We start from the raw sequence: 57,671 nt of genomic DNA on the forward strand, positions 1-57,671 counted from the left end.
ACCCCCTTCAGGAAAACTCCAAGGTCAACGTCGTCATCGACGGCCGCACTTTCGTGATGTTTACCAAGGGCAACTCCGCCTGGGTGGAAAACGCGGCGGAAGAACCGGCGCTCGTCGCCGCGATGAAGACCGGCAAGGCCATGTCGGTCAACGCCAAGTCGCGCAAGGGCACGGCCACCTCCTACTCCTATTCGCTCTCGGGCATCTCGGCTGCGCTGAAGCAGATCGAAGCCTGCAAGTAATCCAGGCATGTCACGCAGTGTGCAGCGGTCTTGCGGCACAACAGGCGTGAAAGCCATGGCGAAGAACCAGACATTGGGCCGGCTGCGAAGCCGGCCTTTTGCATTCAAAGGGTCTGCCTCGTGACTCCGGGCCAAAACAATGCTAAAGCCCGGCCCAACTTGAGAGCCTCCGCGCCCTGATTGGCCGCTTTCGATGGCTCGACCGATTTCAATTCGCGCATCAGGACGAATTCCGGACCCGCTCTCCGGACGGCCTCACGCTGTACGACAGGACATCAAGAGCATGGCAGCCACTGAAATTCTGAACCGGGTGGAGATCGCTAGGGCACCGCAGGTGCGCGCAGCGCCCGAAGCGGAGAAGCCGTCGCTGATCGGCCTCCTGCGCGAGGACATGGCGAAGGCCCTCGTCGAAAAGGGCGTGCCGGAGCGCCAGGTCAAGATGCGCGTCAGTCAGCTCTGGCACTGGCTCTACGTGCGCGGCGTCTCCGACTTCGACCACATGACGAACGTGTCGAAGGACATGCGCGAGATGCTGAAGCAGCATTTCACCATTGCCCGGCCCGAAATCGTCGAGGAGCAGATCTCCGGCGACGGCACCCGCAAGTGGCTGCTGCGCTTCCCGGCACGCGGTGCCGGCCGCCCGGTCGAGATCGAGACCGTTTACATCCCCGAAGAAGGCCGCGGCACGCTCTGCATTTCGAGCCAGGTCGGCTGCACGCTCACCTGTTCCTTCTGTCACACCGGCACGCAGAAGCTGGTGCGCAATCTGACGGCCGAGGAAATCCTCGCGCAGCTGCTGCTTGCCCGCGACCGGCTCGGCGATTTCCCGGAGCGCGACACGCCACAGGGCGCGATCGTGCCGGCCGAGGGCCGCAAGATCACCAACATCGTCATGATGGGCATGGGCGAGCCGCTCTACAATTTCGAACACGTCAAGACCGCACTGCTGATCGCGTCTGACGGCGAGGGCCTGTCGCTCTCCAAGCGCCGCATCACGCTCTCGACCTCCGGCATCGTGCCGGAAATCTACCGCACCGGCGAGGAGATCGGCGTCATGCTGGCGATCTCGCTGCACGCGGTGCGCGACGACCTGCGCGACATGCTGGTGCCGATCAACAAGAAGTACCCCCTGAAGGAACTGATGGACGCCTGCCGCGCCTATCCGGGTCTCTCGAACGCCCGCCGCATCACCTTCGAATATGTGATGCTGAAGGATGTCAACGACAGCCTCGAAGACGCCAAGCAACTGGTGAAGCTCCTGAAGGGGGTACCGGCGAAGATCAACCTCATCCCCTTCAACCCGTGGCCTGGCACCAACTACCAGTGCTCCGACTGGGAACACATCGAGAAGTTTGCTGACTTCATCAACCAGGCCGGCTATGCCTCTCCGATCCGCACCCCGCGCGGTCGCGACATTCTCGCCGCCTGCGGCCAGCTGAAGTCGGAATCCGAGCGCATGCGCAAGGTCGACCGCCTTGCCTTCGAGGCGATGATGATCGCCAATCACGGCGAGGACTGAGACGAACCGCCTGCCCCGCGGCGGTTTTCCGGTCCCGGCTCGCCGGGATCGATGAAGAACTTTGATGGGTGATGCAGTTCCTATCGATTGATTTCATGTCACCGGTTTCCTAAGAAAGCGGGAAATCAATTGGAGGACAACCCATGCGCTCACTTCTCATCGCCCTTGCCGCCACGGTGGCATTCACCCTGCCCGCCCGTGCCGATGAGGTGACCGTCGCCGTAACCGCGATCGTCGAGCATCCGGCGCTCGATGCCGCCCGCGACGGCGTGAAGGATGCGCTGGCCTCCGCCGGCTACAAGGAAGGCGAGAACCTCAAGTTCATCTACGAGTCGGCCCAGGGCAACCCGGCAACCGCTGCGCAGATCGCCCGCCAGTTCGCCGGCGAGGCACCGAACGTGATCGTGCCGATCTCGACGCCGTCCGCCCAGGCGGTCGTTTCCTCGACCCGCGACATCCCGGTCGTCTTCACCGCCGTTTCCGACCCGCTCGGCGCCCAGCTCGTCAAGGACATGGAAAAGCCCGGCGGCAACGTCACCGGCCTCTCGGACATGTCGCCGGTTGCCGAACACGTGGCGCTGATCAAGGAGATCCTGCCGAACGCCAAGTCGATCGGCTATCTCTACAATTCCGGTGAAGCCAACTCCGTTTCGCTGCTTGCAGTTCTCAAGACCGAAGCCGAAAAGGCCGGCCTGACCGTCGTCGAATCCGCCGCCACCAAGTCGGCCGAAGTCCAGGGTGCTGCCCGCGCCCTCGTCGGCCGCGCCGACGCGATCTACGTGCCCACCGACAACACGATCATCTCCGCGCTGGAAGGCGCCGTGGCTGTGGCTGAAGAAGCCAAGCTGCCGCTCTTCACCGCCGACACGGATTCGGTTGCCCGCGGCTCGCTCGCAGCCCTCGGCTTCAACTACTACGACGTCGGCAAGCAGACCGGCGACGTGGTCGTGCGCATCCTCAAGGGCGAAAACCCGGGTGACATCGCCGTGAAGGTCGCCGCCGGTTCCGACCTGGTGATCAACAAGAAGGCCGCCGAGAAAATGGGCGTCACCCTTCCGGAAAGTGTCGTAAAGCGCGCAACGCGCGTCGTTGAATAAGGCTTTCGGCCTTTTCAGGTTCAAGTTTGTTGCGTTTTGCCCGCCTCCGTTCCATACGGGGGCGGTTCGCTATGAGGGGCCTGCATCCTTGGGATTGAGGGGCCGCTCCGAAGTTCTAAGCCGCACATGCGCCCGGCCACAGATGGCCCCATGTGCCAGGCGGGAGCGTCGCGCCCATAAGGACAACCACGCGCGACACGTAGAAAAGAGGGTCTGGGGTTGAGTCTAATCGCTTTCTGGGGAGCCGTGGAACTGGGGCTGGTCTACGCCTTTGTTGCCGTCGGCGTCTTTCTTGCATTCCGGGTACTCGATTTCCCCGACCTGACCGTCGACGGATCGTTTCCGCTGGGCGCCGCCGTCACCGCCGTGCTGATCATTGCCGGCGTCAACCCGTGGCTTGCCGCGTGCGTGGCGATGGTCGCGGGGGCTGCCGCCGGCATCGTCACGGCGATGCTCAACGTGCGCTTCAAGATCCTCAACCTGCTCGCCTCGATCCTGACGATGATCGCGCTCTTCTCGGTCAACCTTCGCGTGATGGGCAAGCCGAACGTCGCGCTGATCAATGCCGACACGATGCTGTCGCCCTTCTACGGTCTCGGTCTTCGTGATTTCTACGTCCGGCCGCTGTTCATCGGCGTGCTCGTCGTCATCGCCGTCATTGTCGTCTGGCGCTTCCTTGAGAGCGATGCCGGTCTCGCGATGCGCGCCACCGGCGCCAATGCCCGCATGGCCCGCGCACAAGGGGTCGACACCAACCGCCAGATCTATCTCGGCATGGCGATCTCCAACGCACTCGTCGCCTTCGGCGGTGCGCTCTTTGCCCAGACCAACGGTTTCGCCGATGTCACCTCGGGCGTCGGCACCATCGTCGTCGGCCTTGCCGCCGTCATTATCGGCGAGACGCTGCTCGGCGCGCGCGGCATCCTGATCGCACTGATCGGCTGCGTGCTCGGCTCGATCCTCTACCGCATCGCCATCCAGCTGGCGCTGTCGACCGACATGCTCGGGCTGCAGGCCTCCGACCTTAACTTCGTCACCGCCGCGCTCGTCACCTTCGCCCTCGTCCTTCCCCGCCTGCGTCGTGGAGGTGCGGCATGATCAGCGTCAACAACATCCAGGTCATCTTCGGCAAGGGAACCCCGCTGCAGAAGCAGGCGCTGAACGGCGTCAGCCTGACGATCGAACAAGGCTCCTTCGTCACCGTCATCGGCTCCAACGGCGCCGGCAAGTCGACGTTGCTCGGCGTGCTCGCCGGCGACGTGCTGCCGAGCGAAGGCCAGGTGATGATCGGGAAGACCGATGTCAGCCGCAAGGGCACCGCCGCCCGCGCCGGCCTCGTCGCCCGTGTCTTTCAGGATCCGCTGACCGGCAGCTGCGGCGCTCTCTCCATCGAGGAAAACCTGGCGCTTGCCGCCAAGCGTGGCGAGGCGCGCGGTCTTGCCGCAGCACTCGGCCCCAAGCGCCGTGAGCATTTCCGCGAGCGCATCGCCGAGCTCAATCTCGGCCTCGAAAACCGCATGGGCGATCGCATGGATCTGCTCTCCGGCGGCCAGCGCCAGGCGGTTTCACTGGTCATGGCGACGCTCGCGGGTTCCGAAGTGCTGCTGCTCGATGAGCACACCGCAGCGCTCGACCCGGGCATGGCCGAATTCGTGATGAACCTCACCCAGAAGATCGTCTCGGAGCGCAAGCTGACGACGATGATGGTCACCCACTCGATGCGCCAGGCGCTCGATTACGGCCACCGCACCATCATGCTGCATGGCGGCGAGATCGTGCTCGACGTCGCCGGCGACAGCCGCAAGGAGTTGCAGGTCGAGGACCTCATCGCCATGTTCCGCCGCATCCGCGGCCAGACGCTCGACGATGACGCCCTGCTGATCGGCTGATCCGCTCAGCCTGCCCCTCATCTGCCTGCCGGCATCTTCTCCCCGTAAGGACGGGGAGAAGAACGCGTGCTGCACCGTGGGCAAACTACGCCAGCCTTTGCGAAGACATGTTATCTCTTACCTCGACGGGTGAGCGGGCCGAGCGATAACCGCCTGGTCTCTTCTCCCCGCATGCGGGGAGAAGATGCCGGCAGGCAGATGAGGGGCGAAACTGTCCGCTTACCGCGCCGTCGTCATGAAGATCTTCACCGCGAAGACCGAGAAGACGCCGGCGAAGCTGAAATCGAGCGCCCGCATCACGCCTTTGTTGCGCTGCAGCCAGGAGGCCAGCCAGTCGGCGGTGAAGACTACCAGCATGTTGACCGGCATGCCGATGGTGATGAAGAACAGCCCGAGGAACAAGAGTTTTCCGGTGACCGACGGGTCGTCAGCGCTGACGAATTGCGGCAGGAAGGTCATGAAGAAGATGATGACCTTGGGATTGAGCAGATTCACCCAGAAGCCGGCCGAAATGTTGGCAAGCGCGGTGCCCTCCGTGACCTCGACCTTCTGAACGGAAATGCTCGAACCAAAGCGGATCGCCTGCACCGCAAGCCACAGAAGATAGGCGGCACCACCGGTCTTGAGGATGGTGAAGGCGGTGGGCGAAGCGGTGATCAGCGCCGAAATGCCGAAGGCGACGAGAAGCGTATGCACGACGATGCCGAAGCTGGTGCCGAGCACCACGAAGAGTGCCGCCTTCTTGCCCTGAGCCAGAGCCCGGCTGATCGAAAGCGTCATGTCCGGGCCGGGCGTCGCCGCCAGAAGCAGCGTTGCGGCGGCGAAGGTGGCGAGGGTCGGCAGGCCAGGAATGAAGTCCATCGTCAGTCACCTCGGGGCAAGATCGCCCCCTCTAACGCCACGCCTTCGCTTTTGCCAGCGGATTCGCGCCATGGCGCGTTCTAGCGCTTGTATCGCCGCAGGTTCTGGCTAAAGTGCCGCAGATTTGCACGCGGCATCGCCGCCCTCCCCAAGACCAGACGGACGGAAACCATGGCATCGCATAAAGACGTGAAAAAGGTCGTTCTCGCCTATTCGGGCGGTCTCGACACCTCGATTATCCTGAAGTGGCTGCAGACCGAACTCGGCGCGGAAGTCGTCACCTTCACCGCTGACCTCGGCCAGGGCGAAGAGCTCGAGCCGGCGCGCAAGAAGGCCGAAATGCTCGGCATCAAGGAGATCTACATCGAGGACGTCCGCGAGGAATTCGTCAAGGATTTCGTCTTCCCGATGTTCCGCGCCAACGCCGTCTATGAAGGCGTCTACCTGCTCGGCACCTCGATCGCCCGCCCGCTGATTTCCAAGCACCTGATCGACATCGCCAAGAAGACAGGCGCCGATGCCATCGCCCATGGCGCCACCGGCAAGGGCAACGACCAGGTTCGCTTCGAGCTTTCGGCCTATGCTCTGAACCCCGACATCAAGATCATCGCTCCCTGGCGCGACTGGTCGTTCAAGAGCCGCACCGACCTGCTCGAATTCGCAGAGAAGCACCAGATCCCGGTTGCCAAGGACAAAAAGGGCGAGGCGCCGTTCTCCGTCGACGCCAACCTTTTGCACTCCTCGTCCGAGGGCAAGGTTCTCGAAGATCCGGCCCAGGAAGCTCCCGAGTACGTGCATATGCGCACGATCTCGCCGGAAGCGGCCCCGGACCAGGCGACCGTCATCAAGATCGGGTTCGAGCGTGGTGACGCCGTCTCGATCAACGGCGTGCGCCTGTCGCCCGCCTCTCTGCTTGCCAAGCTCAACGAGTACGGCCGCGACAACGGCATCGGCCGCCTCGACCTCGTCGAAAACCGCTTCGTCGGCATGAAGTCGCGCGGCGTCTATGAGACCCCCGGCGGCACGATCCTGCTTGCCGCTCACCGCGCGATCGAATCGATCACGCTCGACCGGGGTGCTGCCCACCTCAAGGACGAGCTGATGCCGCGTTATGCCGAGCTGATCTACTACGGCTTCTGGTTCTCGCCGGAGCGCGAGATGCTGCAGGCAGCGATCGACAAGAGCCAAGAGCATGTCGAAGGCGAAGTGACGCTGAAGCTCTACAAGGGCAACGTCATGACCATCGGCCGCGAAAGCGACAAGTCGCTCTATTCCGACAAACTCGTTACCTTCGAGGACGACCAGGGCGCCTACGACCAGAAGGATGCGGCCGGCTTCATCAAGCTCAACGCGCTGCGCCTGCGCACGTTGGCTGCGCGCAACCGCTAAGTCGGTAAGCGCCGAAAGACAAAACCTCCGCGATCCGTTCGCGGAGGCTTTTTTTTCCGTTACTCCGCCGCCTCCGGCAGCGGATCCTCGCGGTCAACGGCCGGGGCCAGCAGCTTCAACCGAACCGTCCGGCGATACCAGAGATAGCTGAGGATAGAGACGACGCCAAAGCTCGGAATGATCGTGCCAAGCGCAAGCACCGGGACACCGACGGCAGCGGCGATCGCCCCACCGAGCAGGCCTGAGCCCATCTGGACGAAGCCCATCATCGCGGATGCCGTGCCGGCGATATCGGGAAAGGGCGCCATCGCCGCCGTCATCATGTAGGGCATGACGAAGGCGATGCCGAAGGCATAGATGCCAATCGGCAGCATGACCGAGAGGAAACTCGGCGCAAGTGCATGCATGCTGTAAGCAAGGATCAGGCTGGCGAGACCGATGAAGACGAGGCCGGCCGGTACCAGCGCCTGCGGTGTGAAACGACGCATCAAGAGCCGCACAACCACCGTTCCCGAGAAGAACAGGCCTGACTGCATCAGCATGCCGACGCCGAACTCGGTGGGCGTCAGGCCGACTTCGTTGATCAGCACGAAAGGCAGCATCGTCGCCCAGGCATAGAGCGCGCCGACAGCTCCGCCGATGACGAGCGTCGAGGAGATGAAACGGCTGTCGCTCACCAGCCTGCGATAGGCCGCAAGGATCGGCCTTAGGTGGCCCTTGCTCGGATCGGGCGTCGCCGTCTCGGCCATGAAGAACTGCACGGTGATGCAAGCCATCGCGGCAAAGCCGACCATCAGCAAGAAGATCGACTGCCAGCCGAAAAGGCCGAGCGCCAGGCCGCCGAGGGTCGGCGACAAGGCTGGCCCCAGCGCTAGCATCATGCCGATCATGTTCATGATCCGCGCCGCTTCGGTGCCGGTGAACTGGTCGCGCACGATCGCGCGCGCCACCGTCATGCCGACGGAAGCACCGATACCCTGTACCAGGCGCCCGGCAAGCAGCACCGCAACGGAAGGCGCAAAGGCCGCCATCAGGCTGCCGACGAGATAGATCGCCATGAAGATCAGCGTCGCGCGGCGGCGCCCGATGACGTCGGACAGCGTGCCGGAAACGAGCTGGGCAAAGGCGAAGCCGGCGAAATAGAGCGACAGCGTCATCTTGATCGCCGCCTCGCTCGACGAAAACGCCCGCACCAGGTCCGGCATGGCCGGCGTATAGAGCGCCATGGATACAGGCCCGAGCGCCACCAGGAAGGCCCCGATGATACTCGTGCGCCGCTCGCTCATGCGACGCGTCATTGCGAGGCTCCGGACTCGCCCTCTGACTTCTCGCCAGCTTCCTTGCCGGCGAGACACGGATCAAGCTCACGCAAGTTGTCGCGCAGGATGCGCAAGTTGGCGCAGAGAACCTCGCGCGTCGCCTCGTCGAGCCCCGCGGTATAGGCGTTCATCATCTCCCTGAGCCCCGTCATCAGCTCGGTGAGCAGCGGACCTGCCTTCTCGGTGATGGCGACGTTTTTGGCGCGGCGATCCGCCGGATCCGGCACGCGGGCAACAAGGCCCATCGCCTCCAGCCGGTCGAGATAGGCCGAAAGCGTCATCGGCTCGATGCCCATGCGGGTGGCGATCTCGGCCTGCTTGATGCCCTCTTTCAGCACCACCTGGATCAGCGTGCGCGCCTCGCCGGGCGTGATGCCCAGATCCATGGCATTGACCTTGCGGTCGAAAGCCCCGCGCAAAAGGCGCGAGACGTCCGTGAGCAGCATTCCGATGGTTTCGGATTCAAGTTTGAAGGGCATCAGGATCGTTCACAAATGATATAATAAGTTTTTCTTATCATATCCCCTGACGCCGTTCAACACGCCCCTGGTTGCGGCTAGCCTTCTAGCTCCTCGCGCAGCATTTCGAGCTCCAGCCATTCCTCCTCCATGCGGGCGAGATCCGCACGAAGCTTCTCCAGTTCCTGCGCGAGCTTCGCAAAGGCGTTTGGATCTTTTGTGAAAAGCTTGGGATCAGCCATCTTTTCTTCGCGCTTGGCGGCATCGGCCTCTGCCTTGGCGATCTCCTTCGGCAGGTTTTCGAGCGCGAATTTCTGCTTGTAGGAAAGCTTGCCCTTGGCGGCCTTCGGCGCATCGGCGGCGGGTGCAGCGGCGTCGGCTTTGGCCTTTTCCGCCTTCTCTGCCTTGCGCTTCTCTTCAATCGCGCCCTTGCGCTGCGCCATCATGTCGGAATAGCCGCCGGCATACTCGATCCAGCGGCCATCCGGCTCCTCCGGGTTTGCCGGCGCGATCGTCGAGGTGACCGTACGATCGAGAAAGTCGCGGTCGTGGCTGACGAGGATGACCGTTCCGGCAAAGCCGGCGACGATCTCCTGCAAGAGGTCCAGCGTCTCGATGTCGAGGTCGTTGGTCGGCTCGTCGAGGATCAGAAGATTGGTCGCCCGCGAAAGGATGCGCGCCAGCATCAGCCGAGCGCGCTCGCCACCCGAGAGCTCGCGGATCGGCGTGCGCGCCTGTTCCGGCTGGAACAGGAAATCCTTCATGTAGCCGGTAACGTGGCGCTGCTCACCGTTGACAAGCAGGTTGTCGCCGCGCCCGTCGGTCAGGTAATGGGCCAGCGTGTCGTCCAGGTTGAGGTCTTCGCGCTTCTGGTCGAGCGTCGCCATTTCGAGGTTGGTGCCGAGCTTGACCGTGCCAGCGTCCGGCTCGATCTGACCGGTCAACATCTTGAGGAGCGTCGTCTTGCCGGCACCGTTCGGACCAACGAGACCGATGCGGTCACCGCGATGGACGCGGATCGAGAAGGGCGCGACGATGGTGCGGTCACCATAGGCCTTGCTGACCTTTTCGGCCTCGATCACCAGCTTGCCGGACTCCTTGGCGTCAGCTGCCGTTGCCTGCACGGTGCCTTGAGGCCCCTTGTGGCCGCGATAGACCGCGCGCATGGTCTGCAACTCGCCGAGGCGCCGCATGTTGCGCTTGCGCCGCGCCGTCACGCCGTAGCGCAGCCAGTGCTCCTCGCGCTCGATCGCCTTGCCGAGCTTGTGCTGCTCCAGTTCCTCGGCCTCCAGCACCTCGTCGCGCCAGGCTTCGAAATGGCCAAAGCCGCGATCGAGCCGGCGCGACTGGCCACGGTCGAGCCAAACGGTCGCCGTCGAGACCTTCTCCAGGAAGCGCCGGTCGTGCGAGATCAACACCAGCGCCGAACGGCTGCGGGTAAGCTCCTCTTCCAGCCATTCGATCGTCGGCAGGTCGAGATGGTTGGTCGGTTCGTCAAGCAGCAAGATGTCAGGTTCCGGCGCCATGACGCGCGCCAGTGCGGCACGGCGCGCCTCACCGCCCGAAAGGCGCGTCGGGTCTTCTTCGCCGGTCAGGCCCAGATGCTGCAGCAGGTAGGCGACGCGATAGGGATCGTCGCTCGGTCCGAGGCCGGCTTCGGCATAGGCCTGCACCGTGTCGTAGCCGTCGAAATCCGGCGCCTGGTGGAGATAGCGGATGGTCGCTGAGGGATGGCGGAACACCTCGCCCGACTGTGCCTCTGAAAGGCCCGCGGCGATCTTCATCAAGGTCGACTTGCCCGAGCCATTGCGCCCGACAAGGCAGATGCGATCGCCCGGTTCCACTTGCAGATTGGCACCGGCAAGCAGCGGCGCGCCGCCGAAGGTCAAGAAGATATCGTCGAGTTTCAGAATTGGGGGCGCCAAGGCTCAGGCTCCGGAAAGATCATAGGGGCGGGCAAGCACGATGGCGCGTCCGCTCTTGAGGCTGAAGCGAAGGGGACCCTCCGCGACGTTGGATACGGTTCGGGACGATCCGAACGGCAGGGTGAAATCGTCAAGCGGATAGCGCGCATTGACGATCGAAAGGCCGGTCAGCTCGGTCAATCCCAGCACGGAAAAGAGACAACCTTTCGGCAGGTCGAGATCGAGCGTGCCTGCCAGCAGCGGGTAGGCTTCTTCCTCGCCCGAGGTCATCAGCACCGAAAGCCCGCGCTCGGCAAGCGCTGCGGCCTGCAGCAGGTGCAGGAAGGCATGGTCGCTGCGGCTGCCGCCAAGCGCGCCGGCAAAGATCAGCCGATCAGCGCCGCGGGACAACGCAGCCTCGACCGCGATCTCGCCATCCGTCGCAGCCTTTGCCGCCGGGTAGGGCTCGCGTGGAACGGAGGCGAACTCGGACAGCAGGGCGTCTTCGGTCGAATCGAAATCGCCGACCCAGACATCCGGCACGACGCCGAGCAAGCGGGCATGGCGCATGCCGCCGTCAGCGGCAACGAAGCGGCTGCCGCTGAGCTGCTCTGTCAGCCGGCTGGTCACCGAGAGGGCGCCGCCAAGCAATATGGTGAAGGTCGATCGAGCCATGGCAATGCCCATAGCGCAAAGGATCGCGGAAGGAAAACGAAGAAAACCGCAAACCGCTGCGATCGCAGCAATTTGCCGAAGCCGTCAGTGTCCTTCCGGCACCGGTTCCGGGAATAGCATGCCGGCATAGATCCCGGGTGTTGAATCGGGAATTTCGATCGCGCCGGCCACGCGCTCGTAGAACTTCGCCGGACCGACGCCACCGATGACCGCATAGCCGTAGCCCGCCTCGCGCATCGCCGTCAGGCTTGCAAGCAGCAGCGCCTCGCCGATGCCCTGCCCACGCATACCTTCATCGACGCCGGTTGGGCCGAAGAAGCCGAGCGCTGTCACGTCGTGGCAGGCAAAGCCGACGATCTTTTCGTCGTGCACCGCGACGTGCATGCGTGTCGGGGTCGAGGAGAAGGCAGCTTCCGCTTCGCCTGCCCAGCCGGCGCCAAACGTCTTTTCGATCCAGGAGACCACCAGACGGCGTTCCGGCGCCATGGCGCGACGGATGCTGATGCCTGAACCAAGCCGCGACTGGGGCTCTGCCGGAAGGGCATAAAGTCGAACTAGCATATCTGGCATGGGATTTCCTCCTTGCGGCCAAGCGTGATGGTGTCATAGCGCAGTTGCCGGTTGGCGAAAACGCCCGACAGAAAATGGGCTCGCCCCATGCGTCGCCCATTCCAAACACCGCTTGCCATGGAGCCGCCGCAGCGGTAAATCTCTTGCCGCTCTAACGGGGTGCCTCCCGACCGCATGGCGGCCGGAGGCTGAGAGGCGTCAAAACGCCAACCCGCGGAACCTGATCCGGCTCATACCGGCGGAGGGATTAGACGCGATCGCACCGATACGCCCTTTTCCCGTGCAACAACGAACTTTGGGAGAGGTGCTTCGCATGTTCAATTCATCACAGCTCAAAATACTTAGCCGGCTAGCGCTGGCCGCAAGCGCAAGCCTTGTTTTCACCGGTTATGCCGCCGCTGCCGACAAGACGCTGACCGTCTACACCTATGAAAGCTTCATCACCGAATGGGGGCCGGGCGCCAAGGTGGCGGAAGCCTTCGAAAAGACCTGCGAATGTAAGGTCAACTATGTCGGTGTTGCCGATGGCGTCGAACTCTTGACGCGCCTAAAGCTCGAGGGTGCTGCCTCGAAGGCCGACATCGTGCTCGGTCTCGACACCAACCTCGTGGCGGAAGCAAAGGCAACGGGCTTCTTCGCACCGCATGGCATCGAAGCGAAGGACCTGAAGGTGCCCGGCAACTTCTCCGACGACACCTTCCTGCCCTATGACTACGGCCATTTCGCCGTCGTCTACGACACCGAGACCCTGAAGACACCGCCGAAGAGCCTCAAGGAACTGGTCGAAGGCGACGCGTCGCAGAAGATCGTCATCGAGGACCCGCGCACCTCGACGCCGGGCCTCGGATTGCTGCTTTGGGTCAAGGCGGTCTATGGCGACGAGGCGGGTGCTGCCTGGGCGAAGCTCAAGGACCGTGTTCTGACCGTCACCCCCGGCTGGTCGGAAGCCTATGGCCTCTTCACCAAGGGCGAAGCGCCGATGGTGCTCTCCTACACCACCTCGCCCGCCTACCACATGGTCGCTGAGAACACCGAGCGCTACCAGGCGGCCACCTTCTCGGAAGGTCACTACATCCAGATCGAAGTCGCCGGCATGACCAAGAGTGCCAAGGAGCCGGAACTGGCAAAGCAGTTCCTCGCGTTCATGACCGGTCCGGAATTCCAGTCGATCATTCCGACAACCAACTGGATGATGCCGGTCGCAGCAACCAAGGAGCCGCTGCCGGACGCCTTCAACAAGCTGGTCAACCCGGAGAAGACCTTCCTGCTGCCATCGGAAGAGGTCGCGAAGAACCGCAAGGCCTGGATCGACGAGTGGCTTGCTGCCATGAGCAAGAACTGAGGCCGGATTGTTCGCACTTCGCGAAAACCGCATGACTGTTGTCGCCGGGGCGATTTGCCTCGGCGCCTTCCTGCTCTTCGTCGGCCTGGCGATCGCCGCCTTGCTCGCCCAAACCGGCGGCACGGACGAAGGCACTCTGTTCGACGCCTATATCTGGCGCGTCACCCGCTTCACGCTGCTGCAGGCAAGCCTTTCCACTCTGCTATCCGTGCTCTTCGCGATACCGGTGGCGCGGGCGCTGGCGCGGCGGCCGCGTTTCTTCGGCCGGATCTGGCTGTTGCGGCTGATGGCGCTGCCGCTCGGCCTGCCCGTTCTCGTCGGCGCACTCGGGCTGATCGAGATCTGGGGACGCCAGGGCTTCCTCAATTCCGGCCTGCGCTGGCTCGGCCTCGAGCAACCGATCAGCATCTATGGCCTGTTCGGCATCCTGCTTGCCCATGTCTTCTTCAACATGCCGCTTGCGGCGCGCCTGTTCCTGGCCGGCCTCGAGCGCATTCCCGCCGAATACTGGCGCAGCGCTGCCAATCTCGGCATGCCCTCCCGAGCGCTCTTCCGCTTCATCGAATGGCCCGTCCTGCGCGGCCTGTTGCCAGGCGCGGCCGGCCTCGTCTTCATGCTCTGCGCCACCAGCTTCACGCTCGTGCTGACGCTTGGCGGCGGGCCCGCTGCCAGCACCATCGAGGTCGCGATCTATCAGGCGCTGCGCTTCGATTTCGATCCGCCACGCGCCATCGCGCTGTCCGGCCTGCAGATCGCCATGACCGGCGTCCTGCTTCTCATCCTCAGACGTCTGGCAACGGATCCGGAAGAGGGCATGACCGGCGGCCGAACCGTTCGACGCTTCGATGGCACAACGACAGCGGCGCTGTTCAACGATGGCGCCTGGATCATCCTGGCATTGCTCTTCCTCATCGCCCCGTTGATTGCGGTGGTCGTCTCCGGCCTGCAGGCCGATCTTCTGAAGCTCGCGCGCGATCCGAGCGTGCACCGGGCACTGATGACGAGTGCGGCGATCGCGCTCGCCTCGGCACTCGCCTCCGTCGCCATGGCGGCCGTGATGATCCGCGCCGCGGCGACGGTCACCGCGCCACGCCATGCGGGCGCGCCGGCACACGGCCTTGCCGGTGCGATCGGCGCCAGTACCTCGCTGATCCTGCTGGTGCCGCCTGTCGTGCTCGGCGCCGGCTGGTTTCTGCTCCTTCGCCCCTTCGGCGATGTCGCGCGCTTTGCGCCTGCCATCGTCGTGGCAATCAACGCCCTGATGGCGCTTCCTTTCGTCCACCGCATCCTGGCGCCGGCCATGGCGACGCACGCGGCGCGTTCCGAGCGGCTGACAGCGAGCCTCGGCATCCGCGGTTTTCATCGCCTGCGATGGATCGACCTTCCGGCGCTCCGAAGGCCACTGCTGATGGCGCTCTCCTTCGCCATGGCGCTATCGCTCGGCGATCTCGGCGCCGTCGCCCTGTTCGGCTCGCAGGACATGGTGACGCTTCCCTGGCTGCTCTATAGCCGCATGGGCAGCTACCGCACCGCCGATGCGGCCGGCCTCGCCCTCTTCCTCGGGCTTCTCTGCCTGATCTTCACCATCCTCGGCACAACGGAAGACGTCCGCCGGCGGGAAGGACGCAAAGCATGACCGAGCCCAACGCTGCCATAGAACTGCGCAATGTCGAGATTCGTTTCGAAACGACCACGCTGCACTTCGATTGCACTATCGCTGCCGGCGGCATCGTCGCCGTTGCCGGCGCCTCCGGTTCCGGCAAGTCGACGCTCTTTCACCTCATCGCAGGCTTTGAAGATGCCGACCACGGCGAGATCCGTGTCCTCGGCCAGAACGCTGCCAACCAGGCACCTTCGGAGCGTCCGGTCTCGATGATCTTCCAGGACAACAATCTCTTCGCCCATCTCGATGTCGCGACCAATGTCGGCCTCGGTATCGACCCGGCACTTCGCCTGACGGACGAAGATCGGAAGAGGATCGAGGACGCGCTTCGCCGCGTTGGGCTTGAAGGCTTCGGACGAAGGCTGCCGCCTACGCTTTCCGGCGGCGAACGCCAGCGGGTCGCGCTCGCCCGCGCACTTGTGCGGCACCGCCCCCTCCTGTTGCTGGATGAACCATTTGCGGCCCTCGACCCCGGGATGCGCACCGGCATGCGCACGCTTCTTGGCGAACTGCACGCGGAAGAAGGCAACACCATTCTGATGATCACGCACCATCCCGAAGACGTGAAGGCGTTGGCCGATAGCGTGCTTTTTCTCGACCAGGGGCGTATCATTGCACACGATACGCTCGACCGCTTCCTGGAGCGGCGCGACAATGCGGCAATCGACCGCTTTCTTGGCAACGCGTGACGGTGGGGCCGGTTTCTCCTCGCCCTCAGCCGATCGCCACAATTTGACCGCGGCGCCGTGCGACGCGCGAAATATCCGGCCGGGAGCGCGAATATTCGCGCATCCGTTGCCGTGATACCACGGGGCAACTATTTCTACCGAGACAAACTAGGCAGGTGGCGCTGAAATCAGATACAGCAAGACCAGGGCTGAACAGTCGCGGCGGAGCAACGCTGCCGGACTGAAAAAGTAGGACTTTCAACGCTGTCGTTCCATTGCCCCGCTGCATGCGGGTGGAGCGACAGACGGGAAACGGGCTGAGGCATGGAGAGGCATACAGTCACACACGACCGGTTCCCGCCGAAACGCGGACGGCTGCGTGCACGCGCCGTGGTTGCACTGATCGCGACCGCGCTTCTCTCCGCATGCCAGTCGGTGATCGAGCAATCCTACGAGCCGACAGTTTCGCCCTCGTCCAATCCGCAGATTGTCGACGAGGTCCAGAAGAACGATCCGCGCGCGAAGATGGGCGCACGCGAACATCCGCGCATCGTCGCAAGCTATGGCGGCGAATACAAGGACGCGAAGACCGAACGGCTGGTCGCCCGCATCGCCGGAGCGCTGACCGCCGTCTCGGAGAACCCGCAGCAGTCCTACCGCATCACCATCCTCAATTCGCCGGCGATCAACGCCTTTGCACTGCCGGGCGGCTATCTCTATGTCACCCGCGGCCTGCTGGCCCTTGCCAATGATGCCTCCGAAGTCGCCGCCGTACTCTCGCACGAGATGGCGCACGTCACCGCCAACCACGGCATCGAACGTCAGCAACGCGAGGAAGCGGAAGTCATCGCCAGCCGCGTGGTCTCCGAGGTGCTGTCGTCCGATCTCGCCGGCAAGCAGGCGCTCGCCCGCGGCAAGCTGCGGCTTGCGGCCTTCTCGCGCAACCAGGAGCTCCAGGCCGACGTCATCGGTGTGCGCATGCTCGGCGAAGCCGGCTACGATCCTTACGCCGCCGCACGCTTCCTGGACTCGATGGCAGCCTATAGCCGCTTTACCGCCGTCGATCCGGAATCCGACCAGAGCCTCGACTTCCTGTCGAGCCACCCGAATGCACCGCAGCGTGTGGACCTTGCGCGCCGGCATGCCCGCGCCTTCGGGCCGGAGGGCACCAGCGGCGATCGCGGCCGCGACTATTACCTCGCCGGTATCGACGGCCTGCTCTACGGCGACAGCCCCCAGGAAGGCTATGTCCGCGGCCAGACCTTCCTGCACGGCCAGCTCGGAATCCGTTTCGACGTGCCGACCGGCTTCCAGATCGACAACAAGGCAGAAGCGGTCCTTGCGACCGGGCCCGGTGACATCGCTGTGCGCTTCGACGGCGTGGCGGATACGGGCGGTCGCAGCCTGACCGACTATATCGCCAGCGGCTGGGTCACCGGCCTGCAGCCCGACACGATCAGGCCGATCAACATCAACGGTCTGGAAGCCGCGACCGCGCGTGCCTCGGCCGATCGCTGGGATTTCGATGTCACGGTCATCCGCATCGACACCCGCATCTACCGCTTCCTGACCGCCGTTCCCAAGGGTTCGAACGCGCTCGAGCCGACAGCGAACCAGCTGCGCAGCTCGTTCCGCCGCATGACGCAGGGCGAGGCCCAATCGCTGAAGCCTCTGCGCATCCGCGTCGTAACGGTAAGGCCCGGCGAGACGATCGCAACGCTTTCCGCCCGCATGATGGGGACGGATCGCAAGCTGGACCTGTTCCGGGTGATCAATGCGATGCAGGTCACCTCGACAGTGAAGCCGGGCGACAAGGTCAAGATCGTTTCCGAGTAAGCACGGCACCAAGGCGCATATGCTGCTGAAGGCTCCGGCCTTCGCTGCTGCGCCAGACCTCGATGTTCGAACACAGGGCAGTGCCTCGGATTGAGGTCCAAGCCCGTACGACTATGCCCCTGAGGCCTACAGCGCCGCGCGTCCTGTCAGACACGCAAAGGCACTTTGAAGTGCTGCATGGTTTTGTCCTTTGACCGGCTACGGCCAAAGAAAACATGCACGGCTAGAGCATTTCACTGTTTCATTAAAACAGCGAATTGCTCCAACTGTTTGAAATTGCGCAATTCCGGACGGAAAACCGTTTCGCACTTTTCCTGGAATTGCTCTAAAGCGCGTCGCGATCTTTCAGATTCACTCCTTGCGCTTTAAGCGCTCGACATTTCGCAGGTCGTTATCACAAAACCGCTGCGCACTTTTGCGCGACAAGCTTTAGTGAATGCCCGCAGTCAGGGCCGGCGCTTTGGTCGCGAGCGCCACTCTGAGCTTTTCGAGCGCCCGAGTTTCGATCTGTCGCACCCGTTCCTTGGAAATGCCGAGATCGAGGCCGAGCTCTTCCAGCGTCGCACCGTCCTCCGACAGTCGTCGTGCACGGATGATCCGCATCTCCCTTTCGGTCAAGGCACCCAGCGCATCGCGGAGCCACACACGGGCCCGCTCGCCGTCGATCATGTCGCTGACCTGTTCGTCCGGAAGCGGCGCATCGCTGGCCAGGAAATCCAGCCGCTCGCCGCCATCGGAATCGGCGCCGCCAACGGGGGCCTGCAAGGAAGTGTCGCTGCCGGAAAGCCGCGCATCCATGGTCTGCACATCGGCGATGCTGACGCCGAGCGCCGCGGCAATTTCCTCATGCATAGCCTGCGATGTAAGTTGCCTGTCGCCTTGCGCCAGACGTGCACGCAACCGCCGCAGATTGAAGAACAGCGCCTTCTGAGCCGAACTCGTGCCGCCCCTGACGATCGACCAATTGCGCAGGACATAGTCCTGCATCGATGCCCGGATCCACCAGGTCGCATAGGTCGAAAACCTGACCTCACGGCTGGGTTCGAAGCGGGCCGCCGCTTCCAGGAGGCCGATATGGCCTTCCTGCACCAAGTCGCCCATGGGCAGGCCGAAGTTGCGGAACTTCGCTGCCATCGAGATCACGAGCCGCATATGCGACATGGCGATCTTGTTGCGGGCTTCCTGATCATGGTCGTTCCGCCAGGCCTGTGCCAGCGCGTGCTCCTCGTCGCGCTCGAGATAGGGCGCCTCCATTGCGATCTTGATCATCCGCCGGTCTGCAGTGAGAGTCTTCATCGATCACTCCGTGACTGGCGCCCGGGCGCCATTGCGTGTGAAGTCTAAAAGGCCGGACAGATGGCGCGTCCGGCAGCAGGGGCGTCTAGATCACGATGATTTGGATCGGATCGATCCAAATCATCGTGATCGGTTCCTTTAAGTCAGAGCGGGATGGGCGCGGAAAACCGCATGATCTTTTCCTTCCCCGCTCAAGAGCCCCGGCGCCGAACTTGAAGAAACGACGCGGCGCCCTAACTTCAAAATCACGAACCTGAACGGTGACGGATCACAGAACCAAGATCGCCCGGCGCGAAAGCGGCGCGTTCCTGCCGGCTAATGTAAATGCGCGTGGCGGGCAAAAGTTCCATCAGATCAAAGAAAAAGCCCGGCGCGATGGCCGGGCTTTTTTGCAGTCTCACTGCGGGTTGGAAGCTTATGCTGCTTCGTCCTGGGCGTCGTCTTCGTCGATCGCCTTGCCGCGCTTCGGGCCCTTGCTGAGGTTTGCCTCGACGAGGCGCACAGCTTCGGTCTCCGACATTTTGTTCACGGCAGCGATTTCGCGCGCCATGCGGTCGAGGGCAGCTTCATAGAGCTGGCGTTCGGAATAGGACTGTTCCGGCTGGTTTTCGGCGCGATAGAGATCGCGAACGACTTCCGCGATGGAAATCAGGTCGCCGGAGTTGATCTTGGCATCGTATTCCTGGGCGCGGCGCGACCACATGGTGCGCTTCACGCGAGCCTTGCCCTGCACAACCTTCAACGCACGATCGACGAAATCGGTTTCAGACAGCTTGCGCATGCCGATGCTGACAGCCTTGGCCACCGGCACCTTCAACCGCATCTTGTCCTTCTCGAAATCGATGACAAAAAGCTCAAGCTTCATGCCCGCGACTTCCTGCTCTTCGATCGCCACGATCTGGCCAACGCCGTGGGCCGGATAGACGATCGATTCACCGGTCTTGAAGCCCTGGCGTGTCGAAGATTTTTTCTGCTGGGTCGTCATTCGTTTCAAAAACTCCCTGTTTCGCGCCGGCCATTCTGGCCGGGGCCGGGTCAGTGAGGCCCGGGATAGACGGGGATACCGCCGGGTGGGTACATCCTGGTCCGTCCACGGAACGCAAACAGCCTCATGAAATGCGGTCGCAACAGAGCAAAGCCATGTTGCGTAATAGGGAGAAACCGCCTTTTGGAGATCGTTTGCTTTCGTGATGGTTTTCGGGCGCGCAAAAACACCCTCTGTGGATCAGTAGAAGGAACCTATCACAAAAAAGTGCCGAAATCAATAATTTGCTGCATGGCAGCCATCAAGCCACCATTCTCGCACCTGCGAGCGCAGTGCGTGTTTTTCCCCAGGTTTGGCGCGCTGGGTCGCGCTCGCTGCGTCAGCCTCGACGAACGATAGAGATCGTCCGTCTCAGTCGCCCTGTCCCGGCTCGGCGGAGAAGAACTTCTCGTACTTGCCTTCGACGCCGTCCATCTCCTTGGCTTCCGGCATCGGGTCGCGCTTGACCGTGACGTTCGGCCACTTCGTGGCAAAATCAGCGTTCACTTTCAACCACATATCAAGGCCCGGCTCGGTGTCCGGCTTGATCGCCTCGGCAGGACATTCCGGCTCGCAAACGCCGCAATCGATGCACTCGTCGGGATGGATGACGAGGAAATTCTCGCCCTCATAGAAGCAGTCCACGGGGCAGACTTCGACACAGTCCATATACTTGCAGCGAATGCAATTGTCGGTCACGACATACGTCATGAGGTACTCCAGCCAATGCTCACGTTTGATGGCAGACGGCAATCAATGGTGATGCTCATCGTCCGCGCATGCTAGGAATGTCCGGCGCGCATAGCTGCCGAAGCAAGACCGATGCACCCAACGTGGGTCTGTCAGGTAAAGGCTTTATGGACCCTTTGCAAGAATATTCAATGCGCGAAACGCCGCGGCAAAGGCAGAGTTTTCTAATCCTCGCGCGGATCGAAATCGGGTTTTAGCCGATCGGTATCCCGCCGCTCTTTCTTGGTCGGGCGTCCCGCCCCACGGTCGCGTGTGGCGAGATCAAATGCCGAGAGTTTCTCCTTAGGCAATTCCGGCGTGAGATCATCATAAAGAAGCCGCGCTTCCTCGTAGGGGCCACGTCGTTCCCCTGGAGCAAGCACGCGCACGGTCACGCTGCGGCGGTCGAGGACGAGCTCAAGCAGGTCCCCCGTCTTGACCTGAAACGACGACTGCGTCACGCGCTGCTCGTTGACGGCCACGCGGCCGTCCTCGATCGCTTTTTGCGCAAGCGAGCGCGATTTGATCAGCCGCGTGAAAAACAGCCACTTGTCGAGACGCTGGCGCGATGCCGGGTTGGACGTGGGCTGTTTTTCCATGACCTGCCTTACTTCTTCATCTGCTCCTTGAGCGCCGCGAGCTTGGCGAAGGGCGAATCCGGATCCACCGGCTTCTCGCGACGCGGCGGGCGCGCCTCGAACTTGCCCTGGCCGGGCTTGCCGCCGCGGTCGTGACGATCATGACGATCACCACGGTCCTGGCGCGGACCGCCTTCCGACTTGCCGCCGTCATGGCGCTTGCCGCGCACCGGCTGGCCGCCCTTGCGTCCGCCCTCACGTCCCTCGCTCTGCCCTTGGCCTTGGCCATGGCGCTGGCCGCCGCGACGCTGGTCGCCCTGGTGGCGACCGCCGCCCTGGCGCTGGTTATCCTGGCGGGTGCCGGGACGCCACAGCAGCACGGGCTTGGCTTCGACCGGTTCTCCGGTCTCGGCGACTTGAGCTTCGGCTGGTTGCACGTCGCTGGTGGCGACTTTGCCCTCAGCGTTCTCGGCCTCGGCGGCAGGTGCCTCAATGGCTGCGGTCTCGGCATCCGTCGCGCTGTCAGCAGCGTCCGCGTCATCGACGGCGGCAACCGGCTCGGAGGCGGCGGCAGCAGAGGCGGGCGCACCGTCCTGGCTGGCGAGGAAGGCCGCAGCCTCCTCGGCCTTGACGCTGTCGGCCCGATAGCCAAGGCCCTTCAGGATCTCTTCCATATCATCAGGCGTTGCGCCGAGGATCGAAAGCATCGAGGTGGTGGCGGTGAAACGACGGCCGTCATAGGCGCCTTCAGGACGCGGCTGTGCACCGGGCTTCCACTGCAGCAGCGGCCGGATGAGATCGGCCAGGCGCTCGAGGATGTCGATGCGCACGGCGCGCTTTCCGAGGAAGCGGAAGCCGGCAAGCTTGTAGAAGGTGCGCTCGAAGGATGGATCGGTGACGACCGACGTACGGCCGGCAGCGAGCATCGGGATGAGGTCACCATAGCCGGGCTTGTCGAGACCGTCGTTCTTCAGCGCCCAGAGCAGCGTGATCAGCTCGGCCGGAGCCGGCTTCAAGAGTGCCGGAAGGAAGATGTGATACGCGCCGAAGCGCACGCCGTATTTGCGGATCGAAGCGCGACCGTCCTGGTCCAGCGACTTCACGTCGTCGGCGACATCGCGGCGGAAGAGCACGCCGAGGTTCTCGACGAGCTGGAAGGCAAGGCCCTTGGCGAGGCCTTCGAGGTCTTCAGCGCGCGAGATATCGTCGAGCGGCTTCAGCACCGTACCGATGTGATGGTTCACGAAACGCTCGATGCGCGCCACGACATGCTCGCGGGCGTTCGCCTGCAGCTGATCGTCGGCAAGCAGGATGACGCGCGGACGCATGACATGGTCGCTCGCTGCCAGACGGGCGACGGGATCGCCGAGCCAGCGCACGAGACCATCCGACGAAAGCGCCAGGTCGTTGTTGCCCGAGGCGTGCAGACGTGCGGCCCGCGCCTCGAACTCGAGCGCCAGCGCCTTCTGGGCAGCGCCCTGCACGGCCTTGGCATCCGGGCCGTCGCCGCCGGTCGCCAGCGTAAACCGGAAACCGGTTAGTTGTCCTACGTGGTGTCCTTCGACGAAGACATCACCATTCACACTGATTTCAGCTTCCAGCATAGCATTCTCTCTCAGGCGCTTCATGAGCACAGATGTCCTGCGATCAACAAAGCGTTTCGTCAACCGTTCATGTAGTGCGTCGGATAATCGATCTTCAATTTCCCGCGTCTTTTCTTGCCAGTGTGTCGGATCGGCCAGCCATCCCGGCCGGTTCGACACATAGGTCCAGGTTCTGATCTGCGCGATTCGCGCCGAAAGTGTGTCGATCTCACCGTCGGTGTGATCGGCACGCCTGACCTGTTCGGCCATGAAGTCCTCGTTCACCGTACCCCGGCGAACGAGATCCGCGTAGATCGTCGAGATCAGATCGGCGTGCTGGGCGGGCGTGATGCGCCGATAGTCCGGCAGCGCGCAGGCTTCCCATAATTTTTCGACGCGCTCGGCATTGGTCGTAATGTCGACGACCTCCGGGTAGCGGGCCAGATGCTCGAACGCCTGCTGGTCTACCGCAGGTAGCGCCCGGGCAAGGCCGGGAACTTTCGGCGCGGCATCGAGGCTCTTCTTCAAGGCGGTAAGCGAGGAATAGTCGAACGCCTTCGAGCGCCATTGCAGCACCTTGACCGCATCGAACTCGTGCGACTCGATGCGATGAACGAGCTCGTTGTCGAAAGGATCGACGCGACCCGTGACGCCGAACGTTCCGTCACGCAGATGTCGCCCGGCGCGCCCGGCGACCTGCGCCAGTTCCGCCGGGTTCAGGTTGCGAAACTGGTAGCCGTCGAACTTGCGGTCCTGCGCGAAGGCGACGTGATCGACGTCGAGGTTGAGACCCATGCCGATCGCGTCGGTCGCCACCATGTATTCGACGTCGCCTTCCTGATAGAGCGCCACCTGCGCATTGCGCGTGCGCGGCGAAAGCGCGCCGAGCACGACGGCGGCGCCGCCGCGCTGGCGACGGATCAGTTCGGCGATCGCATAGACTTCGTCGGCCGAGAAGGCGACGATCGCCGAGCGATGCGGCAGGCGGGTGATTTTCTTCGAACCGGCATAGAGCAGTTGCGACATGCGCGGCCGCTCGACGACGGTAATGCCGGGCAGGAGGTGCTCCAGGATCGGCCGCATCGTTGCAGCCCCCAGAAGCAGCGTCTCGCCACGCCCCCTCAGATGCAGGATCCGGTCGGTGAAGATGTGACCGCGCTCGAGATCGCCTGCAAGCTGCACTTCGTCGATCGCCACGAAGGACGCGGTCGTCTCCCTCGGCATCGCTTCGACGGTGCAGACCGAATAGCGGGCGCGATGCGGAGTAATCTTCTCCTCGCCAGTGATCAGCGCGACATTGTGATGGCCGACCCTTTCGACCAGGCGCGTATAGACCTCGCGCGCCAGGAGGCGCAGCGGCAGGCCTATGACGCCGCTGTCATGCGCGATCATGCGCTCGATCGCGTAGTGCGTCTTGCCGGTATTGGTTGGCCCGAGCACCGCGGTTACGCCGCGGCCGCTCAGGATCATGGGGTGAACGGACACGTCATCGATCCCGGGCATTCAGAAATTACGACAGCGTCTTTTCACGCTGGCGGCAAACACATGCCCACGCACCGAGCCAAACGCAAGGGGCGCCGACAACTAAAACCATCGTTCGGCGTCTCTCAGCCCATTGCACCACCTGTTGTGGTTGGCGCAATCGAGAACGGGAACAGCCATGGAACGAATCGGCGACGAATCGAAGACTCATCGCGATTCACTGTATGTTCACGACTACATATAGATTTCAACACCAAACGTTGCACCACATGCTGAATCTGACGCCGCGCGCGTGTGTTAGAGCCCACGACTCGCCTCAATCCTGGCTGTCCCATTGCCAGACAGGTCAAAGGATTCCGAATCCAAGACTCTGGAAAGCCTAGAAAATTTTTAACGAAATTCATCGGAGATTCGCTGGGCAGAGAGAATGAGAATCGCACCGAGCACCCTCGACCAATACGGGAGGATCCGATGGCGACTCGTGGTACGGGCATCATTCCGCTTTTGTTCTCCACAAGATATAGTGTCTGCGCCGCGCGCCGGCAGCAGATTCACGTGCGCGATTTCGGGATTCAAATGCCGGGGCAACAGGCGTCTCTTCTCTCCGCCCTACACAAAGACGGCGCCCCGAAGGGCGCCGTTCAAAGCAATGATGAGATCAAAAGGTCAGACGAAGAACTGTCCGCCATTCGCCGAAATCGTCGAGCCGGTGATGAAGCCGGCGTCGTCGGAGGCCAGGAACACAACGCAGCGGGCGATTTCTTCCGGCTCGCCGAGGCGGCCAACCGGGATCTGCGGGATGATCCGCTCGTTCAGCACTTTCTCCGGCACCGCCCGCACCATTTCCGTGCCGATATAACCCGGGCAGATGGCGTTGACCGTGATCCCCTTCGCCGCACCTTCCTGGGCAAGCGCCTTGGTGAAGCCGAGATCACCGGCTTTGGCCGCCGAATAGTTGGCCTGGCCCATCTGGCCCTTCTGGCCGTTGATCGACGAGATGTTGATGACGCGGCCGAAACCGCGGTCGCGCATGGCGGACCAGATCGGATGCGTCATGTTGAAGAGACCGGTGAGGTTGGTGCCGACCACCTCGCCCCATTGCTCGGGCGTCATCTTGTGGAACATCGCGTCGCGGGTGATGCCCGCATTGTTGACCAGCACTTCGACCGGGCCGAGATCGGCCTCGACCTTGGCGATGCCTTCGGCGCAGGACTGATAGCTGGAAACATCCCACTTGTAGACGGGGATGCCGGTTTCCTGCTTGAAGGCCTCAGCCTTTTCGTCATTGCCGGCATAGTTTGCGGCCACCTTGTAGCCGGCATTCTTGAGTGCGACGGAGATTGCCGCGCCGATGCCGCGCGACCCACCTGTGACCAATGCTACCCTGCTCATGCACGCCTCCCACTTGATCAGTTCAGTTTCTCAAAGGCCTTCTTCATCAGCTTTTCGCCGACCTGTCGTCCGTAGAGCTCGGCGGCAGCCTGGAACTGAGGCGTCGCGAGCATAGACATACCCACCTCGCACTTGGTGAGCGCGAGGTTCATCATCAGACTGGAGAGCTGAACGAGCGACGCTTTCAAAGCGCCACTGTCATCGTTCGGGGCCGCAACCATCATGTCCTTGAAAACGGCCTCGTCGTCCGAGGTCGTATGTTCCAGCATGCACTGAACCAACCGCGCCTCGTCGAGAGGCGCGGGATTGGCATGTGCGGAAACGATCGGCGAACCGGCCAGAAGAAGGGAAAACGGAACCCACCTGGCGCTGTTCATGCCGCCAAACCGATTAGAGCCGTTCGACGCACATGGCGACGCCCATGCCGCCGCCGATGCAGAGCGTTGCAAGCCCCTTGGAAACGCCGCGGCGCTTCATTTCGAAGAGCAGCGTGTTGAGCACGCGGGCGCCGGAAGCGCCGATCGGATGGCCGATGGCGATCGCGCCGCCATTGACGTTGACGATCGACGGATCCCAGCCGAGGTCCTTGTTGACCGCGCAGGCCTGTGCCGCGAAAGCCTCGTTGGCCTCGACCAGTTCGACGTCGCCGATCGCCCAGCCGGCTTTCGCCAACGCCTTGCGCGAAGCCGGGATCGGGCCGGTGCCCATGACCTGCGGATCGACGCCGGCCGTTGCCCAGGAAACGATACGGGCGAGCGGCTGGATGCCGCGCTTGGAAGCCTGCGCTTCGGTCATCAGCAGAGTGGCCGCGGCGCCGTCATTGAGGCCGGAGGCGTTGCCGGCGGTGACCGTGCCTTCCTTGTCGAAGGCCGGACGCAGCTTCGTCATCTGGTCGAGCGTTGCGCCATGGCGGATATATTCGTCCTGGTCGACGGTGACGTCGCCCTTGCGGCCTTTGACGATGAAGGGAATGATCTCGTCGGCGAACCGCCCGGCCTTCTGGGCCGCTTCGGCCTTGTTCTGCGAGGCGAGCGCGAAAGTATCCTGCTCTTCACGGCTGAGCTGCCACTGGCGGGCGACGTTTTCGGCAGTGATGCCCATGTGATAGCCGTAGAAGGCGTCGGTCAGACCGTCCTTGATCATCGTGTCGATCATCTTGAAATCGCCCATCTTCACGCCGCCGCGAAGATGCGAGCAATGCGGCGCCATCGACATGGACTCCATGCCGCCGGCGACGATGATATCCGCATCACCGGTTGCAATCTGCTGCATGCCGAGCGCCACGGCACGAAGACCGGAACCGCAGAGCTGGTTCATGCCCCAGGCGGTTTTCTCCTGCGGAAGACCCGCCTTCATCGCCGCCTGACGCGCCGGGTTCTGGCCCTCGCCGGCCTGCAGGACCTGGCCGAGGATCACCTCGTCGACCTCGCCTGCCTCGACGCCTGCGCGCTCGAGCACGCCCTTGATGACGGCGGCGCCGAGTTCGTGCGCCGGTGTGTTGGCGAATGCACCGTTGAAGGATCCGACCGCGGTACGGGCGGCGCTGGCGATCACGATGGAGGGATTGCTCATGGGACGTTTCCTCAGATCTTTCTTGCCTAATGGAAGCAGACTGGCAAAGCGCGCGGCGCAAGTCAAACGCCTTGATGCGGTGCCACAAAACCGTCACCCAAGACGCAACCGCAAGATTTCGCACTTGCGTCGCCGCAACGCACAAAGACATTGTCAGCGGCGCTCTTTTGCGGATACTCTGAAAAACGCAATAAAGACGGGATGATGGGTGAGAGGAGACCCTGATGGCGAAGCACGAAGGCCAGATCGTTATAAAAAAATATGCGAACCGGCGGCTCTACAACACCGGGACCAGCACCTATGTCACGCTCGACGACCTGGCTGTCATGGTGAAGAAGGGCGACGATTTCATCGTCCAGGACGCAAAGTCCGGAGAGGACATCACCCATTCCGTGCTGACGCAGATCATCTTCGAGCAGGAGTCCAAGACCGGCAACACGCTGCTGCCGATCTCCTTCCTGCGCCAGCTGATCTCGTTCTACGGCGACCAGATGCAGATGGTGGTGCCGAGCTATCTCGAGCATTCGATGCAGGCTTTCACCGAGCAGCAGTCGCAGATGCGCGAGCAGATCAACAAGGCCTTCGGTGACACGCCGCTCGGCAAGAACCTGCAGGTTCCGCTGCAACTTGTCGAAGAGCAGGTCCGCCGCAATACCGAGATGTTCCATCAGGCGATGCAGATGTTCTCGCCGTTCATCACCGCCCCGCCGGTGAAGGAAACCAAGAAGGCCGAAGCCAAGGATATCGACGAGCTCAAGGAACAGCTTCGCGCGCTCCAGACCAAGCTCGACAATCTCGGCTGAGCGCATTCTCCTTGCAAAGGCGGGTGTGAGTCACCCGCCCAATTCCCGTCCAGCAAACCATGTTTTGAATTGGGCCAACGCCCCGGGATCGATCGTGACCTAAAGCGCGTCGCGATCTTTCAGATTCGCGCCTTGCGCTTTAAGTTCTTGATATTTCGCATGTCGTTGTCGCAAAACCGCTGCGCACTTTTGCGCTACAGGCTTTAAAGGCCGATCGACACGTCCCGTCCGGCCGAGCGCATCGAGACGGCGAAGCCGGCGATGACGTCGATGAAGCTGATCGTCATCAGGATGAAGAAGAGCTGGGTTGCCGCCGGCGCCAGCAGCAGGAATTCGATCAGGAAGGCGATGAACAGAATCATCGACAACAGGTGATCCATCAGCGCACGCGTGCTCGTGCGGGTCGCCTTCAGCAATTCGACGAAGAGCAACAGCAGTGCGACGACGATCAGGAGGTCGCCGAAGCGCATCGTCCAGGTCGCGCCCGACAGCATGGACAGCGACAGCATCTCGGCGTTCAAGCCGGCAATACCGCCGAACATTCCGATCATCGCGAGATTGTAGACAACGAACGGCAGGATCAGCAGCGGAACGGCAGCGAGCATCGGGCGCGAACTCCTTTGCCGCGTCTTGCGGCGTCTTCAGGCCTACTGCATGTTTCCTTTAATCGTAGCCGGTTAAAGGACAAAAACATGCAGCAATTCAAAGTGCTACAGCGACCTTTGCGCGTCTGATAAGACGCGCGGCGCTGTAGAGCGCTGTGCGTTCGCATGAACGCACCAAGGACGCTCCAGCACTTAGGGTCTAGAGCATCTCTCCGCTTCCAGTGACTTCACCTTGGCGCGTGATGCTCTAGCTCCTGCGGATAACACAGGGTCCAAGCGAGAAAATGTCAGACGCAAAACAAAAGGGCCGGCAGAGCCAGCCCTTTGAACCATTCCACGAACGGAAACGCTTATGCGTTTTCCTTCGGGGTCAGAACCTGACGGCCACGGTACATGCCGGTCTTCAGGTCGATGTGGTGCGGGCGACGCAGTTCGCCGGAGTTCTTGTCTTCGACGTAGGTCGGCGTCTTGAGAGCGTCAGCGGAACGGCGCATGCCACGCTTGGACGGGCTCGTTTTTCTTTTAGGTACAGCCATTTCATTCTCCACTTATCGGGCAAACACTGTTCAGCAGCCGAAATGGCCGTGTTAAACAGATGTCAATCACGGAAATTTGGCGCGCTTATACATGGGCAACTGCTGTTTGACCAGTCCCCAGCCGCAATTTTTCGACTCAAGATCTGGCGGCGCCGATTCAGACCTCGTCATCGGGAACGACCCACGGCTCGGCGCGGGCAGCCTCTTCCCACTTCCGGAAAGCGAAATGTGCCTTCACCCGTTGCATGTAGCCGAGCGTTTCTTGATCCGCAACGAGATCGTAGACGTCGAAGCGGTTGACCACAGGCGCGTACATTGCATCGGCCGCGCTGAAGGATCCGAAGAGGAACGGCCCGCCGGAGTGGGCAAGCGCCTCCTTCCAGATCTGCTCGATGCGCACGACATCAGCGCGAACGTCGGCATCCACCTGAAGCGCCCGCCTCTCCCGGCGGATGTTCATCGGGCAGGCACCGCGCAGCGCCCTGAAACCGGAGAGCATCTCCATGGAATAGCTGCGGGCCCGGGCGCGGGCCTGGCGATCGGACGGCCAAAGCCCGGCGTCGGGAAAGAGCTCGGCGACATATTCGATGATCGCCAGCGATTCCCAGACGAGCAGATCGCCGTGGCGCAGCAGCGGCACCTTTCCGGTCGGCGAGATCGCGCGGATATCAGGATTGCCGGCCGCGAAATCGAAGGGAATGACCACGTCCTCGAAGGCGATGCCCGCGGCGGTCATCGCCATCCAGGGCCGCATCGACCAGGACGAATAGTTCTTGTTGCCGACGTAAAGGGTAAGTCCGGTCATCTACATTCCTTGATGCTGGCCTTAATTGCTGGCCGTGATTGCTGATCTGTCCGAGAAAACGATCAGTTCCTCGAAATGGTTCATGTCCTCGAACGAGCAGAAGGCCGGCGGATCGAGCTCGATCACCGGCGCCCGCTCCCTGAGGCAGGCGAGTTGTTCGCTCAACATTTCCTGCCAGCGCGGCAGTGCCGCGTCATCGAGCCAGTCGATGACATAGGCGAAGGTGATGTGAAACGCATAGTCGTCATGATCAGGATGGCGATAGCCGAAGACTTCGGCGAAAGCATCGCGCCAGGCCTTGAGGCAAGCCCGATCGGCGACGCTGTCGCCTTCAAGCGCGAGACCGGTTGGCGTGATCTCGGTCACGCGGGCACGGAAGGGCTGCAACGGCGCAAAGTGCCTCAGCCGCGCACAGTAGTGTTCGGTCATCACATCGATCGGTGTATCGAGCGCCATATCGACGGGCCAATAGGGTAGCCTGCGACGATATTCGATGATGCCCTGGAAGATCGTCATGTGCAGGCTGGACGGATGCGTGAAGGCGAACTGCCCCGCCTCGGGCATCGCCATCAGACGCTCGCGCACGGCAAGCACGGCCGTCTCGGACGGCGATCCGGCGGTGACGTGGGAGACGACCGTGTTGCCCGGCTCACGCAGGAAGCGGCCGTCCGTGGCGTAGCGGGTTCCGATATGCTTCGGCGGAATGGTGTCCGCGTTGCGGCCAAAGGCGAGAAGCGAAGGGGAAATCGAGGTCATGGGAGCGATCGGGCCTTTTGAATGGAGAGAGGGCCCAGATGGCAGAACTCTACGAAGCCAGGATGACATCCCCCGGCAACCGCATCCAATGAAAAGGTCTGATCTCAATCATAAAGGCAGGTGATGTAGCCGCCGGAGCGGCTGGCGCGACGCTCGATCAAATTCGCCAGACGCTTGAGCCCACGGCCGGGTTTGCCGGCATTGCGCTCTTTCGGGTTGGGCAGCGAAACCGCAAGCAGTGCGGCCTGCCGGCGCGAGAGCTTCGCCGCGGAAACGCCGAAATGGTGGCGGGCCGCCGCCTCGATACCGTAGATCCCATCACCCCATTCGGCGACGTTCAAATAGATCTCCATCATCCGCCGCTTGCTCCAGACGAAATCGGCAGCGACCGCCAGCGGCAGCTCCATGCCCTTGCGCAGGAAGGAGCGGCCGTTCCAGAGGTAGAGGTTCTTGACCGTCTGCATCGGGATGGTGCTGGCGCCACGGGTCGATTCCCCTTCAAGCGCATCCTCGACCACGCCGCGCATCTGGCCCCAGTCGACGCCGTCATGGGCGCAGAACTGACCGTCCTCCGACATCATCACCGATTGAACGAGCACCGGCGAGATGTTCTCGAAATCGACCCATTGGCGGTCGTAGCCGCGAAGCAGAACGAGATCGCGCAGCATCAAGGTGGAGACCGGGTGGACGAACTCGACGAGATAGAGAACGATCAGCACATAGGGCAGGGCAACGAAACCCAGGACAGCCAGGATGATCTGGCGGCGTTTCTTGCGCAACGTCCGGCGAAGCGAAGACCAGCGACTGGAAGGCACTTCGCCCTCCTCGCGCGCTTCCGGAACGACGTTCACGGCCTGACTGTTCACCTCGCTGTCCATCCGCTTCTCTTAGTGTATGGTCCGGCAAAGTTGAACGGGCTTTCTGGTAAAAGGCAAGGCGCCCAGGCGGCTGTCCCAGGGAAAGCGCGCCGCTGCGACACGAATCCCCGTTGAAAGCCCTCTTCGCCCGTGCCAAAGAGCGCGCATGAGCCAGGACACATCGCCCTTCACCCGCCGCCTCACCGGCAATGCCCGCGCCGTCGAAGCTCTGCTCGAGCGCCTGCTCGGCTCGGCGACGGCGGTCGACGAGATTGCGCGACCAGCAAACCTGCTCGCGGCCATGCGGCACGGCGTGCTGAACGGCGGCAAGCGGCTGCGCCCCTTTCTGGTGATCGAATGTGCGGATCTTCTCGGCGGCAGCTTGGATGCATCCTTGCGCGTCGGGGCGGCGCTCGAATGCGTCCATTGCTATTCCCTCGTCCATGACGACCTGCCGGCGATGGACGACGACGATATCCGCCGCGGCCAGCCGACGGTGCACAAGGCCTTCGACGAGGCAACCGCGATCCTCGCCGGCGACAGCCTGCTGACCTTCGCCTTCGACATCATCGCGGCCCCCGAAACGCTGCTGACGGACGGCCAGAAAGTGGAGCTGATCCTGGCGCTCGGACGCGCCGCCGGCCACGGTGGCATGGCCGGCGGACAGGCGCTCGATCTGGCAGCAGAGAAGTCGCCGCCCGACGAGGCCGGCATCGTGACGCTGCAGGCCATGAAAACCGGCGCCCTCATCCGCTTCGCCTGCGAAGCGGGCGCCATCGTCGCTGCCGCATCGAAAGACGACCGCGCCCGGCTTCGCCACTTCGGCGAAAAGATCGGCCTTGCCTTCCAGCTCGCTGACGACCTGCTCGACCTCACTGCTGACGCGGAGACCATGGGCAAGGCGACCGGCAAGGACGCCGCCCGCGGCAAAGGCACGCTGGTCGCGCTGCACGGCCAGGCCTGGGCAGAGGAGCGGCTGGAGCAACTGGTCGCAGAAGCCGAATCCCTGCTCGCGCCCTATGGTGAGCGCTCGGCCATCCTCATCGAAACCGCCCGCTTCGTCGCCAACCGCAGGAATTAGCCCCGTGAGCAAATACTGGTCGCCGATCGTCTCGAAGCTCAAGCCCTATGTGCCGGGCGAGCAGCCGCGCATCGCCAATCTGGTGAAGCTTAACACCAACGAATGCCCCTACGGTCCCTCGCAAAAAGTGCTCGACGCGATCGGCGCTGCAGCAAGCAGCGATCTCCGCCTTTATCCCGACCCGCTGGCGCTCAAGCTTCGCCAGGCGATCGCCGCGCGCTATGGCGTGACGGCGGAGGAAGTCTTCGTCGGCAACGGCTCGGACGAGGTGCTGGCCCATATCTTCGCCGGCCTCCTGAAGCACGACTCGCCGCTGCTCTATCCGGATATTTCCTACAGCTTCTATTCGACCTACGCGCGGCTCTTCGAGATCGACACGGTCGAGGTCCCGCTCAACGACGCCTTCGAGATCGACATCGCCGACTATGATCGCCCCTGCGGCGCGATCATCCTGCCGAACCCGAACGCTCCGACAGGCATCGGCCTGCCGCTCGCCGAAATCGAGCGGCTCGTCGCAAGCCACCCGGACCAGCCCGTCGTCATCGACGAGGCCTATGTCGACTTCGGCGGCCAGTCGGCAGCAGAACTCGTTTCGAAATACGAGAACCTGCTGGTCGTCCAGACCTTCTCCAAGTCGCGCGCGCTTGCAGGCCTTCGTGTCGGCTTCGCCATCGGCCAGCGGCCGCTGATCGAGGCGCTGGAGCGGGTGAAGGACAGCTTCAACTCCTATCCGCTCGGCCGTCCGGCGCAAGCAGGCGCCATCGCCGCGATCGAGGACGAGGCCTGGTTCGAGGAAACGCGCGCAAAAATCATCGACTCCCGCGAACTGCTTGCGGCGGACCTCACTCAACGCGGCTTCGAGGTATTGCCATCTCAGGCCAACTTTGTGTTCGCCCGGCATCCGGGCCATGACGGCGAGGCATTGATGAAGGCGCTGCGCGAGCGGGCCGTGCTGGTCCGCCATTTCGCCAAGCCCCGCATTTCCGATTTCCTGCGCATCACGATCGGCACCGATCAGGAATGCGCGCGACTGATCGAAGCGCTGGACGAGATCCTCTAGAGCGTCTTTCCGCTTCGAGTGATTCCACCTGAGAGCGGGCTGACGTCGCGGCGATAGGCCCCAAGCCGCGCGCTTCCGGGCGGCAGGAGCCTTGTACGTCGCTTGGAACTGCCCGGAAGAAACCGCCTATTCGGCAGCCGCCTGGCCGCGGCCATAACGCTTCTCGATATAATCGGAAACCAGCGTCTCGAAGTCCGCGGCGATGTTCGGGCCGCGCAGGGTCATCGCCTTCTGGCCGTCAACGAAAACTGGGGCGGCCGGCATTTCACCGGTGCCCGGAAGCGAGATGCCGATGTCCGCATGTTTGCTTTCGCCCGGGCCGTTGACGATGCAGCCCATCACCGCGACCTTCAGGCCTTCGACACCGGGATATTTCTCGCGCCAGACCGGCATGTTGCGGCGGATGTCGTCCTGGATCTTCTGCGCGAGCTCCTGGAACACGGTGGACGTCGTGCGCCCGCAGCCGGGACACGCTGCAACCACCGGAATGAACTGGCGGAAGCCCATGACCTGTAGCAGTTCCTGCGCCACCTGCACCTCGCGGGTGCGGTCGCCACCGGGCTCCGGCGTTAGCGAAATGCGGATCGTGTCGCCGATGCCCTGCTGCATCAGGATGCCGAGCGAGGCCGAGGAGGCGACGATGCCCTTGGTGCCCATGCCGGCTTCCGTCAGCCCGAGATGCAGCGCATGGTCGGAGCGTGCCGACAGCATGGCGTAGACGGCGATCAGGTCCTGGACACCCGAAACCTTGGCGGAGAGAATGATGCGGTTGCGTGGCAGGCCGATCTCTTCTGCGAGATCCGCCGACAAGAGCGCCGACTGCACGATGGTCTCGCGCGTCACCTGCTGGGCCGTCAGCGGAAAGCCGTTCGCCTGGTTCTCGTCCATCAGCCGCGTCAGCAGTTCCTGGTCGAGCGAGCCCCAATTGACGCCGATGCGCACCGACTTGTCGTAGCGGATCGCCATTTCGACGATCTCGGCGAACTGCTTGTCCTTCTTGTCCTTGAAGCCGACATTGCCCGGGTTGATGCGGTACTTGGCGAGCGCTTCGGCGCAGGCCGGATGATCGGCGAGCAGCTTGTGGCCGATATAGTGGAAGTCGCCGACGAGCGGCACGTCCAGACCGAGGCGCTCGAGCCGCTCGCGGATCTTCGGCACGGCGGCGGCACTCTCGTCGCGGTCGACGGTGATGCGCACCAGTTCCGAGCCGGCCTTGTGAAGGGCGGCAACCTGCGCCACCGTTCCGTCGATATCAGCGGTATCGGTGTTGGTCATCGACTGGACGACCACCGGCGCGCCACCGCCCACTATGACCCCGCCGACATCGACGGCGACGGACGCACGGCGGGGCTGCGGATCAAAATCGAAGGCGGCAGACATAAAGGCCTCTTGGTCCCCAGGTCACGCCAGTGACCTGGTCTCATCGTTTCAGCGCGGGATGCGGGCGGAAACCGCATGGACTTCTGCCGTCCCGCTCTTGCTTTTCGTCCATCAGGTGGATGAGGAAAGCACCGTTGTCAACGGCGACATCATGCCCTGACGGCGATTTGATGGCAGGCGGCCGGCATCAGTGTCCCTTTGCGTGGTCGGCATGATGAGCATGATGCGACAGCATCAGCACCACGATGAACAGCACCGGCACCGAGGCAAAGACGATGGCAAAGCCCGTATGCTCGGCGACGAAGCCGATCACCGATGGCGCAAACAGCATTCCCGAATAGCCCATGAAGGTCGCGACCGAAAGGCCGATGCCAGGCTGCAGGCCCGGCATGTTGCCGGCCGCCGAAAAGGCGATCGGCACCATGTTGGAGATGCCGACGCCGGCAATCGCAAAGCCGAGGATGGCGATATAGGCATTCGGCGCCGTGCCCGCGATGATCATGCCGATGAGCGCGGTGACCGTGCAGATGCGCAGCGTCTTCTTGGCACCGAAGCGGTCGCGCACGAGGTCGCCAGCAAAGCGCATGGTCGCCATGGTGGCGGAGAAAGCGGCAAAGCCGAAGCCGGACAGTTCCACCGAGGCACCAAGCTCGTTGCGCAGGTAGAGCGCGCCCCAATCGAGCACCGTGCCCTCCGGCACCATCGAAAACAGCGCCATGATGCCGATCAGCCAGGGTAGCGGCGTCATCGGCAGGCGGAGCTTTTCCTTGGCGGCGGCCGGATGTGGCTTGTCGGCAAGGATCATCGGCCAGGCAATCGCAATCAACGTCAGGCAGATCACGGTGACGACGAAGACATGCGGCAGCACGCCGACGCGCGCCATGAGGAATCCGCCGATGCCGGCGCCGATCAGGCCGCCGAGGCTCCAATAGGCGTGGCAGGAGGACATGATTGCCCGCCGCATCGATTTCTCGACCTCGACCGCATTGGCGTTCATGGCGACATCCATCGCGCCGACGAAACCGCCGAGCACGAACATGCCGATCGCTGCCGCCCAGACGTTTGGCACCAATGTCAAAAGCAGAAGCAGCGGCGACAGGATGATGGCTGTGACCTTGACCACCTTCTGCGAACCGACGCGGGCGATATAGCCGCCGGCAATCGGCATCAGCACCAGGGAGCCGATGCCAAACATCAGGATCAGGAGGCCGAGTACGCTTTCGCTGATGCCGAGCCGGTCCTTGAACTCGGGGATCTTCGGCGCCCAGCTGCCGGTGACGAAGCCATTCATCAGAAAGAGCAGGGAAACCGCCAGCCGGTTGCGGGTCATATAGCCCTGGCGGACGGTTGCAGTGGGAGAACGTTGGTCCATGGTATTGCCTCTGTGCCGGATCGGGCCGGCTCAAACAGTGATTTCGATCAGATTTCCATCGGGGTCGCGTAGGACCGCCTCGTAGAAGCCGTCGCCGGTCCAGCGCGCCTTCGCGACCAGAATGCCTTCAGCCTCGGCGCGCGCAGCCATGGCATCGACCGCCTGCTCGCTGCCGAGCGACAGCGCCACATGGGCAAGGCCCGTGCGCTCTTGCGCCGGATCGCCCGGAGCAACCCAAGGGCCCTCCATGATCTCAATCGCTGGTCCGTCGCCAAGCCTCAGGAAGCGTGAGCGGAAGCCCGGCCGCCGCCGGCTTTGATAGACCTCGCCGACTTCAGCACCGAAGAACGTCGACCAAAAGCCGGCAATCGCCTCAAGGTCTCGGGTCCACTGCGCCACGTGGGTAATCGTCATCGTTCGGGCCCTCCCGCCATCAAGACTTCCGCCCCGGCCGCCTCGAATGCAGTACGATGCGCTGCCGGGGCATCAGCCTCCAGGACCAGCACCGCCCTTTCGTCAATACCGACGATCGCGTGGGCCGCCGCCGTCCCGAGCTTGTCGCTGGTGATGGCAACAACGAGACGCCGGCTGCGCAAGGCGACGAGCCGCTTGAATTCGGCGTCCTCGAAATAGATCGCCGTCAGGCCCGCTTCGGCATCGGCGCCGCAGGTGCCGAGAAAGCAGAGATCGGGCCTGAGCAGTTCGGCGTCGCGCTGCGCCCGCGCGCTGATGGCCGCACCGACCGCACGGTTGAGTGGCCCGCCAAGCAGGATGAGATCGACGCCAGGCTTCTCCATCAGCGCTGCAGCGATCAGCGGCGTATTGGTGACAATCGTGACCTGGAGCTCCGGCTCGATCAATTGCGCGATGGCGAGGTTTGTGGAACCGGCATCAAGAAACACGGTCATGCCCGGCTTGATCAGTCCGACCGCCGTGCGGGCAAGTGCTGCCTTGCGCTCCGGCGCCATCGCCACCCGCTCGCTCAAACTGCTGTGTGCCGCGGGAACGACCGGGAGCGCGCCACCATAGACCCGCTCGCAAAGCCCCGCTGCCGCCATTTCGCGCAGGTCACGGCGGATCGTGTCTTCGGAAACATTGAGCTCGGCAGCGAGATCCGCAGCCAGCACCCGGCCGTTGGCCTTCAGCCGCTCCTGGATCAGCGTCTTTCGCTCACGAAGTAAGAGATCGCTCGACATTTTTGCCAATCGTGCATAAACGTGCATAAATCGCTATGAATGTGCATAACGACTTTTGAAACCGATTTCAAGTCGCGGAATAAGCCAAATCACCGCGGGCCAGCAATTCGAGCAAACCGTGCCTTTTGCGCGTGACCGACGCCATTTCGAGGAAAATTCTTCATCAAAACGCTCGGGAATTGGTGTTTTATACGCTCAGATCGCCAATCTTTTGTGCGATTGTCCGCTCAATCCGGACGACGGGCCGGACCACAAAGAAGATGGAAAATCACGATGAAGCTCCTCCCCACGCTGTTCGCCGCCGCTCTGATGCAGGTTGCCGCCCTCGCCTCCGCTGAAGCCGGCGAGAATCTCGACGCGGTCAAATCCGCCGGCGTCCTGAAGATCGGCACCGAGGGCACCTATGCGCCCTTCACCTATCACGATGCCTCCGGCGCTCTTGTCGGCTTCGACGTTGAGATCGGCCAGGCCGTCGCCGAGAAGCTCGGCGTCAAGGCCGAATTCCTCGAAGGCAAGTGGGACGGCCTGATCGCCGGCCTCGACGCCAACCGCTACGACACGGTCATCAACCAGGTCGGCATCACCGAAGAGCGCAAGAAGAAGTACGACTTCTCCGAGCCCTACATCGCCTCGAAGGCCGTGCTGATCGTCAAGACCGACAACGAGGAGATCAAGGGCTTCGCCGATCTCAAGGGCAAGAAGTCGGCTCAGTCGCTGACCAGCAACTTCGGCAAGCTCGCAACCGCCTCCGGCGCCGAACTCGTCGGCACCGACGGCTTCGACCAGTCGATCCAGCTCGTGCTCACCGGCCGCGCCGATGCCACGATAAACGACAGCCTCTCCTTCCTCGATTTCAAGAAGAAGAAGCCCGACGCGCCGGTAAAGATCGCGGCCGAACAGGCTGACGCCGACTTCTCCGGCATCATCATCCGCAAGGACGAGCCGGAACTCTTGGAAGCGATCAACAAGGCGCTCGGCGAGATCAAGGCCGACGGTACCTACGACAAGATCTCGCAGAAGTACTTCGGCGCCGACGTCTCGAAGTAACCCCTGTCCCGAGCGCCGGGTCGGTTTCTCCGCCGGCCATTCTCGGTTATGAATCGCGATCCGTTCCGGACACCGGGGCGGATCGCGCTTTTTGAAAGGCCCGCCCCTTGCCCACCTGGCTCCAACTGATGCTGGATTCGCTGCCGTCCCTGCTCTGGGCCGGCCTCACCTTCACCATCCCGCTGACGCTGCTTTCCTTCATCTTCGGCCTGATCCTCGGGCTCGCAACCGCCGTCGCCCGTCTGTTCGGACCGGCGCCGGTGGTCGCCATCGCGCGATTTTACGTCTGGGTGATCCGCGGCACACCGCTGCTCGTCCAGCTTTTCGTGATCTTCTACGGGCTGCCGAGCGCCGGCATCCTGCTCGACGCCTTCACCGCCGCGCTCATCGGCTTCTCGCTGAACGTCGGCGCCTACACCTCCGAGATCATCCGTGCCGTCATCTCGTCAGTGCCACGCGGACAGTGGGAAGCGGCCTACTCCATCGGCATGAGCTGGAGCCAGGCGATGCGCCGCACCATCCTGCCGCAGGCGACCCGCGTCGCCGTGCCGCCGCTGTCGAACACCTTCATCTCGCTGGTGAAGGACACTTCGCTTGCCGCCGCCATCACCGTGCCAGAGATGTTCCAGACCGCCCAGCGCATCGTTGCCACCACCTACGAGCCGCTGATCCTCTATATCCTGGCGGCGCTGATCTACCTCGCCATGAGCTCCGTGCTGTCGGCTCTGCAGGTCAGGCTGGAGCGGCGCTTCGCCCGCTATGGCGGCTTCCTGGAGGCACGCGCATGATCGAGCTCTCCCACATCGAAAAGCGCTTCGGCGACAATCTTGTCCTCAAGGACATCTCCGTCACGCTCGCCGAGGGCACGGTGACGGCTTTGGTCGGCCCATCCGGCGGCGGCAAGAGCACGCTGCTGCGCTGCATCAATCTGCTGGAGATCCCAACGTCCGGCGCAATCCGGCTTGGCGACGAGACGCTCGAATTTTCGCCCGGCCGCAAGGTCGGCTGGGCGGCGATCCAGCGCCTGCGCCGGCAGACCGGCATGGTGTTCCAGAACTTCCAGCTCTTCCCCCACCAGACCGCCCTCGGCAATGTCATGGAAGGTCTCGTCACGGTGCTGAAATGGCCGGCCGACAGGGCGAAGACGCGCGCGATGGAACTCTTGGAAAAGGTCGGCATGGCGCACAAGGCCGACGCCTGGCCGGCGACCCTTTCCGGCGGCCAGCAACAGCGCGTGGCGATCGCCCGCGCGCTTGCCCCGTCGCCCCGCGTGCTTCTCTGCGACGAGCCGACCTCTGCCCTCGACCCGGAACTGGCGGAAGAAGTGGTCGAAGTCCTGAGCCGGCTTGCTCGTGAAGGCACGACCATGGTCATGGCGACCCATGACCTGCGCCTCGCATCCCGCGTCGCCGACAAGGTGATTTTCCTCGACGGTGGTCTCATCGTCGAAAGCGGTGCCCCGAAGACGATCTTCTCGGCGCCCGAGCGTGAGCGTACCAAGAAGTTCATCGCCTCGCTGAGCGCCCCGCACGACTACGAAATCTGAGCGGAGGGGACGACGGATCACAGGACGATCCGGCGGGTGTGGGTCGGGCACCCTTTGCGCCAGCCTTGTCTATCTCTACCGTCATCCTCGGGCTTGATGTTCAGTCCGGGGAGCAGGACGGACGACCCCAGCAGGCTAGACGCCCCCTCTACTTCCAGAAAACAAAACGGCCGGATTCGCATCCGGCCGTTTCTGTTTGTTTGAACTTACCCTCAGGCGCCGAAGACCATCAGCAGATCCTTGGCGTCGATCTGGTCGCCGGCGCGCACCAGCACTTCGGCAATCGTGCCGTCCTTCTCCGCATGCAGCGCCGTTTCCATCTTCATCGCCTCGATCGAAAGCAGCACGTCGCCCGCCTTGACCGCCTGTCCTGGCGAGACAAAGACCGTCGAGATGACACCCGGCATCGGCGCGCCGAGATGGGCGGCGTTACCGACCTCGGCCTTGCGGCGCACCGCGCTCTGAGCGCTGCGGTTGCGGTCCGGCACTTTGATCAGGCGCGGCTGGCCGTTGAGCTCAAAGAACACCTTGACCATGCCCTTCTCGTCCGGCTCGCTCTTGGCCTGGTGCAGGATCACGAGCGACTTGCCCCGCTCGATCTCCGGCTGCAGCTCCTCGCCCGGCGCAAGCCCGTAGAAATAGGCCGGCGTCGGCAAGACGCTGACCGGGCCATAGGTGTCGGCAGCAACCGCATAGTCGGTGAAGACCTTCGGATACATCAGATAGGAGGCGAACTCGAAGTCGTCGACCTTGCGCTCAAGCTTGTCCTCGATTGCCTTGCGCTCAGCATCGAGGTCGGCCGGCGGCAGCAGCGAGCCCGGAACGGCGGTATAGGCCTTTTCGCCCTTCAGCGCCTTCTTCTGCAGCGCTTCCGGCCAGCCGCCCGGGGGCTGGCCGAGATCGCCCTTGAGCATCGAGACGACCGAATCCGGGAAAGCGATGTCCTTCGCAGGATTTTCGACGTCGGCGACGGTCAGGTCCTGGCTCACCATCATCAGCGCCATGTCGCCGACGACCTTGGACGATGGCGTCACCTTGACGATATCGCCGAACATCTGGTTGGCGTCGGCATAGGCCTGGGCGACGCGGTGCCACTTGGTTTCGAGACCGAGCGAACGCGCCTGTTCCTTAAGGTTTGTGAACTGTCCGCCCGGCATTTCGTGCAGGTAGACTTCGGACGCCGGTCCCTTGAGGTCGCTTTCGAAGGCGGCATACTGGTGGCGCACCGCTTCCCAATAGAAGGAGATGCGACGAATCCACTCGGGATCGAGACCCGGATCGCGGTCCGACCCCCGGAGCGCCTCGACGATCGAGCCGAGGCAGGGCTGCGAGGTATTGCCGGAAAGCGCGTCCATCGCCGCATCGATGACATCGACGCCGGTCTCCACGGCGGCAAGCACGGTCGCGGCCGCAATGCCCGAGGTGTCGTGGGTGTGGAAATGGATCGGCAAGTCGGTCGCCTCACGCAGCGCCTTGAACAACACGCGTGCGGCCGCCGGCTTCAACAGGCCCGCCATGTCCTTGACGGCGATCATGTGCGCGCCGGCCTTTTCGAGGTCGGCGGCAAGGGCTGTGTAGTATTTGAGATCGTATTTCGGCCGGGCCGAATTCAGGATGTCGCCGGTATAGCAGATCGCCGCCTCGCAGATGCGATTCTCCTCGGCAACGGCCTCCATCGACACCCGCATGTTGTCGACCCAATTGAGGCAGTCGAAGACGCGGAACACGTCGATGCCGCCTTTTGCCGCCTGGCGCACGAAGTATTTGACCACGTTGTCGGGGTAGTTTTTGTAGCCGACGCCATTGGCGCCGCGCAGAAGCATCTGCAGCAGCAGGTTCGGGGCATCTTCGCGAATGCGGGCCAGGCGATCCCACGGGTCTTCGGTGAGGAAGCGCATGGACACGTCGAAGGTCGCGCCACCCCAGCATTCGAGCGAGAAGAGCTGGGGAAGCGCGCGGGCATAGGTGCCGGCGACGCGGGCGATATCATGGGTGCGCATGCGGGTCGCAAGCAGCGACTGATGGCCGTCGCGCATCGTCGTATCGGTCAGGAACACTTGGCGTTCGCCACGCACCCACTCGGCGAACTTCTTCGGGCCGAGTTCGTCGAGCTTCTGCTTGGTACCGGATTTGATGTCGCCGTCGATGAACGGGACGACGGGCTTTGCCGCATCCGCCGGCGGCTTCGGGCGGCCCTTCGTCTCCGGGTGGCCATTGACCGTGACGTCGGCGAGATAGGTGAGGAGCTTCGTCGCGCGGTCCAGGCGCTTCACCTGCTGGAACAGTTCCGGAGTCGTGTCGATGAAGCGCGTCGTATAGCTGTTATCCTGGAACTTCGGATGGCTGATGATCGCCTCGAGAAAGGTCAGGTTGGTTGCCACACCGCGGATGCGGAACTCCCGCAGCGCGCGGTCCATGCGGCTGATCGCTTCGAGGGGGTTCGGCGCCCAGGCGGTAACCTTGACGAGCAGTGGGTCGTAGAAGCGGGTAATGACTGCACCCGGATAGGCGGTGCCGCCATCGAGACGGATGCCGAAGCCGGACGCCGAGCGATAACCGGTGATGCGGCCATAGTCCGGAATGAAGTTCTGCTCCGGGTCTTCGGTGGTGATGCGGCACTGCAGCGCGTGACCGTTGAGGCGGATGTCCTCCTGCTTCGGCACGCCCGATTCCGGCGTGCCGATCGCCTCGCCGTCGAGGATGTGGATCTGCGCCTTGACGATGTCGATGCCAGTCACGACTTCCGTGACGGTGTGCTCCACCTGAATGCGCGGGTTGACCTCGATGAAGTAGAACTTGCCGGTGTTGGCATCCATCAGATACTCGACCGTGCCGGCGCCGACATAGCTCGTCGCACGGGCGATCATCAGCGAATAGTCGGCAAGCTCCTGGCGCTGCGCATCCGAGAGGTAGGGCGCCGGCGCGCGCTCGACGACCTTCTGGTTGCGGCGCTGGATCGAGCAGTCGCGCTCGAAGAGATGCACGACATTGCCGTGGGTATCGCCGAGGATCTGGCTTTCGACGTGGCGGGCGCGCTCGACCAGCTTTTCAAGATAAACCTCATCCTTGCCGAAGGCGGCCTTGGCTTCGCGCTTGCCTTCCGTCACCTCGCGGATCAGGTCCTTCGGGTCGCGAATGGCGCGCATGCCGCGTCCGCCGCCGCCCCAGGAGGCCTTGAGCATGACCGGATAGCCGATCTCGGCCGCAAGGCGGTGGATTTCCTTTTCGTCGTCCGGCAGAGGATCGGTGGCCGGAACGACCGGCACGCCGACGGAAATCGCGAGGTTGCGCGCGGCAACCTTGTTGCCGAGCTGGCGCATCGTCGCCGGCCGCGGACCGATGAAGATGATGCCGGCGGCATCACAGGCATCGACGAATTCAGGGCTTTCCGAAAGCAGGCCGTAGCCCGGGTGGATCGCGTCGGCGCCCGAAAGCTTGGCGACGCGGATCACTTCTTCGATCGACAGGTAGCTCTCGATCGGACCGAGGTCGCGGGCAAGGTGCTGCCCGCGGCCGATCTGATAACTTTCGTCCGCCTTGAAGCGGTGCAGCGCCAGTTTGTCCTCTTCAGCCCATATCGCGACCGTTTTCAGACCGAGTTCGTTTGCAGCGCGGAAAACGCGGATGGCAATTTCAGAACGGTTGGCAACAAGGATCTTCGAGATAGGCAAGTCGGTCTCCTCAATGACTTGATATTGCGGGAAATGCTGCACCCGCGAAATAAAGTATTAGCGAGTCACCGAGCAGAGCGCAATTTCAGATGCGACAGGAAACCGAAAGCCTTCGACTCTAGGAGATCAGCCCGAGCCGGAAGGCGATCGCCACGACGTGATGGCGGTTCTTGCCCTTCAATTTCTCCTGGATGCCGTTCATATACCAGTCGACCGTATGGCTCGAGATATCGAGCACCTTGCCTATGTCGTTCGAAGTCATGCCGTCGGCGAGATAGTTGAGCGCTTCCATTTCGCGCCGCGTCATCTGCACCTCGACGCGCGAGCCGAGTTCGGCCGAAACCTCGGGATCGGTCAGCTCCAGAAGCTTCCAGAACAGCCGCTTGGCGATGGCGTCGAAGAGGCTGATCTCGACCGGGCTCAAGTCGACGACGCGACCGCCGACCGTCAGGTTGCCGAGCAGGCCGCGCCGGCCGTGCACCGGAAAGATGTAGCCATCGTAGAGACCGTGGTTTCTGGCCTCGATCATCATGCTTTCCATGCGCTTGCGATGTGGATCGGAGCGGAAGGCAAACAGCGTGTCACGCCAGCGGAAGCCGCGCTGCGCATGGCCGAGATAGCGGATGGTCGGATCGATCACCACGAACTTCTTGCGGATGTAGATCTGCGGCCAGCCTTCCGGCCAGCGGCCGGCGAGCAGCAGCCGCAGCGGATTGTCATGCGGTTTCGGCTGCCGAACGACACCGTAGAAGTCGAAGCCGCAGCGATCGAGCAGGCGCTCGAATTCCGGGACGATTTCCTCGCGTGTCTTCATCTCCTCCAGAAGCGCGAGAAACTGTACGAGCAGCGTAATGTTCATGGATCACCTTCCAGGTAGATGCATATGGTCGCATTTCCGAATCCGGACATAAAGGCACCGTTCAGCGACCATTCATGTTGCACCCGCGATAATCCCTCATACCACGCCCGGTCTTATGCGAAATATGCAAGAAATCGGAGTTGGCACGACAGATAGCAGACTATGAATATTCTCGCCAAGCTCGCATGCGAGCGAAACGGGAAAACGAGTGGCTGTCCATGCGTCCGGCTACGGCTTCCCTTTGCCGCAAAAGACCGTCTCAGCGCGGCCCCGAGTGTATGGGGGCGGAGCCCAAGCCCGCCAACCGTAGCTCGAGGACGCGGGTGCATCCGCCGCAGAAGGACTGCGGCGCGTCAAATCCGGTACCCGGAAGGGGTGAGACAGTGTCATTGTTCCAAGTGTATGCAAGAGCGCTCCAGTATCTTGCGGTTCACAAGTTTCGTGTCTCGGCGATCGTCCTCGCCAACGTCGTTCTGGCAGCCATCTCGATTGCCGAACCGATCCTGTTCGGGCGCATCATCGACGCCATCTCGTCGAAGGGCGAGGTCACGCCGATGCTTTTGATGTGGGCTGGCCTCGGCGTCTTCAACACCGTCGCCTTCGTGCTCGTTGCCCGCGAGGCGGACCGGCTGGCGCATGGCCGCCGCGCCACGCTCCTGACGGAAGCCTTTGGACGGATCGTTTCCATGCCGCTCGCCTGGCATAGCCAGCGCGGCACGTCCAACGCGCTGCACACGCTGTTGCGCGCCTGCGAAACCCTATTCGGTCTCTGGCTCGAATTCATGCGCCAGCACCTGGCTACGGCCGTCGCGCTGATGCTGCTCATTCCGACCGCCTTTGCCATGGACGTGCGCCTCTCGCTCGTCCTTCTCGTGCTCGGCGCGGCCTATGTCATGATCAGCAAGGCGGTGATGAGCCGCACCAAGGAAGGTCAGGCCTCGGTCGAGAACCACTATCATACGGTTTTCTCCCACGTTTCCGACGCCATCAGCAACGTCTCGGTCGTGCACAGCTACAACCGCATCGAGGCTGAAACCCGCGAGCTGAAGAAGTTCACCGAGCGGCTGATCTCCGCCCAGTTCCCGGTGCTCGACTGGTGGGCACTGGCGAGCGCGCTGAACCGCGTCGCCTCCACCATTTCGATGATGGCGATCCTCGTCATCGGCACCGTGCTGGTGCAGCGCGGCGAGCTCGGCGTCGGCGAAGTCATCGCCTTCATCGGTTTTGCCAACCTGCTGATCGGCCGTCTCGACCAGATGAAGGCCTTCGTGACGCAGATTTTCGAAGCCCGCGCCAAGCTCGAAGACTTCTTCCAGCTCGAGGACGCCGTGCGCGAACGTGACGAGCCGGCAGGCGCGACTGAACTGCCGCCAGCTGTCGGCGAAGTCGAGTTCCGCAACGTCTCCTTCGATTTTGCCAACACGAACCAGGGCGTGCACAACGTCTCGTTCACGGCCAAGGCCGGCCAGACGATCGCGATCGTCGGCCCGACGGGTGCCGGCAAGACGACGCTCGTCAACCTGCTGCAGCGTGTTCACGATCCGCGTGACGGCCAGATCCTGATCGATGGCAACGATATCTCGAAGGTAACGCGCAAGTCGCTGCGCCGCTCGATCGCCACCGTCTTCCAGGATGCGGGCCTGATGAACCGTTCGATCTCGGACAACATCCGCCTCGGCCGTGACGATGCGACGATCGAGGAAGTCATGGCTGCCGCCGAAGCGGCCGCCGCCTGCGACTTCATCGAGGGCCGGACGGGCGGCTACGACACGGTGGTCGGCGAACGCGGCAACCGTCTGTCGGGCGGCGAACGCCAGCGTGTGGCCATCGCCCGCGCCATCCTCAAGAATGCGCCGATCCTGGTGCTCGACGAGGCGACCAGCGCGCTCGACGTCGAAACCGAGGCCCGCGTGAAGGATGCGATCGATGCCCTGCGCAAGAACCGCACGACCTTCATCATCGCACACCGCCTGTCGACGGTGCGCGAGGCCGACCTGGTGATCTTCATGGATCAGGGCCGTGTCGTCGAAATGGGCGGTTTCAACGAGCTCAGCCAGAGCAATGGCCGCTTCGCAGCCCTCTTGCGCGCCAGCGGCATCCTGACGGACGAAGACGTCCGCATGAGCCACACGGCGGCATAAGACACGCGCTTGAAGTCAAGCGAACGAACCGAACCACCCGCGGTCAAACGCGGGTGGTTTTTTGCTTTTCGGCTTTCTGACAACGTCGCGTCGACCAGCCTTGCCATTCTCGAGATTGTTGGTAGACGGGAATTCCGGCCCCAATTCCAAAGGAATCATCATGCCGGACATCTCCACAATCGCAGTTTTCGCCACAGCAAGCCTCGTGCTCACCGCCACGCCCGGCCCTGACATGCTGCTCATCGCTTCTCGGAGCGTGAGCCAGGGGGGCGCAGCCGGGTTCCTCACCTATGCCGGGATCGCAGTCGGCACCTATTGCCACGCGCTGGCCGCAGCACTCGGTCTTTCCCAGCTCTTCGTCACCTTGCCGGTTGCCTATGAGATCGTGCGCTGGGCGGGCTGCGCCTATCTGCTGTACCTCGCCTACAAGACAGTCCGCTCGAACGCATCGAGCGCGTCACCGGTTTCGACGCTCAAGCGACTTTCGAACTGGCGGATCTTCGGCGAGGGGCTGATGACGAACCTGCTCAATCCGAAGATGGCGCTCTTCGTACTGGCGCTGCTCCCACAGTTCGTAGACCCAAAGAGCGGGTCGATGGTCACGCAGATGCTTCTGCTGGCGACAGTGTTGAACGGGGTCGGCTTCCTCGTGAACGGCTCGGTCATCCTGGTCGGCAGCCATCTGCGCGCGCGGCTCGCTGGCATCAGGCGTTTCCCGAAGCTGCCGCAGTATCTTCTCGCCGGCGTATTCACGGGGCTCGCCTGCCGCCTTGCCCTTGGTTCCAGAAATTAGTCGCCCAGCAGGGGCGGCGTTCTCTTACGCCGCCCGCAGCGGCTTTGCAGTAGCAATGCCGCGCAACCATTCGAGATAATAGGCATAGGCGAAATGCAGCCCGATGCCGACGAGCACGAAGAGGCTGCCGAAGATCGGGTTTCTCCCGGTGACGAACAGCAGCACCTGGCCGGACATCGCCAGGATCGTGCCGAAGATGAAGATCGGCAGCGAGTGTCGCCCGACAACCGCGAGCGGATGATCGCTGTCGAGTTTGGCGAGGTTGCTGATGCGAGGCGTCACGGCGACGATGTAGGCAAGCGCCAGCACATGGAGCAGCCGGGGGCCCGACAGGAAGGTCTTGTCAAAGCCGGTCAAGACCGCTGGAAGACCGAAGGAAAGGTCGATGCTCCAGAAGGAGAAGAGCACCCAGACAGCGGAGACCGCAAGATAAGCGCCCGACAGGACGATCAGCCAGGGCCATCGGGGGAGTGATCCACCATTGCGAACGAAGGTCATCATGACGATGCCGATGACGAACAGGAACTGCCAGGACCAGGGATTGAGGAACCAATAGCCCTCGTCGAGGAAATTCGACGGCACGAACTTGAAGATGCCTGCGGCGAGCCACAGGGCGGCCGACAGCGACAGCAGCAGTTTCTTGCTGACGCCGTTCAGCCAGAGAATACCCGGCAGCATCAGGAACAGCGCCGCATACATCGACAGGATGTTGTTGTAGCCGAGCTGATACCCCAGAAGCACCATGGCGACGATGCCCTGTTCCGTCTGTTCCACCATCGGCCGAATGTTAATCTCGCCGATCAGATCCTGCCGGCCGAAATAGATCGCCCCGGCCGCAAAAATCGCCAGCGTCACGATGCTGGTCATGATGTGGGCGACATAAAGCGCCAGCGCCCGGCGCCAGATTTTCAGCGTCATCGCCAGCCGTTCTCCGGCGGCGAACTTGCCGCCATAGGCGATCCCGACCGACAGGCCGGAGATCAGCACGAAGGCTTCGGCGGAATCGGAAAAGCCGAAGTTCTTGTGCGTCAGATATTCGAGGTACTGTCCCGGAACGTGGTTGACGAAGATCGTCAGCAGGCACAGCGCCCTGAACACGTCGAGGCGTGTGTCACGCTCGTTGGGAACCATTCGGGCGGACGTCGGGTTGACACCACCCTGAAAAGTCTTTTGCAGCATGCGGTCCGTTTTCCAGGATTTGGCGCCCCTGCCCCATCCCTGTTGAAACGGGCACCGACAGCCCGCGCCGTCATTCAAACGCGCGAGATGCCCGGCACCATGAACTAGGTGGGATGAGGAACATGTTGCAGTTCTCCGCCCCATCCCGCTCCGATGATCTAGAGCATCCCGCTTTCAAGTGAAGTCACTGGAAGCGGATAAGATGCTCTGGCTTCAAAGTGTTAGAGCGCCCTTTGTGCGTTCGTCTGAACGCCTGGCGCTCCAAGACACGACACCCGGCCGTCGGGGTCATGCCGCCCGCATTTCCGCAAAGAAAAACCGGCCTTGCCCTTGCGGGAACAAAGCCGGTCTCATCCTGTCTTCAATGCCGGCCGTTACAGCAAAATGCCTTCATGCGCGTTTTTTGTGACACTATTGTTTATGCTGACAATCGGCTCGCCACTTTTCTGGTCGCGCTGCACCGAAATCTTGTGCCGCGCGCCGTTGAGCGTCACTTCTGCGGAGTAGCCGTCCCAGGCCGCCGGCAGCACCGGCCGAATGACCAGCTTGTCGCCCTGTCTGCGGATCCCGAGAATACCTTCGACGCCGACGCGGTAGAGCCAGCCAGCCGAACCGGTGTACCAGGTCCAGCCGCCGCGTCCCGCCAGATCGCCTTCGCCATAGATATCGGCGGCGACGACATAGGGCTCGACGCGGTAGTGTTCCGCCGCCTCGCGGCTCTGCGCATGCGAGACCGGGTTCAGCATCTGGAAGACGCGCCAGGCTTCTTCCGCCCTGCCCTGTTCGGCGAAGGCCAGCGCCACCCAGGTGGCCGCATGGGTATATTGCCCGCCATTTTCGCGCACGCCGGGCGGATAGGCCTTGATGTAGCCTGGATCCTGCGACGTCCGCTCGAGCGGCGGCGTGAACAGCCGCACGATGTGCTGGTCCGGATCGACCAGTTCGGCCATGACCGCATCCATCGCCTTGAGCGAACGCTGCTCGTCGCCTTCGCCTGAGAGGACGCTCCAGGACTGGCCGATCGAATCGATCCGGCACTCGAGCGCCTCGCTGGTGCCGAGCGGCGTGCCGTCGTCGTAATAGCCGCGACGATAGTAGTCGCCGTCCCAGCCGGCGGTGTCGAGCGCCTTCTTCAGGGCTTCGAGATGCGCCTCCCAACGGGTGACGCGTGCCTGGTCCTTACGCTCGCGAGCGTAAGGCAGGAAGCCGCGGAGCGTGCCTGCGAGGAACCATCCAAGCCAGGTGCTGGTGCCCTTTCCGGCAGCACCGACACGGTTCATGCCATCGTTCCAGTCACCGCCGAGGATCAACGGCAGGCCGTTCTCGCCGGTCCGCTTGATCGCGAGGTCGAGCGCACGGGCGCAATGCTCGTAGACGTCGCCGACCTCCTCGGAAATCTCAGGCTTGTAGAAGGCGTCGTGCTGGCCCTCTTCGAGAGCCGGACCGCTGATGAAGGCGATCTGTTCTCTCAGGATGTCGGAGGTACCGGTCACCGAGCAGTAATGCGTAACGGCATGGGCGAGCCAGACGACGTCGTCGGATATCATCGTGCGCACGCCGGCGCCGGTTCCCGGCAGCCACCAGTGCTGCACGTCGCCCTCGACGAACTGACGAGCCGCAGCATTCAGGATCTGCGCCCGGGCAAGCTCCGGCCTGTGGATCAGGAAAGCCAGCGTGTCCTGCAGTTGGTCGCGGAAGCCGAAGGCACCGCTCGCCTGGTAGAAGGCGGAGCGCGCCATGATGCGGCAACCGAGGCTCTGGTAGGGCAGCCAGTTGTTGATCATGGCGTCGAAGGCCGGATCCGGCGTTTCCACCTTCACGATATCGGTGAAATCGCGCCAGAACGTCTTGGCCGCCCCGAGCACCGTGTCGAATGCAGTCTCACGCAACTCACCGAGTACGGCACGAAGCTGATCCTCATTGTCGGCATCGCCGAGAATGAAGGTGACCTGCTGCTCGGCACCGGGTTCGATGGTCAGATCGGACGCAATGACCGCGCAAGGGTCGCCGTCTACGTCGACCGAACCCGAGAGATCGGCACCCGAAAGCACCGCCTGCGGCACGAGGATGCCGCCGAGCGAGCCCAGGAACTCCCGCCGGCTCGCGGTGTAGCCGGCAGCCTGGCCGCCATCGGCGGTGAAGAACGCCGAACGACCGGCATAGTCGATGCTGTAGGGGTTGGTCGCGACCAGCGCCGCTGTCTCCTCATCCCACTTCGAGAGGATGAATGGCGCCGAGCGGGCGCGGTTGTTGCCGAGCACCCACTCGTTATAGCCGTAGAGCCTCAACCGCCGTGCCGTCGTCGCGCGGTTGCGGATCGAGACGCGGATGAGCTTTGCCGGCAGGCTGCGGTGCACCGTATGGGTCGCCTCAATCTCGAGGTCGTCCTGGGTGCTGCGGAAGCTTGAATAGCCGAGCCCATGCGCCGTTTCGAAGACGACGGAGCGGCGACGCGAGAGCGACGCATAGGGCGTCGATACCGAACCACTCTCCATGTCGCGGATGAAGATCGCCTCGCCCGGACGGTTGATGACCGTGTCGTTCGTCCACGGCGTCAACTGGTAGTCGCGCGAATTGCGGCTCCAGGAGAAGGCCGCGCCTTCCGCCGAAACGTGGAAGCCGAACTGCTCGTTGGAGATGACGTTGATCCAGGGCTGCGGCGTCGCTTCGCCGCCACGAAGACGCACGACATATTCGCGACCACCTTCGGCAAAACCACCGAAGCCGTTCCAGAAGGAAAGACCATCGCCCTTGATCTCGGCCGGGGCAACGTCTGCCTTCTCCTGCGGCGCCGCCAAAAGCGGTCCCACGAACTCGCCGCTCTTCTCCGCACCCTTCGCCGGCGCCGGCGAATAGAGCGAGTTGGCGCGGGCGATCTGGTCGGAGATCGTGCCGTTGCGGGCATGGAACACGGCGCGCGAGGCCGACAACAGTGTCGACCAGGTCTCCGGTTCCATCAGGTCGCGGCGCACCGAGAAGATATGCTGGCGCGGGCCGTCCGAAAGGCCGCGAAGCCTCAGGTTCTCGCACATGGAATCCAGCGCATGCTGCATATCCTGCGCATAGGACGAGGCCCGCTCGTTGATGATGACGAGGTCGGCGGTGATGCCGCGGGCGCGCATATATTCCTGGGCGCGCAGCGCTTCACGTGCGATGCCGAGATCGCCGTCGTCGTTGATGCGGAGGCAGAAGATCGGGTAGTCGCCCGAGATCGCCAGCGGCCAGAGCTTCGACTGGGAGTCGAGGCCTGCCTGCACCGTCGCCGTGTCGGCACGCAGATGCATGTCCGGATAGACGAGGTAGCGGCCGAGCATCTGGAAGCTCGCGGCCTCCTGCGATGTCACGCCGACATGGCGCATCTGCACCTGGCTGCGGGTCCAGGCGTGGATGAGTTCCTGGTTGAAGGTCTCCGGATGGCGATAGCGGTCGATCGCGCGATCGACCTCCTCGCGGCTCGGCGCAGCGATTGTCCAGAAGACGACGCTGACCTTCTTGCCGGCGGGCACGCGAACGACGCGGCGCAGCGACATGATCGGATCGAGCGTAAAGCCGTCCGTGCCCGAAAGCACTGCGTCCGTGTCGAACGCGGCAGCTTCGGCAAGCGTCCGGCCCGGGCCGATGAAGCGGCGACGGTCGGCCTCCGCTTCCGTATGGCGATCGCTGCCGGCATTGTCGGTGACGAGATGCGCCACTTCCATGTCCGGGTCGCTGGAGCTGCGCTTGTTGCGGCTGACGCGAATGACGTCGCCGCGGCGGCTGATTTCCGTGCGCACGAACATCTTCGAAAAGGCCGGGTGCGCGCTGTCGGCCTCGTCGATCGAAAGCACCGGCTCGGCATAGGAGGTCACTTCGATGAAGCGATCCTGGGTGCCGGTGTTGAGCAGGATGACCCGGCGCCCTTCGGCGTCGTGTTCGGTGGCGACGATGCACTCGACCTCGCTGGTGAGGTCGCCGACGGTCTTGACGAATTCGGCCTTGTCGTCGCCGAAGCGGGTCAGCACCTTCTCGCCGGCCGCACGGCGCGGCTCCGATGTCGCGGACCACCAATCGCCGGTCGTCGTGTCGCGCAGGAAGATGAAGGTGCCGGTGCGGTCCTCGACCGGATCCGGCTTCCAGCGGGTGACGGACTGGCCGTTCCAGCGGGCATAGCCGGCGCCGTTGGCCGTCAGCATGACTGAGTAATGGCCGTTGGAGAGAAACACGGTCTCCCGGTCCTGTGCCAGCGGGTTCTCGATGATGCGGACTTCCGGACGCAGGAGATCGTCCTGGCCCTTGCCGACCGATTCCGGCTCGCGCTTGGCATTCATGATCGGGATGTCGCGCGGCGCCTTTTCCTGCAGCAGCAGTTCGGCGGCCTCGATCACCGGATCGGCGTGGAACCACTCCCGCAGGCGGCCATTGAAGACGACGTTGGCGACAGCCGCGATCGACATGCCATGGTGGTGCGCATAGTAGTTGCGCACGACCGCGCATTTCTGGCCCTCGGGCACACGCGTCGGAGTGAAGTCTACGGCATCATGGAAGCCGTAGACACCGAGTGCGCCGACCTCGCGCAGGCGTCCGAGGTTGGCGAGCGCCGATTTCGGATCGTACATGCAGGCGAGGATCGAGGCGTAGGGCGCGATGACCGCGTTCTGGCCGAGGCCGCGCTTGAGCCCGAGCGTCGGCACGCCGAAGTTGGTGTACTGGTAGGTGAGCTCGTGGTCGCGCGCGTTGAACGCGGCTTCCGAAATGCCCCAGGGCGTGCCCAGACGGCGGCCGTGGTTGATCTGCTCCTTCACAATCAGATTGTTGGTCTGGTTGAGGATGCCGCCCTGCCGTTCCTGCATCACCAGCGGCGGCATAAGATACTCGAACATCGAGCCCGACCAGGAGATCAGCGCGCCGCGCGCGCCGATCGGCACGATCGGACGGCCGAGCTTGTACCAGTGCTCCGTCGGCAAGTCGCCCTTGGCGATGGCAAACAGACTGGTGAGCCGTGCTTCCGAGGCGAGAAGGTCGTAGCAGGCTTCGTCGAGCTCGTTGGCGTTGACCCGGAAGCCGATGGACAGCAGGCGCCGCTCCGGCCGGAACAGGAAGCCGAAATCCATCGAGAAGGCGATGTCGCGGGCGCGATCCTTCAGCACCAGCAGGCGCTGACGCAGCGATTCGATCGCACCGAGATCGAAGACACCGTCGGAAATATGGGCTTCGCAGGTGCTGACGAGCGCATTTGCCCACTTCGTCACTTCGGTGCTCTGCGGCGTGCGCACCTCGTGATCGAGGTTGACGGTGAGCTTGTGCATGTCGCGCGCCAGCACCGCGAGGTTGATCACCCGGATCGACGCGAACTCGCGCTCGCGCTTGACCGCGGCAAGCGCGTTCTGGAAGCCGACGATGCGTTCCTCGATCAGGCGACGCAGCGGCCGGACCGTCTTGCGGTCGTCGGGCAGATCGCGCAACACCTCCTGGAGGATCGCCACCACGTCGCCGATGCCGTCCAGGCTGCCCTGCACATGCGCCGACGGCGCCTCGGCCCAGTCGCGGCACATCGACGATACGGCAATCAGGTGACCGGCAAGGTTGCCGCTGTCGACCGACGAGATGTAGCGCGGCTCCATGGTGTCGAGCGTGTTCGTCCGATACCAGTTGAACAGGTGGCCGCGATACTTCGGCAGGCGGTCGATGGTGGCGATCGTCTGCTCCAGCCGGTTGATCGTCTCCTCGAAGCCGATCCAGCCGAAATCGCGCGCCGACATCACCGACAGCAGGTAGACGCCGATATTCGTCGGCGAGGTGCGCTCGGCCAGGACCGGCTGCGGCGTTTCCTGGAAGTTGTCCGGCGGCAGGAAGTGCTGCTCGGCGGTCACGAAGGTCTCGAAATAACGCCAGGTGCGCCGGGCAATCAGGCGCATCTCGTCGATCGCTTCATCGGAGACGACGAGCTGGTCCTCGGTTTCGGCCGATTGGCTGACGAACCAGGCGACGGCAGGCGAAAGCGCCCAGAGCAGCGCGAAGGGAATGCCGATGAACGGCAGGCCGGTGTCGGAGATCGCGGCAAGCGCCAGCGAAAGCGCCGAAAGCGCCGGCGCGATCCACATCGCGCGGTAGTAATCGCCAATCGTGCCGTGGCCGGCACTCTGCACCTGCGCGGCCGTGCGCCATTCGAGCATCAGCTTGCGGCTGACGAAGGTGCGGTAGAGCGAGCGCGCGATCGCGTCGCCCATCATCGCCGCATTGTGGGCGATGAAGACGATGCGGAGCGCCACTTGTGCATTGGCGGCGCGGACTTCCGTCAGCACCGCGTGAAGGTGGGCGCGGGCGACGATGTCGTTGCGGCGCGGCAGGAGGCCGTTGATCAGCGACAGGGTCGGAGCCACGAACAAGCTGAAGATCAGGACGATCTGCCAGATCAGCGCCTCGGTCGGCTCCATGTAGTACCAGCCCATCACCGAGGCGACGAGCCAGGCAAGCGGGATCAGCGAGCGACGCAGGTTGTCGTACATCTTCCAGCGCCCGAGCATCGACAGCCCGTTCGAGAAATTGAAGATGTAGGGCAGCAGCTGCCAATCGCCACGTGCCCAGCGATGCTGGCGCGACATCTCGACCTCGTAGCGGGTCGGGAAGTCCTCGACGAGCTCGACGTCGGTGACCAGCGCGCAACGCACATAGGAGCCTTCGAGCAGATCGTGGCTGAGAACGGCATTCTCCTGGATCCGGCCTTTCAGCGCCGCCTCGAAGGCGTCGACATGGTAGAGGCCCTTGCCGGTGAAGCTACCTTCGCCGGCGATGTCCTGGTAGACGTCGGAAACGGTGAAGACATAGGGGTCGATGCCGCGGTTGGCCGAGAAGATACGCTGGAAGGCGGAAGCTTCGCTGCCCGTTGTCAGCGACGGCGTCACGCGCGGCTGCAGCAGGCTGTAGCCGGCGATCACGTCCTGTGTCTTAGGGTCGACCACCGGACGGTTGATCGGATGGTAGATCTTGCCGACGAGCTTCGTCACCGCATCGCGCATCAGGCGCGTGTCGGAATCGAGCGTCATCACGTACTGCACGTTGTCCGGCACCGTGTTGGCGCCCTGCAGGAACGAGGTGTCGCGATCGCCGCGAAGCAGCATGTTCAGTTCGTGCAGCTTGCCGCGCTTGCGCTCCCAGCCCATCCATACGCCTTCCTGCTCGTTGAACAGGCGGCGGCGATGCAGGAGATGGAAGCGCGTCTTGCCGTCATAGGCGTAGCGCGCCGAAAGCTGGGCGATCTCGCGCTTGGCGTAGTCGAGCACGTCGGAATCGGTGCTCGACTCCTCAACCTTGCTATCGGCCCAGTCGCTGAGCAGCGCGAAATAAATCTCGCCGCGCGGGTTGGCGAGGTAGTGCACCTCGAGATTGCGCACGAGTTCGTCGACATGGTCGCGCTTGGCAATCAGGCAAGGTACGACGACGAGGGTGCGGGCATGCTCGGGAATTCCGTCGAGGAATTCATAGCCGACAAGTCGCGATGGTCTGACGAACAGCGTCACCAGCGTGTTGAACAGGCCCATCGCGCCTTCGGATGCCGGCAGCGCGAACAGAAGCAGCATGATCAGCTTCGCGCCGTTCGGAATATCCATCGGACTGACGAAGGAATAGACGGCGATCATCGCCAGGATCGTCAAGAGGATGTTCGGGCCGGCGATCGCGAACCAGTCGAGCTTGCGGCTGATACGGATGATGGTCTGCAGCAGCGACGGTCGATAGCCGATCTTCTTCTCGAGCACCTTGCGCTGCTTGCCGACGAGGAAGGATCCGACGTTCGGCTCCTGGAGCGGCACTTCGGTCTCGGCCGCAGTCTCCGCCTCGCGCACCATCTCGATGGCGATCTGCGTCACCTCGTATTCGCTGTGACCGGAACGACGCGCGAGCTTCTCGATCGTGTCGCGATACTTGTTGCGCGAGCCGAAATCGAGCGCCGCATAGTCGGAGCCCTCGCGTAGCGCCGCGTCGATCTTGCTGACGCTTTCGAACCAGACAGCCCAGTCGGTGTCGTCGATCTCACGCAGGCTGCGGATGATGTTGCTCATCGTCGCATTGCCGGACGACAGGCGGTTCTGTTCGGCGACCAGCGCGTTTTCGACGTCGCTGCCGCGCCTCTCAAGCTGTTCCTCGATCCAGCCGATAACGGCACCGGAGGTCTGCGAGCCGTCACGCGTGCGGTAGAGCAGTTGCGCGACGAAGGTGTTGTCGGCAGCCAGCGCTTCCGATTCCGCAAGCAGCGCCCGATATTTCTCCGGATCGTTCAGGCGGATGATCTGGTCGGCAATGTCGTTCGCCTTTCGGCGCATGCCGCGCGAGCGCTCGACGCGGATGGCGATCCGGCGGAGGTTCTCGATCAGCACGAAGCGCAGGATCGACGGCAGCGCCCAGAGTTCGCCGATCTTGAAGGTGTCGTGCTTCTGGAAGCCTTCGACCATCGCCGTGATGCTTTCGCGCGTCACCGTGCTGTGGGTGTGGGCGACATAGAGCCAGGCGAGCGCCATGGTGCGCGGGATCACCGTGCCGGAAACCGAAAGCGTCGGCAGCTGCCGATAGAACCGGCGCGGGAAATCGCGCCGGACTTCCTGGATCGCCTCTTCGACGACGTGGTGGTTGTCGAGCAGCCATTCGGCGGCCGGCGTGATCGTCGCCCCGGCTTCCACGTCCGCAGCGGTCGCCCGGTAGACACGCAGGATCTCGCTCTCGTTTTCGCGATGCCGCGGCCGGAACTCGAACGGGAAGAATCCCGGCAGCGAGGAGGCACCCTTCACTGCGAGATCCTCGCCGCATTGCCGGAGGTCCTCCATCGAGAAGAAGGTGGCGCGGATCGAATCGTTGTAATCGATCTGCTTTGCTTCCGGTTCGCGCGGAGAGGTGGGCGGCGTTGTTTGAAGCTGCATGGGTACGG

Annotated in this window: 45 protein-coding genes and 1 riboswitch (2 of these 46 only partly in view); of the genes, 18 read left to right on the forward strand and 27 right to left on the reverse strand. The window is 63.1% G+C overall.

Annotated features, from left to right (window positions below; all coding sequences use genetic code 11):
- The 5 genes from IB265_RS21605 to IB265_RS21625 all read left to right on the forward strand — a co-directional run.
- Positions 1-242, forward strand: the final stretch of a protein-coding gene (locus IB265_RS21605; protein WP_057255088.1) for an invasion associated locus B family protein. The gene continues 262 nt to the left of window position 1, outside the view; 242 of the gene's 504 nt are visible here — the last part of the coding sequence; its start codon lies beyond the left edge, outside the window; it ends in the stop codon at positions 240-242.
- 283 nt (positions 243-525) lie between these two features.
- Positions 526-1,761: a 23S rRNA (adenine(2503)-C(2))-methyltransferase RlmN gene (gene rlmN, locus IB265_RS21610; RefSeq protein WP_057254902.1), complete on the forward strand. Its 1,236-nt coding sequence runs from the start codon at positions 526-528 to the stop codon at positions 1,759-1,761.
- A 143-nt stretch (positions 1,762-1,904) separates the two neighbouring features.
- The gene (locus IB265_RS21615; protein ID WP_057254901.1) at positions 1,905-2,858 is read left to right on the forward strand and encodes an ABC transporter substrate-binding protein; all 954 of its coding nucleotides are present in this window, start codon (positions 1,905-1,907) and stop codon (positions 2,856-2,858) included.
- A gap of 219 nt (positions 2,859-3,077) precedes the next feature.
- Positions 3,078-3,956, forward strand: coding sequence for an ABC transporter permease (locus IB265_RS21620; protein WP_057254900.1), 879 nt, complete (start codon positions 3,078-3,080; stop codon positions 3,954-3,956).
- On the forward strand, positions 3,953-4,747 hold the full coding sequence (locus tag IB265_RS21625) for an ABC transporter ATP-binding protein (protein WP_057254899.1): 795 nt from the start codon (positions 3,953-3,955) through the stop codon (positions 4,745-4,747). The genes IB265_RS21620 and IB265_RS21625 overlap by 4 nt, the downstream gene beginning before the upstream one ends.
- Before the next feature lie 219 nt (positions 4,748-4,966).
- On the opposite strand, the gene IB265_RS21630 is transcribed toward IB265_RS21625, so the two are convergent.
- Positions 4,967-5,608, reverse strand: coding sequence for a LysE family translocator (locus IB265_RS21630; protein WP_057254898.1), 642 nt, complete (start codon positions 5,606-5,608; stop codon positions 4,967-4,969).
- A gap of 171 nt (positions 5,609-5,779) precedes the next feature.
- Between IB265_RS21630 and IB265_RS21635 the strand changes: the two genes are divergently transcribed.
- A complete protein-coding gene (locus tag IB265_RS21635) occupies positions 5,780-6,997 on the forward strand; it encodes an argininosuccinate synthase (RefSeq protein ID WP_057254897.1) in 1,218 nt (405 codons plus the stop codon).
- Between the two features lie 59 nt (positions 6,998-7,056).
- On the opposite strand, the gene IB265_RS21640 is transcribed toward IB265_RS21635, so the two are convergent.
- The 5 genes from IB265_RS21640 to IB265_RS21660 all read right to left on the reverse strand — a co-directional run bounded on the left by IB265_RS21640 (position 7,057) and on the right by IB265_RS21660 (position 11,923).
- Entirely contained in the window at positions 7,057-8,295 is a 1,239-nt protein-coding gene (locus IB265_RS21640) for a multidrug effflux MFS transporter (RefSeq protein WP_057254896.1), read from the reverse strand.
- Entirely contained in the window at positions 8,292-8,795 is a 504-nt protein-coding gene (locus IB265_RS21645) for a MarR family winged helix-turn-helix transcriptional regulator (protein ID WP_057254895.1), read from the reverse strand. Before IB265_RS21645 ends, IB265_RS21640 begins: the two co-directional genes overlap by 4 nt.
- 77 nt (positions 8,796-8,872) lie before the next feature.
- Entirely contained in the window at positions 8,873-10,699 is a 1,827-nt protein-coding gene (locus tag IB265_RS21650) for an ABC-F family ATP-binding cassette domain-containing protein (RefSeq protein ID WP_057254894.1), read from the reverse strand.
- A 3-nt stretch (positions 10,700-10,702) separates the two neighbouring features.
- Positions 10,703-11,353, reverse strand: a complete 651-nt coding sequence (locus tag IB265_RS21655; RefSeq protein WP_057255087.1) for a thiamine diphosphokinase — start codon at positions 11,351-11,353, stop codon at positions 10,703-10,705.
- 84 nt (positions 11,354-11,437) lie between these two features.
- Positions 11,438-11,923, reverse strand: coding sequence for a GNAT family N-acetyltransferase (locus IB265_RS21660; protein WP_057254893.1), 486 nt, complete (start codon positions 11,921-11,923; stop codon positions 11,438-11,440).
- A 145-nt stretch (positions 11,924-12,068) separates the two neighbouring features.
- Positions 12,069-12,187, forward strand: a riboswitch (TPP riboswitch).
- 49 nt (positions 12,188-12,236) lie between these two features.
- On the opposite strand from IB265_RS21660, the gene thiB reads away from it, so the two are divergent.
- From thiB to IB265_RS21680, 4 genes are all read left to right on the forward strand, one after another.
- The gene (thiB, locus tag IB265_RS21665; protein WP_057254892.1) at positions 12,237-13,265 is read left to right on the forward strand and encodes a thiamine ABC transporter substrate binding subunit; all 1,029 of its coding nucleotides are present in this window, start codon (positions 12,237-12,239) and stop codon (positions 13,263-13,265) included.
- A 7-nt stretch (positions 13,266-13,272) separates the two neighbouring features.
- Positions 13,273-14,901, forward strand: coding sequence for a thiamine/thiamine pyrophosphate ABC transporter permease ThiP (thiP, locus tag IB265_RS21670; protein ID WP_256436665.1), 1,629 nt, complete (start codon positions 13,273-13,275; stop codon positions 14,899-14,901).
- A complete protein-coding gene (gene thiQ, locus IB265_RS21675; protein WP_057254891.1) occupies positions 14,898-15,617 on the forward strand; it encodes a thiamine ABC transporter ATP-binding protein in 720 nt (239 codons plus the stop codon). The genes thiP and thiQ overlap by 4 nt, the downstream gene beginning before the upstream one ends.
- 303 nt (positions 15,618-15,920) lie before the next feature.
- Positions 15,921-17,432, forward strand: coding sequence for a M48 family metalloprotease (locus tag IB265_RS21680; protein WP_057254890.1), 1,512 nt, complete (start codon positions 15,921-15,923; stop codon positions 17,430-17,432).
- A 429-nt stretch (positions 17,433-17,861) separates the two neighbouring features.
- Here IB265_RS21680 and IB265_RS21685 read toward each other — a convergent pair whose 3' ends face one another.
- The 8 genes from IB265_RS21685 to IB265_RS21720 form a co-directional block, all read right to left on the reverse strand.
- Complete coding sequence (locus tag IB265_RS21685) at positions 17,862-18,728, reverse strand: RNA polymerase factor sigma-32 (RefSeq protein ID WP_057254889.1); 867 nt, start codon at positions 18,726-18,728, stop codon at positions 17,862-17,864.
- A 415-nt stretch (positions 18,729-19,143) separates the two neighbouring features.
- Positions 19,144-19,713, reverse strand: a complete 570-nt coding sequence (locus tag IB265_RS21690) for a CarD family transcriptional regulator (RefSeq protein WP_034802893.1) — start codon at positions 19,711-19,713, stop codon at positions 19,144-19,146.
- 411 nt (positions 19,714-20,124) lie between these two features.
- Positions 20,125-20,463 (reverse strand): ferredoxin FdxA, encoded by a 339-nt coding sequence (fdxA, locus tag IB265_RS21695; RefSeq protein WP_057254888.1) that lies wholly within the window; start codon positions 20,461-20,463, stop codon positions 20,125-20,127.
- Between the two features lie 203 nt (positions 20,464-20,666).
- The gene (locus IB265_RS21700; protein ID WP_057254887.1) at positions 20,667-21,080 is read right to left on the reverse strand and encodes an RNA-binding S4 domain-containing protein; all 414 of its coding nucleotides are present in this window, start codon (positions 21,078-21,080) and stop codon (positions 20,667-20,669) included.
- Positions 21,081-21,088: 8 nt separating this feature from the next.
- On the reverse strand, positions 21,089-24,127 hold the full coding sequence (locus tag IB265_RS21705; RefSeq protein WP_057255085.1) for a helicase-related protein: 3,039 nt from the start codon (positions 24,125-24,127) through the stop codon (positions 21,089-21,091).
- Between the two features lie 663 nt (positions 24,128-24,790).
- Positions 24,791-25,516, reverse strand: a complete 726-nt coding sequence (locus IB265_RS21710; protein ID WP_057254886.1) for a beta-ketoacyl-ACP reductase — start codon at positions 25,514-25,516, stop codon at positions 24,791-24,793.
- A gap of 17 nt (positions 25,517-25,533) precedes the next feature.
- On the reverse strand, positions 25,534-25,893 hold the full coding sequence (locus IB265_RS21715; protein WP_057254885.1) for a hypothetical protein: 360 nt from the start codon (positions 25,891-25,893) through the stop codon (positions 25,534-25,536).
- Between the two features lie 13 nt (positions 25,894-25,906).
- The gene (locus IB265_RS21720) at positions 25,907-27,088 is read right to left on the reverse strand and encodes an acetyl-CoA C-acetyltransferase (protein ID WP_057254884.1); all 1,182 of its coding nucleotides are present in this window, start codon (positions 27,086-27,088) and stop codon (positions 25,907-25,909) included.
- Positions 27,089-27,312: 224 nt separating this feature from the next.
- Between IB265_RS21720 and phaR the strand changes: the two genes are divergently transcribed.
- Positions 27,313-27,891 (forward strand): polyhydroxyalkanoate synthesis repressor PhaR, encoded by a 579-nt coding sequence (phaR, locus tag IB265_RS21725; protein WP_057254883.1) that lies wholly within the window; start codon positions 27,313-27,315, stop codon positions 27,889-27,891.
- A 203-nt stretch (positions 27,892-28,094) separates the two neighbouring features.
- Here the strand turns inward: phaR and IB265_RS21730 are convergent, their stop codons facing one another.
- The 5 genes from IB265_RS21730 to mtgA all read right to left on the reverse strand — a co-directional run bounded on the left by IB265_RS21730 (position 28,095) and on the right by mtgA (position 31,471).
- The gene (locus tag IB265_RS21730) at positions 28,095-28,496 is read right to left on the reverse strand and encodes a hypothetical protein (protein WP_057254882.1); all 402 of its coding nucleotides are present in this window, start codon (positions 28,494-28,496) and stop codon (positions 28,095-28,097) included.
- 350 nt (positions 28,497-28,846) lie between these two features.
- Positions 28,847-29,032: a 50S ribosomal protein L32 gene (rpmF, locus tag IB265_RS21735; RefSeq protein ID WP_057254881.1), complete on the reverse strand. Its 186-nt coding sequence runs from the start codon at positions 29,030-29,032 to the stop codon at positions 28,847-28,849.
- Between the two features lie 157 nt (positions 29,033-29,189).
- The gene (locus IB265_RS21740) at positions 29,190-29,837 is read right to left on the reverse strand and encodes a glutathione S-transferase family protein (RefSeq protein ID WP_057254880.1); all 648 of its coding nucleotides are present in this window, start codon (positions 29,835-29,837) and stop codon (positions 29,190-29,192) included.
- Between the two features lie 21 nt (positions 29,838-29,858).
- Positions 29,859-30,593: a DUF1868 domain-containing protein gene (locus tag IB265_RS21745; RefSeq protein WP_057254879.1), complete on the reverse strand. Its 735-nt coding sequence runs from the start codon at positions 30,591-30,593 to the stop codon at positions 29,859-29,861.
- 104 nt (positions 30,594-30,697) lie between these two features.
- Complete coding sequence (gene mtgA, locus IB265_RS21750; protein WP_082616167.1) at positions 30,698-31,471, reverse strand: monofunctional biosynthetic peptidoglycan transglycosylase; 774 nt, start codon at positions 31,469-31,471, stop codon at positions 30,698-30,700.
- A 145-nt stretch (positions 31,472-31,616) separates the two neighbouring features.
- Here mtgA and IB265_RS21755 point away from each other — a divergent pair, with 145 nt between their 5' ends.
- A complete protein-coding gene (locus IB265_RS21755; RefSeq protein WP_057254878.1) occupies positions 31,617-32,531 on the forward strand; it encodes a polyprenyl synthetase family protein in 915 nt (304 codons plus the stop codon).
- Between the two features lie 4 nt (positions 32,532-32,535).
- The gene (hisC, locus tag IB265_RS21760) at positions 32,536-33,591 is read left to right on the forward strand and encodes a histidinol-phosphate transaminase (protein ID WP_057254877.1); all 1,056 of its coding nucleotides are present in this window, start codon (positions 32,536-32,538) and stop codon (positions 33,589-33,591) included.
- 126 nt (positions 33,592-33,717) lie between these two features.
- Here the strand turns inward: hisC and ispG are convergent, their stop codons facing one another.
- From ispG to IB265_RS21780, 4 genes are all read right to left on the reverse strand, one after another.
- Positions 33,718-34,971, reverse strand: a complete 1,254-nt coding sequence (gene ispG / locus IB265_RS21765; RefSeq protein WP_192495162.1) for a flavodoxin-dependent (E)-4-hydroxy-3-methylbut-2-enyl-diphosphate synthase — start codon at positions 34,969-34,971, stop codon at positions 33,718-33,720.
- A 187-nt stretch (positions 34,972-35,158) separates the two neighbouring features.
- Positions 35,159-36,343 (reverse strand): MFS transporter, encoded by a 1,185-nt coding sequence (locus IB265_RS21770; protein ID WP_057254875.1) that lies wholly within the window; start codon positions 36,341-36,343, stop codon positions 35,159-35,161.
- Positions 36,344-36,373: 30 nt separating this feature from the next.
- Complete coding sequence (locus IB265_RS21775) at positions 36,374-36,757, reverse strand: glyoxalase/bleomycin resistance/extradiol dioxygenase family protein (protein WP_057254874.1); 384 nt, start codon at positions 36,755-36,757, stop codon at positions 36,374-36,376.
- Positions 36,754-37,539 (reverse strand): DeoR/GlpR family DNA-binding transcription regulator, encoded by a 786-nt coding sequence (locus IB265_RS21780; RefSeq protein WP_082616165.1) that lies wholly within the window; start codon positions 37,537-37,539, stop codon positions 36,754-36,756. The genes IB265_RS21775 and IB265_RS21780 overlap by 4 nt, the downstream gene beginning before the upstream one ends.
- 273 nt (positions 37,540-37,812) lie before the next feature.
- Between IB265_RS21780 and IB265_RS21785 the strand changes: the two genes are divergently transcribed.
- The 3 genes from IB265_RS21785 (at position 37,813) to IB265_RS21795 (ending at position 40,132) form a co-directional block, all read left to right on the forward strand.
- A complete protein-coding gene (locus IB265_RS21785) occupies positions 37,813-38,586 on the forward strand; it encodes an amino acid ABC transporter substrate-binding protein (protein ID WP_057254872.1) in 774 nt (257 codons plus the stop codon).
- Positions 38,587-38,693: 107 nt separating this feature from the next.
- Complete coding sequence (locus IB265_RS21790) at positions 38,694-39,374, forward strand: amino acid ABC transporter permease (RefSeq protein ID WP_082616163.1); 681 nt, start codon at positions 38,694-38,696, stop codon at positions 39,372-39,374.
- The gene (locus IB265_RS21795; RefSeq protein WP_057254870.1) at positions 39,371-40,132 is read left to right on the forward strand and encodes an amino acid ABC transporter ATP-binding protein; all 762 of its coding nucleotides are present in this window, start codon (positions 39,371-39,373) and stop codon (positions 40,130-40,132) included. Before IB265_RS21790 ends, IB265_RS21795 begins: the two co-directional genes overlap by 4 nt.
- Positions 40,133-40,344: 212 nt before the next feature.
- Here IB265_RS21795 and pyc read toward each other — a convergent pair whose 3' ends face one another.
- A complete protein-coding gene (pyc, locus tag IB265_RS21800; RefSeq protein ID WP_057254869.1) occupies positions 40,345-43,803 on the reverse strand; it encodes a pyruvate carboxylase in 3,459 nt (1,152 codons plus the stop codon).
- Between the two features lie 118 nt (positions 43,804-43,921).
- Positions 43,922-44,662, reverse strand: a complete 741-nt coding sequence (locus tag IB265_RS21805; protein ID WP_057254868.1) for an autoinducer binding domain-containing protein — start codon at positions 44,660-44,662, stop codon at positions 43,922-43,924.
- A gap of 383 nt (positions 44,663-45,045) precedes the next feature.
- On the opposite strand from IB265_RS21805, the gene IB265_RS21810 reads away from it, so the two are divergent.
- Together IB265_RS21810 and IB265_RS21815 are read left to right on the forward strand one after the other, a co-directional pair.
- Positions 45,046-46,803, forward strand: coding sequence for a glucan ABC transporter ATP-binding protein/ permease (locus IB265_RS21810; RefSeq protein WP_057254867.1), 1,758 nt, complete (start codon positions 45,046-45,048; stop codon positions 46,801-46,803).
- 160 nt (positions 46,804-46,963) lie between these two features.
- Entirely contained in the window at positions 46,964-47,596 is a 633-nt protein-coding gene (locus tag IB265_RS21815) for a LysE family translocator (RefSeq protein WP_057254866.1), read from the forward strand.
- Positions 47,597-47,620: 24 nt separating this feature from the next.
- On the opposite strand, the gene IB265_RS21820 is transcribed toward IB265_RS21815, so the two are convergent.
- Together IB265_RS21820 and ndvB are read right to left on the reverse strand one after the other, a co-directional pair.
- Positions 47,621-48,775 (reverse strand): OpgC family protein, encoded by a 1,155-nt coding sequence (locus IB265_RS21820; RefSeq protein ID WP_057254865.1) that lies wholly within the window; start codon positions 48,773-48,775, stop codon positions 47,621-47,623.
- Between the two features lie 374 nt (positions 48,776-49,149).
- On the reverse strand, positions 49,150-57,671 hold the 3' portion of the coding sequence (gene ndvB / locus IB265_RS21825) for a cyclic beta-(1,2)-glucan synthase (RefSeq protein WP_192495163.1). Its footprint extends 106 nt past the window's final position; the window shows 8,522 of its 8,628 coding nt (coding positions 107-8,628); its start codon lies off the right edge, out of view; the stop codon is at positions 49,150-49,152.

The organism is Ensifer sp. ENS10 (assembly GCF_014852025.1).
Lineage (GTDB): Bacteria > Pseudomonadota > Alphaproteobacteria > Rhizobiales > Rhizobiaceae > Ensifer.

Bases quoted from the DNA above. Each gene is read 5' to 3' on its own strand.
- rlmN (WP_057254902.1), top strand. From the start codon at position 526: ATGGCAGCCACTGAAATTCTGAACCGGGTGGAGATCGCTAGGGCACCG.
- IB265_RS21615 (WP_057254901.1), top strand. From the start codon at position 1,905: ATGCGCTCACTTCTCATCGCCCTTGCCGCCACGGTGGCATTCACCCTG.
- IB265_RS21625 (WP_057254899.1), top strand. From the start codon at position 3,953: ATGATCAGCGTCAACAACATCCAGGTCATCTTCGGCAAGGGAACCCCG.
- IB265_RS21630 (WP_057254898.1), bottom strand. From the start codon at position 5,608: ATGGACTTCATTCCTGGCCTGCCGACCCTCGCCACCTTCGCCGCCGCA.
- IB265_RS21635 (WP_057254897.1), top strand. From the start codon at position 5,780: ATGGCATCGCATAAAGACGTGAAAAAGGTCGTTCTCGCCTATTCGGGC.
- IB265_RS21640 (WP_057254896.1), bottom strand. From the start codon at position 8,295: ATGACGCGTCGCATGAGCGAGCGGCGCACGAGTATCATCGGGGCCTTC.
- IB265_RS21645 (WP_057254895.1), bottom strand. From the start codon at position 8,795: ATGCCCTTCAAACTTGAATCCGAAACCATCGGAATGCTGCTCACGGAC.
- IB265_RS21655 (WP_057255087.1), bottom strand. From the start codon at position 11,353: ATGGCTCGATCGACCTTCACCATATTGCTTGGCGGCGCCCTCTCGGTG.
- IB265_RS21660 (WP_057254893.1), bottom strand. From the start codon at position 11,923: ATGCCAGATATGCTAGTTCGACTTTATGCCCTTCCGGCAGAGCCCCAG.
- thiB (WP_057254892.1), top strand. From the start codon at position 12,237: ATGTTCAATTCATCACAGCTCAAAATACTTAGCCGGCTAGCGCTGGCC.
- thiQ (WP_057254891.1), top strand. From the start codon at position 14,898: ATGACCGAGCCCAACGCTGCCATAGAACTGCGCAATGTCGAGATTCGT.
- IB265_RS21680 (WP_057254890.1), top strand. From the start codon at position 15,921: ATGGAGAGGCATACAGTCACACACGACCGGTTCCCGCCGAAACGCGGA.
- IB265_RS21685 (WP_057254889.1), bottom strand. From the start codon at position 18,728: ATGAAGACTCTCACTGCAGACCGGCGGATGATCAAGATCGCAATGGAG.
- IB265_RS21690 (WP_034802893.1), bottom strand. From the start codon at position 19,713: ATGACGACCCAGCAGAAAAAATCTTCGACACGCCAGGGCTTCAAGACC.
- fdxA (WP_057254888.1), bottom strand. From the start codon at position 20,463: ATGACGTATGTCGTGACCGACAATTGCATTCGCTGCAAGTATATGGAC.
- IB265_RS21700 (WP_057254887.1), bottom strand. From the start codon at position 21,080: ATGGAAAAACAGCCCACGTCCAACCCGGCATCGCGCCAGCGTCTCGAC.
- IB265_RS21710 (WP_057254886.1), bottom strand. From the start codon at position 25,516: ATGAGCAGGGTAGCATTGGTCACAGGTGGGTCGCGCGGCATCGGCGCG.
- IB265_RS21715 (WP_057254885.1), bottom strand. From the start codon at position 25,893: ATGAACAGCGCCAGGTGGGTTCCGTTTTCCCTTCTTCTGGCCGGTTCG.
- IB265_RS21720 (WP_057254884.1), bottom strand. From the start codon at position 27,088: ATGAGCAATCCCTCCATCGTGATCGCCAGCGCCGCCCGTACCGCGGTC.
- phaR (WP_057254883.1), top strand. From the start codon at position 27,313: ATGGCGAAGCACGAAGGCCAGATCGTTATAAAAAAATATGCGAACCGG.
- IB265_RS21730 (WP_057254882.1), bottom strand. From the start codon at position 28,496: ATGCTCGCTGCCGTTCCGCTGCTGATCCTGCCGTTCGTTGTCTACAAT.
- rpmF (WP_057254881.1), bottom strand. From the start codon at position 29,032: ATGGCTGTACCTAAAAGAAAAACGAGCCCGTCCAAGCGTGGCATGCGC.
- IB265_RS21740 (WP_057254880.1), bottom strand. From the start codon at position 29,837: ATGACCGGACTTACCCTTTACGTCGGCAACAAGAACTATTCGTCCTGG.
- IB265_RS21745 (WP_057254879.1), bottom strand. From the start codon at position 30,593: ATGACCTCGATTTCCCCTTCGCTTCTCGCCTTTGGCCGCAACGCGGAC.
- mtgA (WP_082616167.1), bottom strand. From the start codon at position 31,471: ATGGACAGCGAGGTGAACAGTCAGGCCGTGAACGTCGTTCCGGAAGCG.
- IB265_RS21755 (WP_057254878.1), top strand. From the start codon at position 31,617: ATGAGCCAGGACACATCGCCCTTCACCCGCCGCCTCACCGGCAATGCC.
- ispG (WP_192495162.1), bottom strand. From the start codon at position 34,971: ATGTCTGCCGCCTTCGATTTTGATCCGCAGCCCCGCCGTGCGTCCGTC.
- IB265_RS21770 (WP_057254875.1), bottom strand. From the start codon at position 36,343: ATGGACCAACGTTCTCCCACTGCAACCGTCCGCCAGGGCTATATGACC.
- IB265_RS21775 (WP_057254874.1), bottom strand. From the start codon at position 36,757: ATGACGATTACCCACGTGGCGCAGTGGACCCGAGACCTTGAGGCGATT.
- IB265_RS21780 (WP_082616165.1), bottom strand. From the start codon at position 37,539: ATGTCGAGCGATCTCTTACTTCGTGAGCGAAAGACGCTGATCCAGGAG.
- IB265_RS21785 (WP_057254872.1), top strand. From the start codon at position 37,813: ATGAAGCTCCTCCCCACGCTGTTCGCCGCCGCTCTGATGCAGGTTGCC.
- IB265_RS21795 (WP_057254870.1), top strand. From the start codon at position 39,371: ATGATCGAGCTCTCCCACATCGAAAAGCGCTTCGGCGACAATCTTGTC.
- IB265_RS21805 (WP_057254868.1), bottom strand. From the start codon at position 44,662: ATGAACATTACGCTGCTCGTACAGTTTCTCGCGCTTCTGGAGGAGATG.
- IB265_RS21815 (WP_057254866.1), top strand. From the start codon at position 46,964: ATGCCGGACATCTCCACAATCGCAGTTTTCGCCACAGCAAGCCTCGTG.
- IB265_RS21820 (WP_057254865.1), bottom strand. From the start codon at position 48,775: ATGCTGCAAAAGACTTTTCAGGGTGGTGTCAACCCGACGTCCGCCCGA.